Consider the following 50,503-nt stretch of genomic DNA (forward strand, 5'->3'; position numbering starts at 1 on the left):
TTCGCAGATACAGTGTGTTGGCATCGGACCCCGCATCAGAACCTGATAACTCTCTGTTGCAAAAGAATGTTCTCAGATTCTTGGGGCCGATGCACCTAATGCTTTGAGAAATGCGGGCTAGGCGACGGCAACTTCAACACCCGTGCCGGTGACGATGCGATTGTCGAAGGCGTTTCCGCTGCCGAAGCCAATGCCAGCAATGACACCGCGGCGTTCACCAACACCCTGGTCCAGGGCGAGAATATCCTTAACAACTCCATCGACCTGACGGTCGTCGGCGGTTCCATGGAGACCATCTCGACCGGCGAAGACCTGGGCAGCATCGGTTAAGCAACCTGACAAAGAACACGGGCTGCGCGGGCGAAAACCTGCGCAGCCCGAGGCGGCCTCTATCGCGGCTCGGCCAGATAATTAAGAAGGTCAGAGCCGTTCTCTGTGCTTGGGTTTTTATCGAGGTCTCAATGTTTAATTATGACGATCTTTCAAGAGAAGCCGTCGCGCATTTTGTCGGCTGTTTATATTTGTCCGTTGAAGATGCCCGGGCCCGAATTGAATATCTGGAGTTTCGGGCCGCGGAAGCGGCGGAGATGCAGATCGCAAACGCGATTTCGGCGAACGAGGTGCATCTCAAGGCTGGATACGACCTGCTGGACGTGCAGGCGGATGTCTTTCACGAATTCTCCCACCCGACGCTGAAGGCGGATATTCCGGCGGCGCTCAAGCCATTCCCGGAATTCGATCTGCCGATGCGCGCGGCCCTGTATCACGCAGAGCCCGATTTCGGCCCTCTCTTCCTGTCATTGCCGAAGAGCTTTGCTTTCAGTGTCGTTTTCCAAAACGCGCCGGTTCTGCCGAACGCTGTCGGCGTTGTCATCAATTTCTCGAACGTTCTCAGCGACAACGATTATTTTTCAAACTCCGGCCTCGCGTTCGATTTCGCGTCGTTGGGACCGGGACTCGCTTCGGTCCACGCCACGTTGCTTGACTCGGGCGCACTTCATGCTTTCGGAACACCCGATGGTCCGGCGACAGAATCGGCGCTGTCCGACATTGTCGAGACCTGGACCGCCAAAGCCGAGACCCTTCAACTGTCGGAACCGATGGAGGGTCAGCAGGTTCTTGCAACGGGCGTCGAAACACAAAACACCTTCGTAAACGGCGAGCAGGTCGAGGAGCGTCCGGACTTCGCGGAAGTCCGAAAGACGGTGAAGGGATATGACGCCCCTGAAAGCGACGAGACCGGCGACGCGGGCATGAACGAACCCAAAAAGGCTTCCGGCGCCAGCGCCGAACAGTCGGGCTTTGAGGTAGATGGATTTCTTGAAATCGAGACCGGTGGCAACACGCTCAACAACGCAGCCGTGCTCGTGGACGTCTGGGGCAAGGCCGGTGTCATCACGGTTCTTGGCGACTATTACGACATCGATCTCATCAGCCAGACGAATGTGCGCATCGGCGGCTCCGGAGCGGCGTCCGCCGGAGCAGGGCAGCCGCCGGCCATGGAAACAGCCGGACCGGTGCATAGCTTCAATCTTGCCTCGATGGAGGCAGGTGATACGGCGCTGCGTATGGACAATCCGGCCGGCGGCAACCCCATCAACTGGGACATTACCTATCACGACGGTGACTTGACCTTCCTGAACTGGATTGTCCAGACCAACATCCTGACCGACAACGACACGGTCATCTACCAGGAGGACGGATCCGGTACGGCGGTCCTGTCCGGCGGCAATATCCTCTCCAACACGCTGAGCCTTTCGCAGGTCAGCGATTTCTATGACCTGATCGTCATCGATGGCAACTATTACAGCGCGAACATCATCACCCAGGCCAATGTGCTGATGGATCTTGACCGGCTATTTGCGGAGGGGAGCCCGCTGCCAGCCGAGACGCCCGGCGCGGCGGATCAGGTCGACAATCTGCTCTGGAACGATGCCTATATCGTTTCCAACTACCAGGCGACGGTCACCGGACTGGACGAAGCAACCGCGAACGGCCTTTCTGGGCGCGGAGACGGCGACCTTGACGGAGGTCTTCTCGAAACCGTCTACGGCGCATCAACAACACTCTATGACCAGGTCAACGTGCTGTACGTCAGCGGCAACGTTTTCGACGTTACCTATGTGGAACAGACCAACCTTCTTGCCGACAATGACAGCGTCGCCACCTTCGGTGTCGATATCGGCGACGACTCGGTGACCATCAGCGACGACGGCAACATTCTCTACAACGCAGCGGTCATTCAGGAGGTCGGTGTCGACACCACCATCAGGGTGGCGGGCGAGACCTATTCCGAAGCGGTGCTCTATCAGGCCGAAATTATTTGCGGTGACGTCGATTATGCCGATGCCGGGTCCGGCGGGCTGGCGTCCGAAGCCGTCGTCTTTCTTGCCGATGGGATGCTCCCGTTCGGCCAACAAGAAACAGAACAGGTCAGTCTTAATCAGGTCCCCGACGAGGTTTGCGTGGATCCGATGGCAACGCTGGTCGCATAGGGGGCGAAAGATGGAGAATGCATATGAAGGCCACGGCTGGGGGGCACGTGACAAGCCGGCCGAGGCGAAGGTGGTTTCTCCGGATACGCGTGACACCGTAGCGAAGCCTGAAGGCCGCGCCTCTGCCGAGGGGCGGGTGTTCGACCGGTCGCGCCAGGATCGCCCGCCGGCGAACAACAACATCGGAGGCGGCGGGGGAGCGCCGCCGAAATTCCACAAACGATCCGGTCCGGTCGATTTTTCAAAAGCTCTGGACAAGGGGCTCGCGGCCGTACGGCGCAACATGATGATCGTGATGGTGTTTTCCTGTGTCATCAACGTGCTCGTGCTGGCGATCCCGGTGTATCTGTTTCAGATTTCAGACCGTGTGATGAGCAGCCGATCCATGGACACGCTCGTCATGCTGACTAGCGTCATTGTCGGCGCTGTGGTGCTGCAGGCCGCCTTTGACGCCATCCGGCGCTTCATCCTGATGCGCACGGCGGTGGAACTCGCTTCCCAGCTCGGGTCGCCGATCCTGGCGGCCGCGGCGCGAGCCTCGCTGAACAGCAACGGCAAGGAATTCCAGACGCTGAACGATCTCCAGCAGCTGCGCGGTTTCCTGGTTTCCGGCACGCTGATGTCCTTCCTGGACGGTCCGTTCGCACCGCTGTTCCTGGTGGCGATCTACCTGATCCACCCGCATCTCGGCATGATCGTTGCCGGGACCTGTGCGGTGCTGCTGGTGATCGCTCTGATCAACCAGAAGGCAACATCGGGTCTTTTCGGCGACGCGAACCAAAACCTCAGCAAGGCCAACCTGCATCTCGATGCGATGTCTCGTAACTCCCAGATCATCAACGCGCTGGCGATGATCCCGGAGGCCGTGCATCTGTGGGGGCGCGACACGGCCGCCTCGCTCAAGGCGCAGGTGCATGCGCAGGACCGGAACATCGTGTTTGCGTCCCTGACTAAGGCGGTCCGCCTTTTGACCCAGGTTGCCATGCTCGGCTGGGGTACGTTCCTGGCGCTCCAGGGCGAGCTGACAGGTGGCATGGTGATCGCCGCCTCGATCATCGGCGGACGGGCGCTTGCGCCGATCGAAGGGGCGATCGAGGGCTGGAACCAGTTCTTGCTGTCCCGCAGCGCCTATGGCCGGATTTCGAGCCTGCTCAAATCGTCGCCCCTGAACACAGAGCGGCTGGTTCTGCCCAAGCCGCAAGGGCGCCTTGACGTCGAGCGCCTGCTTTATGTTCCGCAAGGAACGAAACGGGTCGTCCTCAACAGCGTCACGTTCTCCCTGAAGGCGGGCGACTCGCTTGCGATCATCGGCAATTCCGGGGCGGGCAAGACGACGCTCGGCAAGATGCTGGTCGGCTCTATCCTGCCGACCTCCGGGGCGGTGCGGCTCGACCTGATGGACCTGCGCAACTGGAACCAGAGGCAGCTTGGCGAGAATATCGGCTATCTGCCCCAGGACGTTCAGCTGTTTCCCGGCACAATCAAGCAGAACATTGCCCGCATGCGGGAAGACGCCACGGACGAGCAGATCTACGAGGCGGCCTGTCTGGCGGATGTGCACAGCATGATTTCCGAATTGCCCCATGGCTACGAGACCTTTGTCGCTTCGGATGGCGCGCCGTTGTCCGGTGGTCAGAAACAGAGGATCGCACTCGCGCGGGCCTTCTTCGGCAGTCCGCGTTTCGTGGTCCTGGACGAGCCCAACTCCAATCTGGATACCAACGGAGACGAAGCACTGGCGCGCGCCATGGCGCACGCCAAGGAGCAGGGGATCACGGTGGTCGCCGTTACCCAGAAGCCGTCTCTCCTGAAATGTGTCGACCGGGTCCTGCTTCTGGCGGATGGGGGCATCAGCATGTACGGCGCCCGCAATGAGGTGCTGGAGGCGCTCGCCGAGCGGCGCAAGCAGAAAAACATTCCGCAGAATGGGTGAGGAAAAATCATGAGCAGTATTGCACACGCTGAACAGGACGACTGGTTCGCAACCGTTCCCCGTTCCATTTTCACGCACACGCTGATCGGAGTTTTTCTGCTGGTGTTCTGTGTTGGCGGATTTGCAGCCTGGGCGTTTTCAGCGCCCCTGGCAGCTGCCGTGATTGCCAGCGGCACCTTCGTCGCGACCGGGCAGAACAAGAAGGTCCAGCATTACGAAGGCGGCATCATCAAGGCGATCCTGGTGCAGGAAGGGGCACGGGTTCATGCGGGGGAGCCGATCGTCCAGCTTGACGAGACCGTTGCGTCGGCTAACGAACGTCAGTTGTGGCTCAAGCTGGCGCGACTTGAGGCAATCAACGCACGGCTTCGCGCGGAATATCTGAAACTGGATGAAGTCGTCTTTCCGGAAATTCTGAAAAACCACGCGGGCGACGAGGAGATCGCGACGATCCTGGCAGGGCAGAAACTCAACTTCCTTGGATCGCGCACCAAACTGATGAGCGACATCAGCATTCTCGAGGGATCGATCCAGGGGATCAAGCACCGCCGCGAAAGCTATGCCGAACAACGAAGCTCCATGGTCAAGCAGCTTGAACTGTTGAGAGAGGAGCATGAAGGCAAGAAGCACCTTTTTGAGAAGGGGCTTGTGCTGAAGCCAACCTTGAATGCCATGGAACGCGCGATCGCGGAAGCCGAGGGGCAGATCGGTCGCCTGAGTGCGCTGATGCGTGAGGCGGATTCCCAGATTTCACAGCACAAGGAGCAGGTCCGGCAGACCCAGGCGGCGTATCACGAGAAGGTGCTCGACGATTTGCAGACCATCGAGGCGGAGCTGGATTCTGCCCGGGAGCAGTCGCGCAAGGCGCGCAACGTCCTGGAGCGGGCGGTGATTCAGGCCCCGGTTTCCGGAACCATCGTGAGGATGCACTACCACACCGCTGGCGGGGTGATCGAAAGCGGCAAAACGATTGTCGAGATCCTGCCGACGGACGCCCCCTTGATCATCGAGGCGCTGGTCGCACGAACCGATATCGACAGTGTGCATGTCGGCCAACCGGCCACGGTTCGCCTGTCGGCGCTCAATCAGCGAACGACCCCGGTCCTGAACGGCAAGGTTCAATATGTGTCCGCGGACGCGATCACCGACAACACGACCGGCATCGTGCGGGAGGTCTATGTTACGCGGATCGATATTGCACCGGGAGAACTTCGGCGTGTGAAGGACTTCGTACCGACGCCGGGCATGCCTGCGGAAATCATGATCCAGACGCATGAACGCACCTTCATGCAGTATCTGACCAAGCCGATTGCCGACAGCATGTCTCGCGCGTTCCGCGAAGAATAGCTCCGCCAGAAGACCGTTCCGCCACCGCTCCCGCGGGCTCCGTCGAAACCGGCAGCCCCTGGCCGTTCGCCCCGCATTGCCTGAAGTGGCCTTCAGGCAATGCCCAACTTGAGCCGGTTCGCTGTTTCGAACCGGCTTCTTTTTGGAGTGGAACTTGCTACAGCGAGCAAGCGGTGTCTCGAAGGATCGGACCCTTGTTCCAGCGGCCCCGGTTCTCAACCCTTGCCGTAATTGATCGGCGTCGAGCTGACCCAGAGCTCCGCGGTGGTCTCGTCGCCGAGCACCTTGGAGTAATGCGGCTTGGCGGTGTCGTGGTGGATGCTGTCGCCCGGGGTCATGATGAAGACCTTGTCGCCGAGGTGATATTCCAGCGAGCCTTCGAGCAGGTAGCAGAACACTTCGCCCTCGTGCTGCATGTGTTCGGAGACATGGCCCGGCGGGCGGTGGATGATGCAGGGGTAGGTGAGGGCGCCTGGAAAGCCGGGGCCGAGCTTTTCGTAAAGCCGCTTCGCCTTGCCGAGCACATAGGTCTGGCGGTTGTCCCTGGAGACAAATTCCGAATAGGGTTCGGGCACCTTGATCAGCTGTTCCAGGCTGGTCTGAAGCGCACCGGCGATCCGCTGGAACGAGGACAGGGACGGCGAGGAAATGCCGCGTTCCACCTGGGACAGAAAGCCGATGGTCAGATTGGTCGCCTTGGCGACATCGTCCAGCGTCATGCCAAGCGCCTTGCGCCGCTGGCGGATAACCGCCCCGTAATTGGGCGTGTCCTGCTCCGCCTGGCTGGTCTCTGTCGGCCCGCTCAATGTCATTCGCTCCTCCGTTCCGGCGTCTTCTTATAACGGTCAAGGTCGAAGAAGGCCAGCGTCTGTCAGACGGCTAAATTTATCAATACTAAAAATTTTTTTAGTGAAGTTTTTGCGCGATGAATTTGGATATGAGTACAGAAAAACAATGACATAACTCGATTTAGGAATTTTAGTTATTTCTAAAAAATACCTCAAAATAAAAGTCAGACTAAAAAAATGTGTTGCGACTGAAGTGGCTTTCGATAAGCTCCGAGGCCTCTTGAAAGGTGCATCTGGGAGGACACACCATGAAGGCTGCAGCCCTAGCCGCCGTGCTGGCATTGAGCACGTCACTGACCGCATTTCCCTATCAATCCGCCGAAGCCGTCGAGCGCGGCGGCACGTTGAATTTCGCCCGCTATGACGGATCGAAGCTGGTCGATCCGATCTATGCCGACCGCAATCCGGATATCTGGATGGTCGGCAGCCTGTTTTCGACGCTTCTGGAAACCGACCCGGACAGTGGCGAGCTGGTCGGCGGCCTTGCCGAGAGCTACGAGGTCGCCGCGGACGGCAAGACCATCACGCTTCAGCTGCGCGACGGCCTGAAATTTTCAGACGGCAGCGCGCTCACGGGCGAGGATGTCGTGTTCTCGCTGGGCCGTGCGCGCAATCCGGATCTCGGTCCCTGGTCGGGCCTGCTGTCGGCAATTTCAGATGTGACGGCCGATGGACGCGCCATCACCATCACCCTGGACAATCCCGATCCGGCACTCCTGTCCATGCTGGCGACCTTCAACACCGCGATCGTCTCCAAGGCGGCTTTCGACGCAGCGTCCGGCGAGACGGATCAGGAAAAATCAGCGGCCATCTTTGCCGCGGGCAGCCCGGGCGTCGGCTCCGGCCCGTTCTTCCTGAGCGGATTTGAGCAGGGTTCGACCATGGCCTTCAGCGCCAATCCGCACTACTGGAAGGAAGGCGAGGACGGCAAGCCGCTTCCCTATATCGATGGCGTGAATTTCGAAGTCATCCCGGATGACGCGACGCGCGTTCTGAAGCTCTCCGCCGGCGAAGTGGACATTGCGGAATTCATCCCGTTCTCGCGGGTCAAGGAACTCGACGCCGATCCGGCGATCAACATGTACCTTTTCCCGTCGACCCGGATCATCTATTCGCCGATCAACACACGTGAAACCCGCGCGGACGGATCGCCGAACCCGCTCGCCGACAAGCGTGTGCGCCAGGCGCTCAACTACGCGACCCACAAGGACGCGCTGATCCAGCTGATCCTGCAGGGCGCCGGCAAGCCGATGTCCTCGCCGGTGATGTCGTCCGCGACCCGGCTCGCCGTCGACATGAGCCCGCTTTACGGCTTCGATCTCGAAAAGGCCAAAGCTCTGATCGAAGAGGCCGGACTGGAACCGGGTACGGAAATCACGTTGACCACGCTGGCCGGCTCGGCGGACGATGCCACGATTTTCGCGGCCCTGCAGCAGATGTGGCAGCCGCTCGGCATCAATCTCGTCGCCGAACAGGTGGACGGCGCGACCCGCGGCGCGAAGAACCGGTCCGGTGAATTCGACATCCACACCTATGGCTGGGTCGACGATGTCAACGATCCGAGCCAGGTGACCGGCTGGCTGGGCTATTACCCGACCCGCAAGGCGGTCGGCACCGGCTGGAACAATGCCGAGTTCAACGCGCTTTACGAGGCCTCCTCCACGGAAATGGATCCGGAAAAGCGCGCTGATCAATACCGGCAGATGCAGGAGATCTACGCCGAGGCGGCGCCGCTCCTGTTCATGTACGAGACCCCGTTCGCGGTGGCCGTTTCGGGCAAGGTGGATGGCTACATTCAGACCCCGCTCGGCAACAACATCTTCGAAAACGTCTCGCTGGAGCGCTGATCAAGCTCTCCTCCCACGAGCGGGAGGTTCAGGCACCCGGCCCCCTGGGTGCCTGACCTCCCGGTCCTGTTACGAACTCAACGGCGACCGACATGGCTGGTGTGCAATACACCCTGAACCGCCTGGTTCTGATGATCCCGACCTTCTTCCTGGTTATGATCATCATCTTTCTTCTGGTCCGGCTGTTGCCGGGCGATCCGGCAATCGCAATGGCTGGCGACAAGGCCTCCGATGCCGATATTGCCGCGATCCGCGACAAGCTCGGGCTGTCCGCGCCGCTCTGGACCCAGTTCTGGCTGTTCCTGACCAACACGCTGCAAGGCGATCTCGGCCGCTCGATCCTGGCGCGGGCGCCTGTGCTGGATGTCGTTCTGGCGCGGCTGCCGACCACACTGTTCCTGACGATCTATGCCGTCACATTGTCGGTGCTGATTGCCGGGCCGCTCGCGTTTCTGGCGGCGGTCAATCGCGGCAAATGGCAGGACAATCTGATCCGGGCCGTGTTCCAGGTCGGGCTGTCCATGCCGGTTTTCTATATCGGCTTGCTGCTGCTGACGTTCCTGGCTGCGCATCTCGGACTGTTCCCGGTCGGCGGGTATGGCGAGAGTTTCGTGGACCGGCTCTATCATTTGTTCCTGCCCGCCGTGACCGTGGCGCTCTATACGTCCGCGATCCTGATGCGGAACCTGCGTTCCGCGATCATCGAGGTGATCGACGCAGAATATGTGCAATTCGCGCGCGCCAAGGGCCTGCCCAACCGGCTGATCCTCGGGCGCCACGTTCTCAAGAACGCGCTGATCTCGACCGTCACCCTGCTGGGCTTGTCCATCGGCCAGCTGATGAGCGGCACGCTGGTCACCGAGACAGTCTTCGCCGTGCCGGGCCTCGGCCGATCGATGCTGGAGGCAATCTTCGCGCGCGACTATCCGCTGATCCAGGGACTGACGCTGACCTTCGCCGTGCTGGTGTCGCTGGTCTTTCTGATGACGGACCTGTTCCAGAGCTGGCTTGACCCGAGGATGCGCCTGACATGAGTGATGCGACTGTCTCTTCGACGCAGGCTGTTGTGAGGAAACCGGGTCGTTTGCGGCTGGCCCTTGCCAAGCCCGGCTTCATGACCGGTATTGCCATTATCGGCGCGTCGGTGGTGCTGGCCCTGTTTCCGGGGCTGTTCGCTCCCCATGACCCGAATTTCATCGACTACATGGCTGTGCGCCAGCCGCCGAGCTGGCTGCATCCCTTCGGTACGGATCTGCTGGGCCGGGACACGTTTTCGCGCGTGATCTGGGCCTATTCCGTCAACATGCAAATGGCCTTCCTGGCCACCGTCTTCGCGCTCCTGATCGGCGTCGTGGTCGGCGCGCTGGTCGGCTATTACCGCGGCATTGCCGACTTGGTCTTCGGCCGGGTGGTCGATGCGATCATCACCTTTCCCTTTCTGGTGCTGGTGATCGCGGTGGTCGCGGTGCTCGGTCCGGGATTGATCAACATGTATATCGCGATCACTCTGGTGGGCTGGGTCTATTACGCCAGGCTGATGCGCGCGGAAGTGATCTCGCAAAAGGCCAACGATTATGCGTCCGCCGGTATCGTCATGGGCTATTCCGACCGGCGGATCATCTTTCGCCATCTCCTGCCCAACGCAATCACCCCGATCATCGTCTACTGGATGACCGACATGGCGCTGGCCATCCTGCTCGGCTCGTCGCTCGGCTATCTGGGACTTGGCGCGCAGCCGCCCCAGGCCGAGTGGGGCGTTCTGATCGCCGAAGGGCGCAATTTCATTACCACCGCCTGGTGGCTGAGCCTGATGCCGGGCATCGCCATTGTCCTGACCGGCCTCGGTTTCTCGCTGATCGGCGACGGGCTGGCAGATCTGTTGAGGCCGCGCGGATGACCCTGACACAAGTTCAAACACCCTTGCTGGAGGTTGCGAACCTCTGCACCACCTTCACCGCCGGCGGTGCCTCCATTCCGGCGGTCCGCAATGTCGGCTTCACGCTCAACAGGGGCGAGGTGCTCGGCCTTGTCGGCGAAAGCGGATCGGGCAAGAGCGTCACCTTGCGATCGATCCTCGGCCTGTCGCGCCGCTACGGCGAGACCACTGGAGAGGTGCTCTGGCGCGGCGATAATCTTGTGGCGATGCCGGAAAGCAGCTTGCGCCCAATTCGCGGCGGCGAGATCGCGATGATCTTCCAGGAGCCGATGACCTCGCTCAATCCGCTCCTCACCGTCGGCGTTCAGATTGACGAGACCCTGAAGGCCCACACCCGGATGACAGCGTCGGAGCGGAAGAAGCGCGCCATCGAGATGCTGGATCTGGTCGGCATCCCGGCGGCGCGTTCCCGGCTCGGCGAATATCCACACCAGTTTTCGGGTGGCATGCGCCAGCGGGTGATGATCGCGATCGCGCTCGCTGCCCGGCCGAAACTGCTTCTGGCCGACGAGCCGACCACCGCGCTCGACGTCACCATCCAGGCACAGATCCTCGATCTGATCCTGTCGCTCGCCAAGGATTTCGACATGGGTGTCATTCTGGTCACCCACGACCTCGGGGTCGTCGCGCAGACCTGCGACCAGGTGGCGGTGATGTATGCCGGACGGATCGTGGAAGAAGGCGCTGTGCGCGCCGTTCTGAAATCGCCGCAGCATCCCTATACGGTCGGTCTGATGCGCTCCGTACCGCAGAACGTGCCGCCAAGAACGCCGCTCTATTCGATCCCCGGCACACCGCCGAGCCTTCTGAACCTGCCGCAAGGTTGTGCCTTCGCGCCGCGCTGTCCGAACAGGTCGTCTGCCTGCGACCAGTCCCGGCCGGAATTGCTCGACACCGGCGGCGGACGGGCGCTTGCATGTTTCAACAAGGTTCGGGCCGGAGAGGGGGCCGCGGCATGAGCGAGACGGTTCTGGAAATCCGCGATGTCAGCCTGACGTTCCGGGGCAAACGCGGTGTGCTTGATGTTGTGGCCGGAAGGCCCCCGCGCGACGTCAATGCGCTGAACGGCGTGACCCTGGATTTGAAACGCGGCGAGACCCTGGGTGTTGTCGGGGAATCGGGGTGCGGAAAATCGACCCTGGCCCGCTGCATCGTGCGCCTGCATGAGCCGAATGGGGGCGAGATCCTGTTTCATGGGAGCGATGTGTTTGCGCCGGACCAGCGACGCGACCGAAGTTACAATCGCCGCGTCCAGATGATGTTCCAGGACCCCTATTCCTCGCTCAATCCGCGCATGACGACAAGCCAGATCCTGAAAGAGGCTTTGCTGGTGCATGGCATGTGCGGCGAGGCCGACGTGCCCGAGCGACTTGAAAAGCTGATGGACCTGGTCCAGCTGCCCCGGGACGCGCTGGAAAAGTACCCGCACGAGTTTTCCGGCGGGCAGCGTCAGCGCATCGCCATCGCCCGGGCGCTGGCGGTCGAACCCGAAGTGCTGATCGCGGACGAACTGGTTTCCGCGCTGGATGTCTCGGTGCAGGCGCAGATCGTCAACCTGCTCCTGGAGCTGCAGGAGCGGCTCGGCCTCACCATCCTGTTTGTCGCCCATGACCTGCGCCTGGTGCGCCATGTCTCCAATCGGGTGGCCGTGATTTACCTAGGCCGTATTGTCGAGATCGGCGACAGTGAGACTCTGTTTGCCAGTCCCTCGCATCCTTATTCCCAGGCGCTGCTCAGCGCCGCGCCGTCGCTCGATCCGGACGACAAGGGCAGCAAGATCCATCTGGAAGGCGAGCTGCCGTCGCCTATGGACATTCCCCCCGGCTGCCCGTTCCATGTGCGCTGCCGCCACAAGACCCCGAAATGCACCGCCGAGCTGCCTGTCCTGCGCCCTCTGGAAGGGCGCGGCGCGGTGGCCTGCCATCATGCCGAAAAGATTTGAGAATGAACAACAACAAAAGCGCCACCCTCGCGAACCGTCTGATTGCCCTGCGCGAGGAGCTGACGCCGCGAGGTCTTGACGCCCTGATCGTGCCGCGCTTCGACGCGCATCAGGGCGAATATATCGCCCCGCACGATGAACGCCTTGGCTTCATCACCGGCTTTACCGGCTCGGCGGGCGTTGCGATCGTGACCGCGGATCGCGTGCGCCTTTTCGTGGACGGACGCTACACGGTGCAGGCGCAGAACCAGTGCCCGGCGGAGCTGATCGAGCGGGACCACCTGTTCGACCATCCGCCGGAAACCTGGCTGAGCGGAGCTGCCGAGGCCGGTTGGTCAATCGGGTATGACGCGATGCTGCTGCCGCCGCGCTGGGTGGAGCGATTCGAACAGGCTCTGGCTGGAACGGAAGCCCGGCTGGTGCCTCTGTCCGGCAATCCGGTCGATGCGGTCTGGCACGACCAGCCCGACGAGCCCTTCGGGCGCATCAGCGCGTTTCCGCTGCAGTTCGCGGGCGAGTCCGCCCATGACAAGCGCCGGGATCTGCTCGTCGACATGTCGGTCAGGGAAGCGGATCTTCTGGTCGAAACCCAGCCCGACAACATTGCCTGGCTTTTGAATGTGCGCGGCGACGATGTTGCCTACAATCCGATGCCGCAATCCTTCCTGATCCTGGAAAAGAACGGCGCGGCGCACTGGTTTGTGGAGGCAGGCAAATTTGAGGACGGGCTGAGCGATGTCCTGCCGGACTGGCTGTCCATTCATCCGAAGCCCGCGTTCCTGAGCCTGCTCTCCGAAAAACTCGATGCCGGCGCGAAAGTGCTGATCGATCCTGATCTTTCACCGGCGGCCGTTACCCAGCTGGTCCGGGCAGCGCAGGCCGAGCCGGTCGCCGGGCGCAGCCCGGTGACCCTCAGCAAGGCGCGCAAGAATGCGACTGAGCTGGAAGGCATTCGGGCCTGCCACATTGAGGACGCCGTCGCCTGGGCCGAATTCGGCGCCTGGCTGGCGAGCGCGGTTCCTGCCCGGGCGGCGGATGGCGCACCCGTGACCGAATACGAGGCGGAGGAAAAGATCCTGGCCTGCCGTCAGGCACGGTCCGGCTTCCTGTCGGAAAGCTTCCGCACGATCTCCTGCGCCGGCGGCAATGCGGCCATGTGCCATTACGCGGCCGATCCGCGGGCTTCGGCCTCGATCCTGCCGTCGGCCTGCTACCTGATGGACAGCGGCGGCCAGTATGAGACCGGCACCACCGACGCGACCCGTTCCTTTACGTTCGGCACATTGCCGGAAGGCTATGCGGAAGCTTACACCGCCGTCTTCAAGGCGCTGGTTGCCCTGGCGACGCTGAAGTTCCCGAAAGGCACGCAAGGCCATCATATCGACGCCATCTGCCGCCGGCCGCTCTGGGATCTCGGGCTCGACTACGACCACGGCACCGGTCACGGCATCGGCCACCGGTTGTCGGTGCATGAGCAGCCGCAGCGCATCGGCAAGCCGCACAATCCGGTCGACCTGGCGCCGGGCATGGTGATGTCCATCGAACCCGGCCACTACAAGGCCGGCAGCTACGGCATCCGTCTGGAGAACCTGTTCGAGATTGTCGAGACGGACAGCGGTTATCTTGCCTTCGACAATCTCACCTGGATCCCGATCCAGACGGACGCGCTGCTCACCGACCGCCTGAGCGAGGCCGAGCTTTCCTGGCTGAACGATTATCACGCCGAGGTGGAGGAGCGGATCGCGGCGCGTTGCTCGGACGAGGCACAGCGGTGGCTGCAGAGTTCTTGTGCACCTCTGGCTGCGAAACCCGCCGGGTGGCGGCAGGCCGGCTGAGCATCGGCGTCGGCGCCCAGTGACGGGCGTGCCGGGCGCCACGAAGCCTTGAAGGTTCCGTGACGAAAAGAGACTTGTCTTGGCGCGCCTTTGCGCCAATGATGTCAGGCATGTTGCCGACCTTCAGTCAGCTGCGGAGAAACCTCATGCTCTTGCGTCCCGCTACCGCGCGGACGTGGGTTTCCGCGCATCGTTCGGACCCTCGCTCCCTGTTTCTTTGTCTGGTCCTGGTTCTGTTCCTCGTCTCAGGCGGCGCGGTCCAGGCCTCGACAGGGACGGATCCCTTTGCCGAAAAACGCCTTGCCCTGGTTGTCGGCATCGCCGGCTACGACAATGCTCCGGATCTGGCGAACACCACCAATGACGGCAAGCTGATCTCCGATACGTTGAACGCGTTGAATTTCCGGGTCTCCGAGCATTTCGATATCGGGCTGGAAGAGTTCCGGAATTTGCTCAAGCAGTTCGCCTTCGATGCCGAAACGGCGGATGTTGCGCTGGTCTATTTCGCAGGTCACGGGATCGAGGTCGGCGGGCGCAATTTCCTGGTTCCGGCCGATGCCAAGGCCGGCAGCCGTCAGCAGGTCGCCGACACTTCCGTGTCTCTCGACGACATCCTGGCGGCGGTCGACAAGGCCCGCCAGCTCAGGATCGTGATCCTGGATTCCTGCCGCAACGATCCCTTCGCCGACGACGGCGCACGGGAGACCCTGACGGTGGACAGCCGCACGGCGGGGCGCGGGCTGGCACCGGCGTCTCCGGAGCGGGGCACGCTGGTCGCCTATGCGGCCGAGGCCGGCGCGGTGGCGCTGGACGGGGCGGGCGACAACAGCCCCTTCGCGATGGCGCTGGCGCAGACGCTGAGGACACGAGACCTCGAGATCGGCCTGGCTTTCCGTCAGGTCCGGGACACGGTCTTGAAGGCCACCGCAAACGCCCAGGAACCGCACACCTACGGCTCGCTCTCCGGCAAGCCCTATTTCCTGGCCGGTTCCAGCCAGGAGGTAAACGGGCTTGCGGCGACCGCGCGCCGGAATGCCTGGGGACGGCTGGAGGTTGACCAGGAGGAACAGTTGCAGGTGGCGGCGAGGGAAGGCGACAGCCGGGCTCTGAAGGGCCTTGCCTATATGCGTCTCAATCCGGACGAAGACCGCTACGATCCTGCGAAAGCGGCCGCATTTCTGGAAAAGGCGGCCGACGCAGGCGATCCGGAGGCGATGTTCGAGCTTGCCCGCATGTATGAGCGCGGCATCGGTGTCGACCAGGATGTCGACAAGGCGCTGGATCTCTTCCGGAAATCGGCCGCGGAAGGTTTTGCCGATGCCATCAACGACCTTGGCTTCCTGCATTTCCAGGGCGGTCTCGGGATCGTGCGCGACCCGAAAAAGGCGATCGAGCTGTTCGGCCAGGCGGCGGACCAGCGGCACCCGGAAGCCATGTTCAATTATGCCGCCCTGATCGACGACGGGGTTGTCGACGGCAAAAGCGCCGATGACGCAGCCGAATATCTTTACCGGGCGCTCCGGTCCGGCAACGAGGAAGTCCTGGGCCAGCTCTCCGAGAACCCCAAGATGTTCAAGGCCGAAACACGACGGTCACTGCAGCGCAAGCTGGCCGAGCGGGCCTTTTATTCGGGCAGCATCGACGGGCAGTTCGGTCCCCAGACCCAACGCGGGCTTCGAAAGGCCTATGGCCTGTCCGAGTGAGCGCGGGTTCCTGTGAATGGAAAAGTGACCTTGCGTGAATTGCCGGGTTGTTCTTTCGTTTTGAGCTCTTAGGATGGACTGGAAGGCTGAGTTGACGAACGGAAATGCGGGCGACTTCTCAAGTCGAAGCACTTGTGTTTTTTGACTGTTTTTATGCGCGTTGGTCGGTGTCGGCGAATGTCAACGTTGTTTGCCAAAGATTGAGTTTAACGGCAGTGCCAGCGACGCGTCCAAGCTGATAGGGGGTGTCATGTTGAAGAAGCGGATTGTTCGCAGATCGGTGTCGGCTGTCGTCGCGGCGGGGTTTGCCCTTGCCACGGTCTGGCCGGTCCAGGCCGCCGTTCTGCCGACCGGCTTGTCGGTCCTGTCCGGCTTGCCGCAGACCGACCTTTCACAACGTCTTTACCGGATCCAGTACAACGAAACCACGTCGGAGCCGTCGCACAGTTCCACTTCGGATGGGATTGGAGACGAGCGGGATCCCCGCTTGAGCGAGTCCTATGGCCTCAGCGACCGGGTTACGCGGGGTGTTGCCTGGCTGATCAGCAATGGCGCCAGCGAATGCAAGGACACTCTGCGGCCGGAATACCGAATCGATTGCCTCAGGATTGCGCTTTCCCGCGCCGCGTCGACCATCGACAACCGGCCCAATTACCGGCAGGCGGCCCGGGATCTCAGAAGCCTGTCGCGCAAGCTGGAAGGGATTGTGAACAAGTACCAGGATCGCGGCGCTCCGCGCGCGACCAAGGGCAGGACAAGCTACCGCGCGGTCTCCAAGGCCAATCAGGCGCAGGCCAACCGGGAAGCCGCTGCAGCCATCGATGAGACCGTCACCAAGCTGCTGAGATCCGCCGGAAATTCGGAAAAGCGCAAGGTCCACTATTCCCAGATCGCGACCGCGGTCGGATCGACCAAGCGGCTGCTGCGTTCCTGAGTTCTTGGGAACAGACCCTAATTCTGGTCTGGCGCAGGCTGGGCCGGAATGTCTTCCGGGTCGAGCACCGGCATCCTGCCTTTTTCAGGGGCCGGTTCGACGAGGTCGCGATCACCGACAGGCGCGGGTTTCAAGATACCGTTGCATCTGGTCGTGACGCTGGTGGACGGGTCCTGCTGTTCGGTGCGCGCCGTCTCCTCTCCGGGGGAAACAACACTGGGTTCGACCGTCTCCGCTGTTGTCGCGGGAACCGCGGCAGCCATAAGCAGAGCCGCCGCCAGAATGAGTTTTCCAAGGCGGAGGCTGGTTCCAAAGTTCAGCACATAAGGCATGGCATCCTCCTTAAAGGGTTTCCTTGAAGGCAAACGCGCAGAACACGGTGTGGTTCACACAAAGATCGGATAAGGCCCTGGGTCTGTGTGGAATTAGGAGGCTTTGGCCTTTGTCTCGGTCGTCTCGGCCCCCGATTGCAGGAAACCGGTCAGGTCGAGGCTGGAGCGGTGGCCGAGGTCGCGGCCATGGATGGTCAGGAACTCGCCCGCCGCATGACGGCCCTCGTCGCGTAACTCCTTCAGGAAGGCCCAGGCGGAATTGAGCTTCGACTGGCCGCTGCGTCCGTTCATCCCGGCGCCGGTGATGCGGTGCAGCCTGAGATCGGCGATGGCGCTATGGGCCGTCAAGTGTTCCACCGTTTTGCCTTTGCCTTTGCCGCGTCCGGACAGGAAACCGACCCTTTTCACGGGCGGTTTGCGGCATGCCTGGCGTTGCAGTTCGGCCAGGAGGCGCAGGTCCTTGATCAAGGGCGCATTGAAGGAAATCTCCTTTTCACGCAGGGCGATCTGCCGGGCGTCCTGGGGCACGTCGGCGCGCCAGGTCGGGCTGGTCTGGACCAGAAGCAAGTCCGAGGCACCGGTGTCCGGCACCAGGGGCATCAGGCTCGGATTGCCGGTATAGCCGCCGTCCCAGTAGAACGCACCATCGATCTCGACCGCGTGAAAGAGGGCGGGCAGGCAGGCCGACGCCAGCAGCACGTCGGCACTGATCGCATCGTTGGAAAAGATGCGGGCCTCGCCGCTGGCGACATGGGTCGCGGTCACGTAAAGGCCGATCGGTGCGCGGGCGATCGCCTCCAGATCAACGGTGTCCTGGATGATTTCGCGCAGCGGATTGAAGCCTGCGGGATTGAGGTCATAGGGTGAAAACAGGGGCGTGCCGGAGCTGAACAGCGCCGGCAGAGTGTCCCGGTCAATGCCGAGACTGCTGAGGACGGCCTGTGCCGTCGACATGTTGAAGGGATTGAAGCGGCTGCGGCTCGACACCTTGCGCCAGAAACTCTCAAGCGACCGGCGCGCCTCTTCCCGGCCGCCCCGCATCAGCCCGCTGACCAGGGCCGCGGCATTCATGGCTCCGGCCGAGGTGCCGGAGACCGCATTGACCGCAAATCTGTCTTCTTCGAGTAGGCGATCCAGAACGCCCCAGGTAAAGGCTCCATGGGCCCCGCCGCCCTGCAGCGCAAGATTGAGGCGAAGGGCCTCAGGGGTGGATTTGTCTCGTTTCAAGATCCGCTTCCTTTCCAAAAAGCAATGCCGACCGGCAGGCCGCCAACAGGCCCGCCTTGAAACGTTTCCTCCGAATGTCCCTGGTTTCTTTTGGTTTTGCCGGACGCAATCCTGTCCGGAAGGGAAACCCGCCGGAACGGATCTCCGGGCCGGCTGCCGCATCGAATAGGTTATGTTGCAGTGCAAAAATATGGTGGGCCATTCACAACCCCGTGATGAGGGCGCTTCAGCAGGCCTTTTCCAGATGGTGTGGGTGGCTTTTGCCTATCGATCCGAGCGTTTCTGTCAGGCCTCTGGAGAAACGACCTTCAGCAAATGCTACCGCTGGACCCCATCAGGCCGGTTGTTTGTGATTTATTTTCGCCGGAGCGCCGAAGGAATAGCCGACGCCATAGACCGATTTGATCGGTTGCTCGACCGAGGTGTTGCCGATGATCTTGCGCCGCAGGCGGCTGACCACCGCGTCCAGGTGCCGGTTGTCGAACTGGGTCTGCCTGGGAGACAGGATCTGCGAGAGCTCATCCCTTGTGCAGGTCTCGCCGGAATGTTCGATCAATGTGCTGACAAAGGTGTTTTCCGTTGCCGTCAGCCGGATGACCTTGCCGTCCGGCGCCAGCAGCTTCCACGCGGTGGCGTCGAGATGCCATTGAGGTAGCGGAGCCGCTTCTTCCGTCTCTGGCGCCAGCCGCCGCAACAGGCTTTGCACGGCCGCGGAGATTTCCCGCAAGGAGGTGTGCTTGACCAGATAGATGTCGGCGCCGCTGTCGAACCCCTGGACCCGGCTTTCCGGATCGCCATGGGCCGTCAGCATGATGATGCCGCAATTCAGGCCTGCACGGATGTCCTTGGCCAATTCGAAACCGTTGCCGTCGGGAAGGGAGATGTCGAGAATGATGACATCGGGCGGTTCGGCGCCCGCGAGCTCAACATGCATGTCCGCAGCCGTGCCGACGCCAACCGCCTCGAACCCGTTCAGGCACATATAGTCCACCAGATCCGTGCGCAGGACGGTTTCGTCTTCGACGATCAGAAGTCTGCTCATACCGTTTCCGCCATCGGTTGTTTCGCGGGTCGCTTCAAGTCGGCCTCCGCGCCAGGCAGGTGCACGCGGGCGAGCGTGCCGCCGCCCTTGCGCCGCCGCAGCTCGAGGCTGCCGGCATGATAGCCGACCAATTGCTTGCAGGTGTGGATCCCCAGGCCGCTGCCGCCGGTGCCGCTGGTGTTGGAGGCGCGATAGAAACGAAGGCCGATCCGGTCGATCTCTTCTTCCGGGATGCCGATGCCCTGATCCGTGACTTCGATGACCAGAAGATCGTCCCGGACCGCGATGTCGATACCGACGGGGTCCGTCTCGCCGGAATATTTCAGAGCGTTGTCGATCAGGTTGACGATGACGGTTTTCAGCATCTCGACATCGGCCCGGAAACCGGGCGGCCGGGCGACGCCGGTGAAGGACAGACGGCTCCCGAGCCCGGCGTGATCGAAATGCTGCTGGATTTCCCGCACAAGCACGGGAATATCGACCGTCTCTATTTTCAGGACACCTTCCTCCTGGCGTTCGCCCGACAGGAACCGGTCGATCAGCATGGTCATGCGTGAGACCGCCTCGTCAATGCCGCGGATCCGCCTGGAGACGGCTTCCTCCGGATTGGGCAGCATCACGGACAGCATGTCGCTGGCATAGCGGATGGCCGCCAGGGGCGTGCGAAACTCGTGGCTGACCATGCGCATCAGCTGACGCTGTTCCTTGCGGGCGGTCTTTTCGCCTTCCAGACTGGCCGAAAGTTCCTGTTCCAGACGCCGCCGGATCGACACTTCCCGGCCGAGCGCGGTGTTGCGGTCGCGCAGATCCATCGACAGGCGCATGCCGACCATGAAGACCAGGCAGATGAAAAAGCCGACGATGAACATGTGTCCCTGGAAGAAGTACCAGGTATTGATGTCGGACAGCACCCGGCTGTTCGCGACAGTTGCTGGATGGAGATAAACCAGGGCGCTCTGAAGCAGGCTCGCTCCGACATATTCGGCGAGGAGGGCAATGGTGATCCAGCGCAGAAACCGCGGCTGACTTCGGTCCACTGCCAGTGTACGGATCATCAGCGCCATCATGACCGTGGTGAAGGCGGTCGAGGCGTGAATGCGAAACGCGAGATCCTCCGGAATGTAGATCACCGCGGCACTCCAGGAGAGACCCTGGGCGGCGAGGCAGGCCACGCCGATCCAAAAAACCCGCCTCTGGCCGAGGAAGCGCGCAAGGCCGTCGGCCCACAGGACCAGGCCGAACTTGATGACCATGTTGTCGGTGACGATGCGCAGAAGCGACGGGTCGGGTCCCCGTTGCAGATAGAGAAACAGACCCACGGCAACGGCGACGAAACCGGCGGCAATCACCTTCAGCTCATAGATTTGCCGGCAGAAAATCCAGACGAGCATCCAGGCGATTGCCATGAAGGTCGCAGTGGCAAATTCCAGGAGCAGCATCGTCTTGAGATCGATCATGATCTTGTGATGACCGAACAGCGTAGCCGGTTCAAGTCACAGATTGGTGCTTCGGATCCGAGCAGCCTTATTTTTAGGCAAGTGTCACCGAAAGACTGCGACTCTGGTGAGATTTTGTCAGAATTGACTAGGATTGATAGGTGGAATCCCGGGTTTGACACTTTGTAATTGTACCGATGTTGACCGTCGTGGGTGCGAGGCCATGCAGCATTGGGAGTTATACCGGCATGGCATCTGCAACTCGACATCATGGCCCGATCGGGGGCATGCTGTTGGCCGATGTCTATGCTGACCCCGGAGGAAGACGGTGCCAAGGCTCTGGGAGAGTTCTCGTTTCCCTGCGGCAGGCCCATGCCTGTTGCAGCAGGCGCTTGAACGGCATCTGGTGGCTGCGGTGGCTGAACTGGTCCTTGAGGCGGCTTGCAAACGAGGTTGGATTGACCGGGGCGGACGGGCCACGGACCCGATGCGCGGCATGCGGTTTGGGGACGGCGCTCCTGAATATGTAGGTTTTCTGGCCGAGGTTCTGGGCAGTCCGGAGGTCGAGGCCCTGCGCGGGGATCCACAGCTCCTGGAAGCCGTCACGGCGGTGTGCGGACCGGGAATGGCCCCGATTGGCGCCGATGTCTGCCGGATCACCTTCCCGGGGGAAGCTCACGGCACACCGGCACATCAGGACGGGTGGTACTGCAAGGCGCCCGGCCTCTGGATCGCCTGGATTCCACTTGTTGACTGCAGCAGGGAGCTTGGGGCGCTGGAGGTTGCCGCGCCCAAACCGGAACTTGCCGATCATGACGCGACAGGCTTGATCGACGTTCCGGACAGGGGCTGGCGGACCATGAACTGCGTTCCGGGAGACGTGCTCCTGTTTTCCGGACTGACGCCGCATCGGAGCCTGCCCAACCGCAGCGCGGACCGGCCCCGGCTGTCGCTTGATCTGCGCTTCGCCCTGGAGGCGCCATGAGCCTTTCACTTTGGAACCAGCCTGTGACCGCGGAGCGCTACCGGATCTTTACGGAGCGCCATGACCGCTACCGCTTCGCGGCCGAAGCGCTGGTCAATGCGGCGGGGATCGCTCCCGGCCACAAGGTGCTCGATGTCGCGGCGGGGATCGGCTGCACGTCGCTGGCCTGTCTGGAACAACTCGGAGCCAAGGACGTGGTGACCGCCGTCGAGATGGCCGATGCCATGCGGAGCGTGGGTGAAGCCCGGACAAGAGGCTTGCCGATCGACTGGCTGGCCGCAGCGCCCGCCGGGCAGGTCTTCGACCGGGTGACCTGCGGCGCGGCGCTCTGGGCCATGGGACCAGCCGAAGCGGTCATCGAAGAGCTGGCGGCATTCGTCGCGCCCGGAGGCCTTCTGGCGGTGTCCCTGCCGGCTGCCTATCTGGGGGAAGCCGATGCGCCAGGCGGGGGGACGGACCCGTGGCTGACGGCAATTGCCGAAGCCTTGAGCCGGCTGAACCTCGGCAAGCCGCCGCCCGAAGCGCCACCTCCCCTGACCGAAGACAGGCTCGGTAAGACCTTTCAGGATCAGGGGCTGTCCATGTCCCGGACCAGTGTCGTGCATCACCTGACCCAGGAAGCCTATTGCGACTGGATGACCCTGCCGCCGGTCAATGACATCCTGCTCGGCAAGCTTGACCCCGAAGAGCGGCCTGCGGTCGTGGCCGAGGTAGCGCGCGACCTCGATCCGGCCTCCTGGCGGTGGGAGAGCTGGGCCCTCATCATGGGCTCGCGTCCGTTCAGAAAATCATCGGGTTGAACTGCGGGGCTGTCGCCAGATGGCCGGGAGCCGCAATATTGGTGCCGTTCATCACCGGACCGACCGGCACATAAGGCGGTGCGAAGGTGGGGACCGGCCCAAAACCGAGGACATTCATGACCTGGGCGGAGGGCAACCAGGTGGACGCTGCCAGGGCGAGACCTGCCGCAACCCGATTGATGAAATCCGTTTCGCTGCTCAGTGGTGCCGGCAGGGCCTGCGTGATGGCGTCGGACAGTTCCGAGGCAAGCGTCAGCTTGGTTGCCCGGCTTGAGACGCAGCTGGCCAAGGGCATGGGTATGTTCGGCATGGGGGGAGCGGCCGGTCCCGGATAGGCGGCGAAAGCCGGGTACCAGGGCAGGCCCGGCACCGTGACTGCGTCCTGCCAGAGGAAGAAACTGTCGGAAAACGCCTCGGCGATGCCGTTGGCCATGTCGCGCGCCGCGCCGCTGAGGCTCTGGATCTTGGCATGGCTGCGGATATGCGATTCAAGCTGCGGCCCATCGAGACAGCCTGGGGTGCCGATGGCGCTGATCGCCATGATCTTGAGGTCCGAAAAATGGGCGCTCATCTTCCACATGTCGACGGCGAACTTGACGGCGGCCTTGATGGCCTCGATCACCGCGGCCTGATCGGCTGTCGTGAAGGCCGGCGCGGAGGAGCCCTGACCGCTCTGCCCGCTCTGGCCGCTGCCGGAGGAGCCGGTCGAAATGAACACCATCTGCTCGACCGCCATCCAGGTCTCCGCCTGGCTCGTGCCGCCATGTGCTCCCGATGTGCCGCCGTTGCCCGCATTGCCGGTAAACTTGCTGATGTCCCCGTTCCAGGTCGGAGCCCCCTTCGAGGCGGTGTGGCCCGCCTTCTTGGCCTCGGTGGGGGCCTTTTCAAGCGCCTTCGCGGTTTCCTTGGCAATCATCTGTGCCCTGGAGGCGGCGCCTCCGGTTTGCTGGGCAGCTTTCCTGGCCATCGACTTCGCCGTCTTGCCGGCGAATTCCGCTGCGTGTTTGGAAATCCTGGTCGGACGCAAACCGGGTCTCATCATGCAATCCTCCTTGTAACGTGTATGGTTTCGTTCGCGGCCGCCTGCCGGTTTGCCCAGGCCGCGTTGTGATCCGCTTTCCACCGGACCAGATCGGCGATCCTGTCCCTCACATGCGGGTCGTAGGAGAAGAAATTCTTTTCAAGCGCAGGATCGCGGCCGAGATCGGCGGCTGGGGCCGACGGGATCCGGTCCGGATCGAGCCACCAGCCCGAAAAGCCGTATTCGGCGTGGTAGCGGTCGTAGATGGCCGTGCCGGGAAACGGCACCAGCACACCGAAATTGTTGAAGAAGTCGGTGATCGGCGCCAGCCGCCGCATCAGCGCATGGGTGTTGGCGAGTTCTTCCGGGCCTTCGCCCGGAAAGCCGAACATGAAATTGACGATTGTGGTCATGTCGGCGGCCTTGGCGGCCTGAACCGCGGCAAGGATCTTTTCGGGTGTCTGTCCTTTCTGGATGGCGCGCAAAATGGTGGCGTCGCCGCTCTCGATGCCGAAATTGATCGCCACGCAGCCGGCTTTCCGCATGCGTTCCAGGTCGCGAGGCAGCACCATGTTGCCCGGGGTGATGCAGGTCCATGTCACGCCCGCCAGTTCCGGTTCGTCCAGGATCGCGTCGCACAGGGCTTCAAGCCGGGGGCGCCGCGCTGTGAAAGCGTCATCCCAGAAAGGAAAATGACTGAGGCCGAAGTCCCGCCGGAGGGTCCGCATTTCGGCGACGACGTTCTCCGGGCTGCGCCAGCGGTAGGCGCGGCCGGTCACGTAATTGGCGCAGAAGGTGCACCTTGCCGGACAGCCCCGGCTGGTGAGGATGCCGCCCGCCACGGCGTCGAGCCTGACGGTCGCGGCCGCCAGATGCGGAAAGGGCAGGGCATCGAGGTCCTCGATGGCGGCATTGGGCGGGCCGCGGCCGGCCCGGCTGTGCAGCCCGGGAATGGCCGTGAAGTCACCGCCCTTTTCAAGAGTGTCCGCGACCGCGGTAATGGCGTGCTCGCCTTCGCCGCTCAAGGAAAGGTCAAAACCGTGGGCCAGGGGTTCATCGGGCAGGATCGTCGGATGGGGGCCGCCTGCGATGAGGAGGGCGCCTGTTGCCGCCAGAGTTTCCGTGAGCCGGTAGCCGGCAAGAGCGTTGTAAGTGAACAGGGTCATGCCGACCAAATCTGGCCGGAAGGCACGCACCTGGTCGTCAAGACGCGCCGCCGCCTGGGTCTCCGACAGGTTTGCAAGGTCGAGGCAGTGAACCGTATGACCGGCCGCGAGCAAGGCGGCAGCAATATATTGCTGGCCAAGGTAAGGCGCGTTCATGGGCTGCGGCAGCGGCGGCAGGACCAGCAGGGCGCGCACCATGTCATAGATCTCCAAATGCCGGGTCAGATGTTCAATACTCTGTCCGTATTTGGCGATGTCTCCTTACGCTAAGTCAAGTTGTTTAATTGTGAAGATTTGCTCGACTTTTTGGCGATATTTTCAATATAAATACTATTGGTTGTGCTGGGCCTGATCATCGATGTTGAGGGGCGCCTGTTCAGCCAAGTGGGCTATTCAGTCCTGCTTCAAATGCTTCAGTAACGAAGCCTTGGCGCCCTGAATATGATCGCGGGTCAGCTTTGACGCCAGGTCTGCATCGCCGTTTTCGCAGGCTTCCAGAATGCCGAAATGCTCGCGCCCTGCGCGTTCCATGCCGTTGGACATGACCAGCTGGGCGCGGATCTGGCGTTCGACCCGGTCGATGGCGTTGTCGGCGATCTCCTGGAAGAATTTCAGCTCGCTGGCGCTGTAGAGGGTTTCGTGGAAGTCACGGTTGAGATCGCCATAGGCCATCGGGTCGGTGGCGGAGGAAAAGGCGGCGCATTTCTCGCGCGCCTCGGCCAGCAGCTCCTTCGACATGCGCGGCACGGCATCTCGGATGATTTCCGGCTCGACCAGAGCCCGCAAATCGAAAATCTCGGCGGTTTCCTTCGGCGACAGGCCAGCCACGACGGCACCCTTGTAACGCTGGGTCCTGACCAGGCCCTGTTCCTGCAGCCGGGAGATCGCCTCTCGCACCGGGATGCGGCTGGTGTTGAAGAGCCGGGCGATCTCGTCCTGGCGCAGCGGTTCGCCTTCTTCGAGCTGGCCTTCGATTATGGCTTTCCGTAGGGCGTTGAAGACGATCGTCGACGCCGATGCGGTTGCGGAAATGTCCATCGATTTCAGTTTCATGAAGCCAGTTCTCCTCGAAGCGACCTTTTACGGGATGCGTCCGCCGCGGTGAAGGGAAAATCATTTTGAATATTTTATATTGAATATTGGATCCAATCTGGTTTATCAATCTCCGGCCAGACGAATTTCCGGGGTAGAGGACGCCCCGGCGCCAGGCGCGGTCCGACGACGGCGGGAACACGGCCTCAAGACCGGACCAGCGAATGAAGGCCCGGGGCACGGGAAGCTCCGGGTCAAAATCTTCAAGAAAGAAGAGGGGAAATCATGTTCAAGAAATTCGTGGCTGCCACCGCCCTGTCGCTCGCCGCCGCCCTGCCGGCACAGGCCGACACGCTCGACGACGTCGTCGACCGCGGTCAGCTCAAATGCGGCGTGGTGCTCGACTTCCCGCCGATCGGCTACCGGGACGAAAACAACGAACCGGCCGGCTTTGACGTTGAATATTGCAACGACCTGGCCGCCGCGCTCGAGGTCGAGCCGATCATCTATCCGGTGACCTGGGCCGAGCGCCTGCCGATGATCGTCACCGGCCGTGCCGATGTTGTTTTCGGCGCGACCTCCGACAGCCTGGCCCGTGCGCGCACGGTCGGTTTCACCATTCCCTACGCGATCTATTACGCCCAGGGCGTGGTCAATGCGGAAAGCGGCATCAAGACGTTTGAAGACATTCGCGGCAAGCGCGTCGCCGCCGCCATCGGCACCGTGCCGGAGCAGGAGTGGCTGAAGATCGCCGCCGAATGGGGCGAAGAGCATCTCTACCAGGGCTACCAGTCGGAGAACGAGGTGTTCCTGGCCGTGTCCCAGGGCAAGGCCGATATCGGCATCACCACCAACACGGCGGTCAAGCCGATCACCGAACAGTATGAAACCGTCGAGGCCGGCCCGCGCATGCCCTGGACCACGGACTACACCTCCGTCGTCGGCAAGCGCGAAGACGTGACCTGGCTGAACTACCTCAACCTGTTCGTCACCCACCAGGTCCGCTCCGGCCGCTATGCCGAGCTCTGGGGCAAATATGTCGGCGGCGAAGCTCCGGAACTGCGTATTCCGGGCGTGATGTACTGAGGCATAGTTTTCGGCGGGCGAACCCATTGTCCGCTGCAAACACGAGTGTCACCCCGGGCGACCGGAGGGAGACCCGGGGCCCACTCACTTCCAGGGCGGTCGGATGAAACACCGAGTGCCCTCGGAAAGAACCCCGGCTTCTGCAAGCTGCACTGCGCCTAGGCCCCGGATCGGCGCTTCGCTTGTCCGGGGTGACACCCAGAATACCTTGTGAATCCTTGCCTTAACTGGCTGGGTCGCCGGAGCAAAAGCTAGAAAATGTTCGACTATAATTTCCATTGGCGGCCGGTTTTGAAGAGCTTGCCGGACCTGCTGGAAGCGGGACTGCTGACGCTTCAGGTGGCGGCGCTGTCGATGATCATCGGCATTGTCATCGGCCTGGCGCTGGCGCTGATCCGGCTGAAGCTGAAAGGCCCGCTCTACTGGCTGGCGACCGGCTGGGTCGAGCTGGCGCGCAACACGCCGGCGCTGTTCCAGCTGTTCTTCTTCGGCTTCGGCCTCGGCGCCTTCGGCGTGCATTTGTCACCGTTCCTGATCGTGCTGGCAGGCCTCAGCTTCAACTGCGCGGGATACCTTGCGGAGAATTTCCGCGGTGGCTTTCAAGCGGTGCCGGACACACAGCTCCGGGCGGCGCGTTCGCTCGGCATGACCTCCTGGCAGGCCTATACCCGCATCATCATCCCGCAGGTGTTCAAGATCGTCTATCACCCGGTGACCAACCAGATGGTCTGGGCGGTGCTGATGTCCTCGCTCGGCATGCTGGTGGGTTTCCGCGAGCTGTCCGGCGAGACCCAGTTCTTCGCCAGCCGCACCTTCCGCATCTTCGAGTATTTCGCGGTGACCGCGATCATCTACTACGTGATCGTCAAGATCATCCTCGTTGCCTCGCGGCTGCTCGCCATGCGTCTGTTCCGGTACTGAGGGAAGCGTGACATGAACCAAACCATCAGTTTCTTCTCCGGCTTCAACGTCAACGATTTCTGGTTCCTGGGCGAAGCCGCGCTGCGCACGCTCTGGATCTCGGCTCTGTCGGTCACAATCGGTACGGTGCTCGGCGGTTTCTTCGGCTGGATGCTCTACGAAGGCCGGCTCTGGGCGACGCTGACCCTGGCGCCCGTGCTCGACATCTTCCGTTCCGTGCCGCTGATCATCCAGCTGGTGCTGTTTTATAACTTCGCGCCGATTGTCGGGCTCGATCTCGACCCGTTCGGTTCGGGCACCGTGATCCTGACGATCTATACCGCGGCCCTGGTCGCCAACGTCGCCCGCGGCGGCATCGAGGCGGTCGGCAAGCCGATGCGCCGGGCGGCCCGATCCCTCGGCATGAGCTACTGGCAGGACATGCGTTATGTCGTGCTGCCGATCGGCGGGCGGGCGGTGTTCCCGGCCTGGGTCGGCGTGGCGCTCGGCGTCATGAAGGACTCTGCCCTGGTCTCCGTGCTCGGTTACGTGGAGCTTCTCAAGGCCAGCCAGATCCTGATCACAAGGACGCAGGAACCCTTCCTGATCCTCTCAATCGCCGGCGCGTTCTATTTCGCGCTGTCCTTCCCGATCTCGCGCTATGCCGCACAACTGGAAAAAAGGTGGGCTCAATGATCGAGATCAGCGGCCTTGAAAAATACTTCGGCGCCTTGCAGGTGCTCAAAGGCATCGACCTCAACGTTCAAAAAGGCGAGGTGCTCTCCGTCATCGGCGCGTCCGGCTCCGGCAAGTCAACCTTGCTCTATTGCATCAACGGCCTGGAACCGATCCAGAAGGGCTCGGTCGTCGTCGACGGTACGGATGTGCATGCCAAGGGCACGGACATCAACAAGCTGCGCCAGAAGCTGGGCATGGTGTTCCAGCAGTGGAACAGCTTTCCGCATCTGACCGCGCTTGAAAATGTCGCGCTGGCGCCCCGCATCGTCAAAGGCAAGTCGAAGGCAGAAGCCAAGGAGATCGCCGAGAAGCAGCTGAAACATGTCGGCCTGGAAGACAAGCTGAATGTCTTTCCGAATGCCCTGTCGGGCGGTCAGCAGCAGCGCTTGGCGATCGCCCGGGCACTTGCCATGGAGCCGACCTACATGCTGTTCGACGAGGCGACCTCCGCGCTCGATCCGGAGCTGGTCGGCGAGGTCCTCGACACCATGCGGCTCCTGGCCGAGGAAGGCATGACCATGATCTGCGTCACCCATGAAATGGGCTTTGCCCGGGACGTGTCCGACCGGGTTGCCTTCTTCCATAAGGGGGTGATGGAAGAGATCGGTCCGCCCGCGCAGATCTTCGGCCAGGCGGAATCCGAGAACACCCGAAAATTTCTTGCTAACGTGCGCTGACCCGGCGCCAATACCAGTTGTCAGGCCTCAAGGGTCCGTGCCCGGTGCGTGGGAACCACTTGCGGCAGGCCTGACCTTCAAGGAGTAAACGATGACGTCCAATATCTTTTCCGGCACGATGCCGGCCCTGATGACCCCGTGCAAGGCCGACCGCACGCCGGATTACGATGCGCTGGTTAAGAAGGGCCAGGAGCTGATCGCCGCAGGCATGTCCGCCGTGGTCTATTGCGGCTCCATGGGCGACTGGCCGCTGCTGACGGATGCCGAGCGCATGGAAGGCGTGGAGCGCTTGGTGAAGGCCGGCGTGCCGGTCGTGGTCGGCACCGGCGCAGTCAACACCAAATCCGCCGTTGCGCATGCGGCGCATGCGGAAAAGGTCGGCGCGCATGGCCTGATGGTGATCCCTCGGGTTCTGTCGCGCGGCAGCTCGGTGACCGCTCAGCGGCACCATTTCAGCGCAATCCTGAAGGCGGCGCCGAACCTGCCGGCGGTGATCTACAACAGTCCCTATTACGGCTTTGCCACCCGTGCCGACCTGTTCTTCGATTTGCGCAGCGAATTCCCGAACCTCATTGGCTTCAAGGAATTCGGCGGGCTCGACGATCTGCGCTATGCGGCGGAGAACATCACCTCGCAGGACGATCAGGTCACGCTGATGGTGGGTGTCGACACCGCAGTTTATCACGGCTTTATCAATTGCGGTGCCACCGGTGCGATTACCGGCATCGGCAACGCCATCCCGAAGCAGGTCCTGCACCTTGTGAACCTTTGCAAGAAAGCCGCCGAAGGCCATGCGGAAGCGCGCAAACGGGCCCAGGAACTGGAAGAGGCGCTTGGTGTTCTGTCCAGCTTCGACGAGGGCCCGGACCTGGTGCTCTATTACAAGCATCTGATGGTGCTGAACGGTGACGCAGAATACCGGCTGCACTTCAATGAGACCGACGCACTGACCGACGCGCAGCGCAACTATGTTGAAGCGCAATACGCGCTGTTCAAGAGCTGGTATGCGGACTGGTGCACGCAGGGAGGCGTGATCGCCGAATGCGCGTAATCGACAGCCATACGGCGGGTGAACCGACCCGCGTCGTGCTGGAAGGCGGGCCCGATCTCGGATCGGGCAGCCTCGCGGCTCGTGCGGCTCGGCTGGAGGCGGAGCATCTCGACTTCTGCGCCTCCGTGGTGCTGGAGCCGCGCGGCCACGACGCCATCATCGGCGCGCTGCTGGTGCCACCGGACGATCCCGCCTGCGCGGCCGGCGTGATCTACTTCAACAACCTGCAGAATCTCGGCATGTGCGGTCACGCCACCATCGGCCTCGGCGTCACGCTGGCGCATCTGGGGCAGATCGGACCCGGCTCGCACAGGTTGGACACGCCGGTCGGCCAGGTCGGCATCGATCTCATCGATGCCAACACGGTCGCCGTGGTCAATGTCGAGAGCTATCGGCATGCAAAGGACGTCACCGTCGAGGTTGAAGGTGTCGGCAAGGTTACGGGTGATGTCGCCTGGGGCGGCAACTGGTTCTTTCTGGTCAAGGACAGTCCGATTGCGCTGACGGGTGCCAACATCCGCCCGCTGACCGATCTGACGCTGAAGATCCGCGCCGCGCTGGAAACGGCCGGGGTCACCGGCAGGGACGGTGCCTGGATCGATCACATCGAGCTTTTCGGTCCGCCGGAAAGCGCGGAGGCCAACAGCCGCAATTTCGTGCTTTGCCCGGGCGGCGCCTATGACCGCTCACCGTGCGGCACCGGGTGTTCGGCGAAGCTTGCGTGCCTTGCGGCGGACGGCCTGCTGGCGCCGGGCGAGAGTTATCTGCAGGAAAGCGTGATCGGCAGCACCTACCAGATCAGCTACCAGCCGGGCGAACACGGCGGGGTCATTCCGACCGTCACCGGCCAGGCGTTTGTGACCTCCGACGCCAACCTGATTTTCAATCCCGCGGATCCCTACCGCTCCGGGATCCGCCTGTAACACTGGATATTTGTCATGGATTACAAGAATTTCGTCGGCGGCCATTGGGTCGAGACAAGCGATAGCGTTGCCAATATCAACCCGTCCGACATCAGCGACATTGTCGGCCATGCCGCCAAGGGCGATGCGGCGCAGCTCGATCAGGCGATTGACGCCGCGTATCAGGCGGCCCGCGGCTGGGTGGCCTCCACGCCGCAGCAGCGCTTCGATGTTTTGGATTTTGTCGGCACCGAGATCCTGGCACGCAAGGAAGAGATCGGCCGGCTGCTGTCGCGCGAGGAAGGCAAGACGCTGATCGAAGGTGTCGGCGAAGCCGCGCGCGCCGGACAGATCTTCAAGTTCTTTGCCGGCGAAGCCTTGCGTCAGACCGGCGACCGGCTTGCCTCCGTCAGGCCCGGCGTCGAGGTGGACGTGACCCGCTCACCAGTCGGCGTCATCGGCATGATCACGCCCTGGAACTTCCCGATTGCGATCCCTGCCTGGAAAGTCGCGCCGGCGCTTTGTTACGGCAACGCCGTTGTGCTGAAGCCGGCCGAGCTGGTGCCGGGCTGCGCCCATGCGCTGGTCGAGATCCTATCCCGCTCCGGCCTGCCTGAGGGCGTCGTCAACCTGGTGATGGGCCGTGGTTCCGAAATCGGTCCGCGTCTCGTGGAACACGCCAAGGTCAACGCCATTTCCTTTACCGGCTCCGTGCCGACCGGGCGCGGTATTGCGGCGGCCTGCGGCCAGCACCTGAAAAAGGTCCAGCTGGAAATGGGCGGCAAAAACCCGATGGTGGTTCTGGACGATGCCGATCTGGATCTGGCGGTGGCCGCCTGTCTCAACGGTGCTTTCTTCTCCACGGGCCAGCGCTGCACGGCAAGCTCCCGTCTCGTGGTCACCGAGGGCATTCACGACAAGTTCGTCGCTGCACTCGCAGATGCCATGAAGGCGATGAAGGTGGGCAATGCGCTAGAAGCCGGCATCCAGATGGGACCGGTGGTCGACGATCGCCAGCTGCAGCAGAACCTGTCCTATGTCGACATTGCGGCGAAAGAAGGCGGTAAGGTTCAGGGCGGCGAACGGCTCAACAAGGAGACCGAAGGCTTCTACATGGCGCCGGCCCTTGTCACCGAGACCAACAATGCCATGCGCATCAACAAGGAAGAAGTGTTCGGTCCGGTCGCGTCCGTGATCCGGGTCAAGGACTATGATGAGGCGCTTCAAGTTGCCAATGACACCGAGTTCGGCCTGAGCGCGGGCATCTGCACCACCAGCCTGAAACATGCCAGCCACTTCAAGGCGAACGCCCAGGCGGGCATGGTGATGGTCAACCTGCCGACAGCGGGTGTCGACTATCACGTGCCGTTCGGCGGCACCAAGGGCTCCAGCTTCGGCTCGCGCGAGCAGGGCCGTTACGCGGCCGAGTTCTACACCACCGTCAAGACGGCCTACACCCTTCCTTAAGGCAGCCTTGCTTGCGGAGCGGGTCGCTCCGCAAGCGCTTTTTTCAAGGTCGCATTCATGACGGACACAAACGTCCACGACATCATCGTCATCGGCGGCGGGGTCATCGGCCTCAGCTCGGCGCTTGCCTTGCAAAAGGCAGGGTACAAGGTGCTGGTGCTGGACCGGCCGTCGGCGACGCGCAAGGCATCGGAAATGAATGCCGGGGCGTTCGCTTTCACTGACATCGTTCCGCTGGCAACGCCCGGCATCATGCGCAGGGCACCGAAATGGCTGCTCGATCCGCTGGGCCCATTGTCCGTCCCGCCCGCCTATGCGTTCAAGATCGCGCCGTGGATGCTGCGCTTCTGGCGCGCCAGCTGGCCGGACCGCTATCAGGCTTCGCTCACCTCGCAAGCGTCGCTGATGCAATTGTCGCAGGCCGCGCTTGAACGCCAGAGCGCCGATCTCGGCAGCGCCAACCTGTTCCAGCGCGAAGGTCAGCTGCAGCTTTATGAAGGCTTGCGCGAATACCAGGCCAGCCTGCCGGGCTGGGAGCTGCGCCGCAAACACGGCATCCGCTTCAAGCTTCTGGAAAGCCCGGATGCGATTGCCGATATTCAGCCGGGTCTGGATCCCCGGTTCACGCATGCCGCCTATACGCCTGACTGGATCAACACGGTGGATCCTGCACGCTGGCTGGCGCATCTGACATCCGTTTTCGAGGCGCGGAATGGCCGGACAGAAAGCGCTGACGTGGTGCGCATTGTGCCGGGTGAGGGCAGTGTCGAACTCGAGACCGGTTCCGGCAGTTTCTTCGGTAAACGGGTGGTGGTGGCCGCCGGTGCCTGGTCGCATCACCTGGCGCGCGGTCTCGGCGACAGGATCCCGCTGGAAACCGAACGTGGCTACAACACGACCCTGCCCGAAGGGGCATTCGACCTCAGGACCCATCTCACCTTCTCCGGCCACGGCTTCGTGGTCACCAAGATCAATGGCGGTGTCCGGGTTGGCGGTGCCGTCGAACTTGGCGGCTTGAAACTGCCGCCGAATTACAAACGTGCCGACATTCTGCTTGGCAAGGCCAAGCAGTTCCTGCCCGCCTTGAAAACGGACGGCGGCACGAAGTGGATGGGCTTCCGTCCGTCCATGCCGGACAGCCTGCCGGTGATCGACCGGTCACCGAGCGACCGCCGGATTGTCTACGCCTTCGGCCACGGCCATCTGGGCCTGACCCAATCCGCCGGCACAGCGGAACTTGTGGCAAGTCTTGCCGCAGAAACATCCGCTTCCATCGACACAAGCGCCTTTTCCGCGCGCCGTTTCTAACGCCCTTTCAGGAGGATCATTCATGAAAATCTCGGCCATCAATGTCTACCAGGTCGACCTTCCTCTCAAGGAAGGGCGCTACAGCTGGTCCAATGGAAACTTTGTCGATGTCTTCGACAGCACGGTGGTGGAGGTCGAAACCGACGAGGGCCTGAAGGGCTACGCCGAATGCTGCCCGCTCGGTTCCGCCTATCTGCCGAGCTATGCACTGGGTGTGCGCGCGGGCCTGCAGGAACTGGCGCCGCACCTGATTGGCCAGGACCCGCTCAATATCGGCGAGATCAACCGGGTGATGGACGCGGCCTTGCGCGGTCACCCTTATGCCAAGGCACCGATCGACATTGCCTGCTGGGATCTTCTGGGCAAGGCGACGGGCCAGCCGGTCTATACGCTTTTGGGAGGCGCGGCCCAGGACGACGTGGTGCTTTACCGGGCGATCAGCCAGGAAGACCCGCAAATCATGGCGAAGAAGATCGAAGGCTATGCTGCCGAGGGCTACACCAAGTTTCAGCTGAAGGTGGGCGGCGACGCCAATGACGACATCGAGCGGATCCACGCCACCCGAGCGGTCCTGAAATCCTCCGACCTGCTGGTCGCCGATGCCAATACCGGCTGGACCCGGCACGAGGCGGCCCGTGTGGTCGGTGCCGTTTCGTCCCTCGATGTCTATATCGAGCAGCCCTGCCTCACCTATGAGGAGAGCGTTTCCATCCGCCGGCGCACCGGGTTGCCCTTCATTCTGGACGAGGTGATCGACGGGCCGAACATGCTGGTGCGCGGCATTGCCGAAGACGCCATGGACTGCATCAACCTGAAGATCTCCAAGGTCGGCGGGCTGACCAAGGCCAAGCTGATGCGCGATCTCTGTGTTGTCCACGGCCTCCCAATGACAATTGAAGACACCTGGGGCGGTGACATCGCCACGGCGGCGATTGCCCATCTGGCGCGCTCGACGCCCTCGGACTTCACCTTCTCGGCGACCGACTTCAACAGTTATGGCACGGTGGATATTGCCGAAGGTGCGCCGAAACGCGTCAATGGCCGGATGACCGCGGCGGACCGGCCGGGTCTCGGCATCACGCCGATCTTCGACGCATTGGGCGAGCCGGTCGCCCGCTACTCCTGAGAGGCCCGGCCATGCGCAGCAGCAAGACGATCCATGTGATTTCCTGCCATGCCGAAGGTGAGGTCGGCGATGTCATTGTCGGCGGCGTGACCCCGCCGCCGGGCGAAACGCTCTGGGAGCAGCGCAGTTTCATTGCCAGGGACGAGACACTTCGGAATTTCGTGCTGAATGAACCGCGCGGCGGGGTGTTCCGACATGTCAACCTGCTGGTGCCGCCAAAACACCCGGAGGCGGACGCCGCCTTCATCATCATGGAACCGGAGGACACGCCGCCCATGTCCGGCTCCAATTCCATCTGCGTGTCCACGGTGCTGCTCGATGGCGGCATCGTGCCGATGAGTGAACCGGTCACTGAAATGGTGCTGGAAGCGCCGGGCGGTCTGGTACGGGTCCGGGCCGACTGCCGGGACGGCAAGGCGGAGCGGATTTTTGTGCAGAATGTGGCAAGTTTTGCCGGCAAACTTTCTGCGCCGCTGGAAGTCGAAGGCCTTGGTACCTTGAGCGTCGACACGGCCTATGGCGGCGACAGTTTTGTCGTGACCGATGCCGCGGCGCTTGGCTTTGCGATCGCCGAGGACGAAGCCAAGGACATTGCCCGGCTTGGCGTGAAGATCACCAACGCCGCAAACGAACAACTCGGCTTTACCCATCCGGACAACCCGGACTGGGATCACATTTCCTTCTGTGCCTTCTGCGGTCCCCTGTCGAAAACGGAGACGGGCCTGACCGGAAAGTCAGCAGTCGCGATTCAGCCCGGCAAGGTCGACCGCTCGCCGACAGGCACAGCCGTTTCCGCCCGCATGGCGCTGATGGCGGCAAAGGGGCAGATGAAGGTTGGCGATACGTTCGAAGCGGTCTCGATCATCGGCTCGACCTTCACCGGCCGGATCGTTGCCGAGCAGACCGTCGGCGGTCTTCCAGGCATCATTCCGGAGATATCCGGGCGCGGCTGGGTCACCGGCATTCACCAGCACATGCTGGACCCGAGCGATCCCTGGCCGACGGGTTACCGGCTCAGCGACACTTGGGGCGCGTAAGGTATGCGCATCGATCAATCGGTGAGGTTTCAGCAGTTAGAAGAAAACGAATATTTATGGAAGCCCTTCGAAACATGACACAAATCGAAAGGAAAAATTACCAAGTTCCGAAAGTTACGTATTGTCGGCGAAGTGAAAATTTCCTCTATTGGTTGCTATGAAACGGCGGGTTGCCGCCTTGCATTTGAGCCGGTATCGGAACGAACTGCGGTAATCTCAAAACTATTTGAGTTCTGTCTCGTTCCGTGAGGGCACATTGATAGATTTTGAGCCAATGGAAGACATGAAACAGCTGTTGGATCGCGGCATTTGCCTGATTGGCTGCGGCTTTATGGGACAGGCCCTGCTGCGGAGCTGGCTGGCCGACGGCATTGCCGCCGATACCGTTTTCGTCCGCGACCCGAGGCCATCCGAGTGGCTGACCGGTCAATCCGGGGTTCATATCAATGACCCGTTCCCGGCATATCCCAGCGTGATCGTGATCGCGACCCGTCCGCAGGATGTGGAAGAGGTTCTGCCGCCGCTGAAGGCTCACGGCGGCGGAGGGACGCTGATCCTGTCGATCGCCGCCAGCAAGCCGATCTCCCTGTTCGAGGAAAACTTCACGGACGGCACGCCGATCATCCGGGCCATGCCCAACCTGCCGGCGACCGTCGGCGCCGCGATTACCGCTTATGTCGCCAACCAGCATCCGCGCGAGGAGCAGAAGGCGCTGTTCATCCGGCTGATGTCCTGCGTCGGTTCCCTGGTTGAAATGCCGGCGGAAGATCTGCTGCCGATCGTCACGGCGCTTTCCGGCGCCGGCCCCGCCTATGTCTTTGCCATGGCGGAGGCTTTTGCCGCCGCGGGGCTGGAGCTCGGCCTGCCGGAGGATCTGGCGCATGAACTGGCGATCAAGACGGTCGCCGGCGCCGGGCGCATGCTGGCGCAACCGGATGCCGACGCCACGGGCTTCCGCGTTGCCGTGACGTCCAAGGGCGGCACGACCGAAGCCGGCATGCTGGAATTCATGGCCGATGAAAACGGGATCCAGGACCTCGTCAAACGCACGGTCGAAGCAGCTGCGATCCGCTGCGGTGAGCTTTCCGGGTTGCCGCGACCTCCGGTCACTCGGCGGCTGCGGGTCGTCAGGGACTGACCTTCAAGCAGGCGACAAGGCAGCTGCAACGCTCTTCAGAACACCCTCTGAGCGCAGCTGGTCATAGGCGGTCTGGATCCTGGTGCTGAAGATCACGGATGCCGGCAGGTCGGTGCTGAAGATTTCTGACAGTGTCAGCAGTTCCTCAACATATTTTGCGCCGTCCGTTTCTGAAGCGATGGTTTTTATCCGGGCACTTAACGGATCGTTCAGGGGAAGATTTCCCCCCTGTTCCGAGCGTCCCCGGCAGTAGTGCATCCAGCCGGCTATCGCGAGGGCGGTGAGGGGCCAGGCGCGGCCGGTCTTCAGATGGTCCCGAACCGGGGCAAGCAGCCGCTGCGGCAGTTTCTGGCTGCCGTCGGTCGCGATCTGGACGGTCTTGTGATGGAGGGCGCTGTTGGAAAACCGGTCGATGAGGGTGTCGGCGTAAAGCGCGATATCAACGCCATAGGGCATGTCGAGCGTCGGCGCCTGTTCCTCCAGCATCAACTGACGGCAGGCGCGCAACAGATCGGGTTCCAGCATGCAGTCTGAAATCGTCTCGAGGCCCGCGAGCGCGCCGGCATAGGCAAGGAAGGAATGGCTACCGTTCAGAAGGCGCAGCTTCATTTTCTCAAAGGGTGCAACATCGTCGACCAGTTCCGCGCCGACCAGGTCCCACGCGGGCCGTTCACCGGCAAAGTCGTCCTCGATCACCCATTGGCGGAACGGTTCGCACAGGATGCCGTTGGCATCCGGTCGGCCGAGAACTTCGGCAAGCTGCTTGTGAGAGGCTTGCGTCATCGCCGGTGTGATGCGGTCGACCATGGAAGAGGGAAAGCGGCAGGCCTCCCGAACCCAATTGCCGAAACCAGCGTCAAGGTGGTCCGCGAAGTCCCTGATGGCCGCGTAGCAGAGTTCGCCATTCGATGGCAGGTTGTCACAGGACAGGATCGTCAGCGGTGGCAGACCTGCGCGCCAGCGCCGCCTAAGTCCCTCCGTGATCAGGCCGATGGCGCTTTCGGGCCGGTCGGGAGAGGCAAGGTCCTTTTCAATCGCCGGATGATAGCGGTCGAGACGGCCATCCTTGAGGCAATAGCCTTTCTCCGTGATCGTGAGCGTTATCAGGCAAAGGTCCGGATCGGCGACCTGTGCGATCAGGGCTTCGATCCCGTCTCGCGCCGGGTGCAGGGTCTTGACGATCGCGCCCACCTGGCGGAGGGCAATGTCGTCGCCCGACATTTCGCCGACCGTGTAGATCCCGTCGGCCTCGTCAAGCAGATCGAGCTCGGCCACGCCGGAATGAAGGCGGGCGGCAACGACGCCCCAATCGGACTCGGTCCGCCGCAGCATGTCATCGTGGAAGACCAGCACATGTGCCTTGGCAAAGGCCCCGAGGCCGATGTGAAACATGCGTGGCCGCAACCGTGTGCGGTGATAACTCGGTCTCAAGAGTTCGGGCATGGGGCCATCAACGGGTTATGATTGTGTGAAAACAACCGGCTGCCCGCGTGTGTTCTCCACGCCGTTGACGACCAGCTGGTCCGATCCTGCCAGCCAGAGGGACACCCTGTCAAAGGCGGGGTGCCACGAACCGGTCCGTCGCCAGTCCAGATGCACGGTCCGATCTGTCCTCGCCAGACGGAACCGCGTCAGGCAATGGCTGCCTGCCAGGGCGTCCGCCGTGTCGCCATCGTCGTCATAGGCCAGCGATTGGCTTGCGGGAGCGCCGCCCGGCTGCGGGTAGATGCGCCAGGTCCGGCTGGTGTCGAGCCCCGGCTCCGAGCGCTGATTGGCGGCGGCCATCGGCAGCACGGTGCCGCCGCGCACAAACAGGGGGATCGTCTCCAGGGTTACGGGAACCTCGATCACCTGGCCGCCCGGATGCCACTGGCTGCCGTCAAAGGTCCACCAGCCTTCGCCGTTGGCCGGCAGGGTCACTTTGCGGTGGGTGGCGCCTTCCTCGATCACGGTGGCGACCAGCAGATTTCGGCCCAGCAGAAAGTCGGTTTCCACCTCCCGGCAAGCCGGATCGTCCGGGTGATCCAGGAACAGCGGCCGCAGCATCGGTTCGCCTTCAGTCACGGCCTGGAAGAGCAGGCTGTAGAGATAGGGGATCAGCTGAGCACGCAGGTTCAAGGCGTCCCGGACAAGCGGTGTCATTTCCGGATACATCCAGGCTTCGTTTGCGGTGCCGTCGTCGTTCCACGAATGGATGGTGAAACGCGGATGGAAGATGCCGTTCTGCACCCAGCGCAGGAACAGTTCCGGGCCGGGCCGCGGCCCGGCGAAACCGCCAACGTCATGGCCGATATTGTAAAAGCCCGAAAGGCTGAGGCCCAATCCCATCGGGATGTTCCAGCGCAGGGTGTCCCAGCTGGTGTAGTTGTCGCCCGTCCAGGTCTGGGCGTAGCGCTGGGTGCCGGGCGACGCGCACCGGGAGATGAGATACGGGCGCTTTTGCGGCTGATTTTCCCATTGGGCGTCATAGGAGGCCCGGGTCATCAGCTGGCTGTGCAAGGGGCGGATCAAATTGACCGGGATCGGATCGCCGAACCCGGCACAGACCGCCTCGTCGTCCCAGACCTCATATTCGTTGTTGTCGTTCCAGGTGCTGTCGATGCCCTTGGCAAAGAGCTGGTCCTTGAGGTTCCGCTGCCACCAGGAAACGGTCGCCGGATTGGTGAAATCGAGATGCGAGCCGTAACCGTCCCAGAACGGCGATTGTTCCGCTTCCCCGGTTTCGCTGTCGCGGATGAAGAGCCCGGCCTTTTCCGCTTCGCCTCGCATGGGGTGGTCGTCGAGCAGCACCGGCTTGATATTGGCGATGAGATGGATGCGCGCGTCGGCATAGGCCTGGCTCATCGCCTTGGCATCCGGAAAGCGGTCCGTGTTCCAGTGGAAGACATAGCGCTTGCCCTTGATGGCGGTATAGCCCGACGACATCTGGAAACTGTCGCAGGGCATGTCTTCTTCCGACAATTTGTCCAGGAATTCCAGCAGCCGTTCCTGGGCGTTTTCGGAATCGGTATAAGCCATGGTCGAACCGGAATAGCCGAGACCCCAGCGCGGCATGAAGGCGGTGCCGCCGGTCAGCCAGTGTTGGCGCTTGGTGATCTCAAGCACCGTCGGCGCCCAGCTGAAATAATAGTCGAGATCGCCGTCCTCTGCGCGGAAAGCCCGGAAGGGCGGATGGTAATTGTCCTTCTCGTTGCCAAGGTCGAACCAGCAGGGCGCCATGGTGTCGTAATAGAGACCGTAGGCACCGAGCGGGCCCCGGTCCGTGATCGTGAAGGGCACATGTTTGTAAAGCGGGTCGGTCGAGCGCGCGTCGTAGCCCATGGCATCGAGGTTGCGCATCTCATAGCGCCGGCCGGAACGCTCCATTCCGCCGGCTTTTTCGCCGAGGCCGTAGTGGCGTTCGTCCGCAAAGCGGCGCATGTAATGCTGCTTGCGATGATCCTTGCGGCCGACCAAATAGGCGTCCTGCGGCCGGTCGCGGGCAATTTCTCGGAACGGATCATCCTGCGAGGATCGTGCTTCCCAGATCAGAGCCAGCGGCGTTTCGACGGTCAGGCGCAAGAGATCGGTCTCAAGGACAATCGTTTCCTTCTGCGTGGTGATCGAAAAGTCCGGGCAGGAAAAGCCGCTGAGTTCTTCCCGCCGGCGGCCTTCCCAGGGTACGTCCCCGGCCGGGGCAATGGCCCAGGTCCGGTCCAGGCGGAAGGCGCCGTCCTTCAGGAGGCTGACGCGGATGAGGTCGTGTTCCAGGACCTTGACCACCAGATTGTGGTGCTCTTCGACTGTCAGGGCAAAGCCGTTGCCGGTGCTGCCGGCATAGGTCCAGGTGCGCAGGGCTTTCATGGGGTTCAGCCTCCGTAGCCCAGCAGCAGGCGCGGCAGGAACAGGCTGAGTTCGGGCACATAGGTCACCACCAGCAGCAGCGCGACGAGAACGGCATAGAAACCGAGCATCGGCCGCAGCACCTCGCCGATCTTTACCCCGCCGACGGAGCAGCCGACAAAGAGCGCCGAGCCGACCGGCGGCGTGCAGATGCCGATGCAGAGGTTAAAGGTCATGACCACGCCGAAATGCACCGGGTCCATGCCGAGATCCTTGACCACGGGCAGGAAGATCGGCGTGAAGATCAAGAGCGCCGGCGTCATGTCCATGAAGGTGCCAACCACCAGCAGGGCCAGATTGATGATCAGGAGCAGCACCAGCGGATTTTCCGAAAGACCTAGCAGGAGATCGGAAATGGAATAGGGAATATCGGCAAAGGCCATGGCTTTCGACATGGCGATTGAGCAGCCGATCATGAGCAACACGATCGAGGTGGTCACCGCGCTTTCCAGAATGATGGAGGGCAGGTCCCGCCAGGTGACTTCGCGATAGACGATCAGGGCCAGGAACAAAGTATAGACCACGGCAATGGCCGAGGCTTCCGTCGCGGTGAAGACCCCGCCGATAATGCCGCCCATGACGATGACAATCAGGCCGAGCGGCAACATGGCCGCGAGCGTCTTGTCGATCACTTCCTGAAAGCTCGGACGGTCGGCGACCGGATAGCCGCGGCGCTTGGCGATGATGCCGGCAACCACCATCAGACTGAGCCCCATCAGGATGCCGGGCACATAACCGGCGACGAAGAGGGCCGCAACGGAGGTGCCGTTGGTGATCAGCGAATAGACAATGAAGGTGGCGCTGGGCGGGATCAGCAGCCCGGTCGGGCAGGAGGCGATGTTGACGGCGGCGCTGAAGGCCGGGTTGTAGCCCTCCTTGCGCTGCAGCGGTGCCATGACGCCGCCGACAGCAGCGGCCGAGGCGACGGCGGAGCCGGAGATCGAGCCGAACATCATGTTGGCGAGCACGTTGCAATGGGCCAGCGCGCCCGGCAGGCGGCCGCCAAGCACCTTGGCGAACTCGATCAGGCGCATGGCAATGCCGCCGCGGTTCATGATGTTGCCGGCCAGAATGAAAAACGGGATCGCCAGCAGGGTGAAACTGTCGAGGCCCGAGGCCACCTGCTGGGCGACGATATAGACCGACTGGTCGAAGGACATGAACAGCAGGAAGGTGGCGAAAGCCGCGAGCCCGATCGCATAGGCGATCGGAACGCCCAGGATCATTAAAAGCGCGAATGTCCCGAAGAGGACGAGGACCGATTGAATATCCATGAAAGTCTCTTGTTCCTAGTCAGTCCAGCGGGCCGCCGACCGTGGTGGTCTGTTGATCATTTGGGCCGCGGCCCTCGCGGAAGAGGTCGACCAGGAAGGTCAGACAGTAGTAGAGCATGCAGATCCCGGAGAACGGGATGGCGATGTAGATCAGTCCCATGGGCAGGCGCAGCGCTGGGGAGACCTGCTGGGTCTCCAGGGTGCGGCTCACCAGGTCCAGGCCGCCATAGATCATCACGACACCGGCGAAGAAGGCGATGGCGGCGATGATGGCGCAATTGACCAGCCGGCGCAGGGCGCCGGTGGTGATCACCGGCAGCAGGTCGATCGCCAGATGGCGGCGCTGGCCGAGGGTATAGGCTCCACCCAGAAGCGCGACCCAGATAAACAGGAACCGTGCCATTTCGTCGGTGACGGTGCTCGGGCTCTGCAGCACGTAGCGCGAGACGACCTGCCAGACGACGCAAGCGACCAGAACGGTAAAGGCGATGGTGATGACAAGGCGCAGGATCAGGTCCACGCCTCTTGTGATGAGTGCCACGATGTTCCTCCCATGCCGGAGCGCGCGCCTTGCAAATGCGGGCGCGCAATCGGTGTCCGGCAGGACTAGACATGCGCCAGGAAATAAAATTGGTCAACCAATTTTGCGAAAAAGGTTGACTGATTTTGAAAATTGGACGAACAATTTGCCATCCGCAGCCAAGACGCGCTGCGAGACACGCGTTCAACCGGAGGAGCTGGGAGGGACGCATATCCTGCGGCCATGACCGCATTTGGGAGGAAATCATGTCGAAATACGTCAAGCTCGCGGCCGTGCTGGCCGCAGGCGTGGTCGCGCTGGGCTCCGCCGCCAGCGCCAAGACCCTGCGTCTCAACCACAACAACCCGGAAGACCATCCGCTGCACAAGTCCATGGAATTCATGGCCGAGCGCGTGGAGGACCTGACGGGCGGCGATCTGAAGATCCGGATCTACGCCAATGCCCAGCTGGGCACGCAGCGCGAATCCATGGAGCTGATGCAGAACGGTGCCCTGGACATGGCCCGCTCCAACGCCTCCGAACTGGAAGCCTTCGAGGAATCCTACGGCGCGCTTAACCTGCCTTACATCTTCGTCAATGCCGATCACTATTACGACGTCCTGAGCGGCGACATCGGTGCCGACATCCTGGCCGCCTCCGAGGACAAGGGCTTCATCGGTGTTGCCTATTACATCGAAGGCGCGCGTTCCTTCTATGCCAACAAGCCGATCCATTCACCCGCCGACCTTGCCGGCATGAAGATCCGTGTGCAGCCGAGCCCGTCGGCGATCCGCATGGTCGAGCTGCTCGGCGCCAACCCAACCCCGATCGCCTGGGGCGAACTCTACAGTGCCCTGCAGCAGGGGGTGGTCGACGGCGCGGAAAACAATCCGATGGCGCTGACCTCGGCCCGTCACGGCGAGGTTTCCAAGTTCTATTCCGATGACGGTCACACCATGATCCCGTCAGTGGTCATGATCTCCAGCAAGACCTGGGGCGAACTGTCCGACGCGCACAAGGAAGCTCTGCGCACGGCGGCCAGGGAATCCATGGATTTCCACCGCGAGCAGTGGGATGCCATGAGCGCGGCCGCCGTCGAGACCGCCAAGTCCGAACTCGGTGTGGAATTCATCGAGGTCGAAAAGGGTCCGTTCATCGAGGCTGTGCTGCCGATGCACGAGGAAGCCGCGCAAAAATCACCGGTCGTCGCCGACCTGATCAAGCGCATCAAGGCTGCCGCCGAATAGGGCGCGATCCGCAAACAGGTCCGGTCCGGAGACAAAAGACAGATGCTCGAACGTTCCCATCTCGCCGACAATGCCCTGCAGGCACTGCATGACGAGGACTATGACGTGCCCTTCAACACGCAGTCTCTCAATCATGACGGCCTGGTCTTCATGGGCGGGCGCGACGTGACGAGCCTCGATGGAGACTGGACCTTCTGCGTCGATCTTCTTGACACCGGCCTTCGGCAGAAATGGTTTTCCATGCTGCCGGAGGCCCCTGAGAACCGCACCGAGCCCTGGGACTACGACCCTTACATGGGCGAGACCGTGCCGGTGCCTTCCAACTGGGCGATGCTGAAGGAGAAATGGTATTTTTTCGAAGGCAGTGCCTGGTACACGCGGCCCCTCGACATCGACGCGGTCGATGACAGCAAACGGCAGTTCCTGCGCTTCGGCGCGGCGGCCTATGACAGCAAGATCTTCCTGAACGGCGAATTCCTCGGCAATCACTACGGCGCCTCGACGCCGTTCTGCGTCGAGCTGACGGGTAAACTGAAGTCGGGCCGGAACTGGATCATGGCCTGTGTCAACAATGCCCGCACCCGCGACCGGGTGCCGATGCGCAACACCGACTGGTTCAACTATGGCGGTCTCTACCGGGAGGTTTCGTTCTTCGAGACGCCGAAGACCCTGATCAAGGACTTTTTTCTCTATCTGGTGCCGGATGGAAGCTACGGGACGCTGCGCGCCGAAGTGACTGTCGATGGTCCGAACACCGGTCCGGTGACCGTCTCCATTCCAGGCCTCTGCGTGGAGGCGGAAATCGCCGTCGATGGCCAGGGCAGGGGGCGGGCGGACATTTCTGTCCGGCCGGAACTGTGGAGCCCTGAAAAACCGGTGCTCTATGATGTCAGCGTTACGCACGGCACGGACCGCGTCATCGACCGGGTCGGTTTCCGCCAGATCGAGCGGCGCGGTACGGAGATCCTGCTCAACGGCGTGCCGCTGTTCCTGCGCGGCATCTCCGTGCACGAGGACGATGCTGTGCTCGGCAAGGTGACAAACGAAGAGGACCTGCGCCGCCGCTTCGACCATGCCCGCGAACTTGGCTGCAACTATCTGCGCCTGGCCCATTATCCACATCACGAACGCGCGGCGCAGATGGCCGATGAACTCGGGTTTCTGCTCTGGGAAGAAATCCCGGTCTATTGGGCGATCGATTTCGAAAATCCGGCAACCTACCGGGATGCGGACAACCAGCTGAGAGAACTGATCAAGCGCGACCGCAACCGGGCGAGCGTCATCATCTGGTCGGTGGGCAACGAAAACCCGGACACCGACGCAAGGCTTTCTTTCATGAAAGGGCTGGCGAAGACCTGCAGGACCCTCGATCCAACCCGCCTGGTCTCGGCGGCCTGTCTGGTCAACCATGCGCGAAACCGGATTGAGGACCGGCTGGCAAATCACATCGATATCATCGGGCTGAACGAATATTACGGCTGGTACGAGGAGAATTTCGAGGATCTGGTCACGCTCGGCGAGAATTCGAACCCGGACCGTCCCGTGGTGATTTCCGAGACCGGTGCCGACGGCGTCATCGGCGAGAAAGGCCCGAAGCGGGGTCTCTTCAGCGAAGATTATATGGCAGAGGTCTACCGCAAGCAGATCGCAACCCTGCGTCGTCTCGGCTACATCAAGGGCATGTCGCCGTGGATACTTTATGATTTTCGTGTTGAACGGCGCCAAAACATCTTTCAGAACGGCTATAACCACAAAGGGCTGATTGCGGCCGACAAGAAAACCAAGAAAAAGGCATTTCATATCCTGGCCGATTATTATCGCGAGATCGCGGGCGGGGATGTGGATGCAAGGAAGGCTTCATGAGCAGCGATGCCCAAAAGCGCCGCTATCAGGAAATCGCCGAGTTGCTGGCGCGGCGGATTGCCGAGGGCGGCTACAAGCCCGGCGACAAGTTCCCGACCGAGCGGCAGATCTCCGTGGAACTCGGCATCAGCCGCTCTCTGGTGCGCGAAGCCTTCATCATGCTGGAGATCGAGGGTTACCTCGATGTGCGCAAGGGCTCGGGGAGCTATGTGGCCACCGGCGAAAAGATCTCGTTGAATGTGCCCAAGGCCGATTTCGGTCCGTTCGAACTGCTGCAGGCGCGCCAGCTGCTGGAAAGCAGCATTGCCGGCTTTGCCGCCTCGACCATCACCAAGAGCGACATTGTGCAACTGCGCGAGACGCTGGAGCTGGAGCGCAGGGCGATTGAAAAAGGCGAAGAGGATTATGCCGCCGACCGGCAGTTTCACCTCCTGATCGCCGAAGCCACCCAGAACAGTGTGCTGGTCGACCAGGTCGAGGACCTCTGGGACAAGCGGGAGACCAGCTCCATGTGGGCGCGGCTGCACGACCGCATCTTCGACCTCAGCTACCGCGCGAAATGGCTCGACGATCATGCCGAAATCCTGGAGGCTTTGCGGCACCGGAATGCCGACAAGGCGCGCCAGGCCATGTGGCAGCATCTTGAAAATGTCCGCCTGACACTTCTGGAACTCTCCGATGTCGGCGATCCGGATTTCGACGGTTACCTCTATACGCCTGCCCGGGCGGCGCCATAACAACAAGAAAGAAGATAGGCCATGATTGAAAGCTGGCGCTGGTTCGGACCTCAGGATCCCATCTCCCTGAAAGACATCCGCCAGACCGGGGCAAGCGGGATCGTGACCGCGCTGCACGAGATCCCGAACGGCACCTACTGGCCGGAAGAAGACATTGCCGCCCGCCGGCAGATGATCGAGGCGGCCGGGCTGAGCTGGCAGGTGACCGAGAGCATTCCCGTTCACGAGGATATCAAGACAGGCGCGCCCGGCTGGGAACGTTGGGCGCGGAACTGGGTGGAGACCGCCCGGGCGCTGGCTCACCAGGGCGTCAAGACGATCTGCTACAATTTCATGCCGGTGCTGGACTGGACCCGGACCGATCTCGATTTTGAACTTTCCGACGGTGCGACGGCACTGCGCTTTGAATTTGTCGCCTATGCCGCCTTCGATCTGTTCATCCTGCGGCGCGATGGTGCCGAGGCCGATTACAGCGAGGCCGATATTGCGGTGGCCGAGGCGCGCTTTGCTGTCATGTCCGAGGCGGAAAGGGACCGGCTGACCGCCAACATCATTGCCGGCCTGCCGGGATCGGAGGAAAGTTACACGCTGGAAACGTTCCGCCAGCGGCTTTCTGCCTATAAGGGCATCGGCCGGGAGGAGCTGTTCCGGAACCTTTCGAACTTCCTGGAGATCGTGGTGCCGGAGGTCGAGGCGGCCGGTGCGGTCCTAGCGCTGCATCCGGACGATCCGCCGCGCTCCCTGTTCGGTCTGCCGCGCATTGCCGGCACACAAGCCGATCTTGAGCGGATCGCCGCCATGCATTCCTCACCGGCGAACGGCTTCACACTGTGCACCGGCTCGCTCGGCGTGCATCCGGACAATGACATCCCGGCGATCATCGAAGCCATCGGCGAACGCATCCATTTCGTGCATTTGCGCGCGACCCGGCGGGAGGACGACCCGCGCAGTTTCCATGAGGACGCCCATCTGGAGGGCGACATCGACATGGTCGCGATCATCCGCGCTCTGCGCCGGCTCGAGCGGCGGACCGGCAAGACCCTACCGATGCGTCCGGATCATGGTCACCGCATCTTGAACGACCTTGCAGGAACGTCCACGCCGGGCTATCCGGCCATCGGCCGGTTGCGGGGGCTCGCGGAACTGCGCGGCGTAACCCGCGCGGTGGATGCGCTGGACGGCGAGGCGGCCGGGTAATCAAAGGCGGCTGACGGCCCCTGTTTCGCTTGACGGATATGGCGCCGGAATGACATGCCTTTGGGCCTCACGTGTCTTTCACTGCACCGGAACGCTCATGTCGTCATCATCGCAAGCCTCGCCCTCCACTTCGGCAATCGCCCTGGAAAACGCTCTTCAGGAAGAGGGCCGGGACACGATCCTGATCGAGGGCCTTTTGTTGCCGGCGGAGATCGGTGTGCTGGACAGCGAGAAGGGCCGCCGGCAATCGGTGCGCTTCGATGTCGAGATCGAGACCGTGCCGGACTACCGCAAGCTCGTGCGCGACACCGGTCAATATGTCTCCTATGCCGACACGGTCCTCTTCATTCAGGAGAAGGCCGCCTCGGGCGGCCATGTCGAACTGGTCGAGGAATGGGCCGAAGCGGTCGCCGAATTCGTTCTGGAAAATCCGCTGGCCGACAAGGTCACGGTCAAGGTGACCAAGCCGGACATTTTCGAGGACGCGGCCGGTGTCGGCATCCGCATCGTCCGCAGGCGGGGCTGACCCGGCTTGCCGGCCGGCAAGGTCCGCCTATTTGCCACCAAACCGTTATGCCGCCCTTCCTGAGTTCCTGGGAGCCTTGCCTAAAATGATTTCCGCAGACCGCCTGTTGCCCCTCTGGCTCAAATACCGCGACGCGCTCGAAACGCCGATCCGCACATTCTCTTTTGAAAAATTTGGCCGGACCTTCGAGGACCGCACCTATCAGATGGGGGTCTTGAACCTGTCGCCGGACAGCACCTATCGCGAAACCGTTTGCCACACGTTCGAGGCGGCGCTCTATCGCGGCCGGCGAATGACGCTGGAAGGCGCGGCCATGGTCGATATCGGCGCGGAATCGACCGGCGAGACCGCGGATCTCGTCTCCATCGAAAAGCAGATCGACCGCATGCGGCCGGTGGTTCGGGCGCTGGCGGAGGAGAACATTCTCTGTTCGGTGGAGACCTACCATCCGGAAGTCGGCGTGGCGCTTCTGGAGGCCGGCGCCGGGGTGGTCAACCTGACCGGCCGGGTGGACGATCCGGCCTTTTATGAAGCGGTTGCCTTTCACAAGGCCGGCGTGGTGCTCTGCTACACGCCGGGTGAGAATGCCCGTTCCGAGGACTATCTGCCGCCGGCCGAAGACATTTTCGATCACCAGCTGACTTTCTTCAAAGAGCGCGTTGCGCTGGCGACCGCTGCCGGTGTCGAGCGGCTCTGGGTCGATCCCGGGTTCGGTTTTGCCCTGCATCTTCCGGACGGGCCGGACCGGATCCGCTACCAGACCGACAGCATCCTGCAATCCTTCCGCCTGCGTGAACTCGGCTGGCCCGTCACGGTCCAGCTGACCGGAGCGGTTTATCTCTTCCGCGACGAGGTCCGGGTCGCGCAGACCAGCGCGGCCACGATAGCGGTGATGTCGAAGGCCAATCTGGTGCGTAGCCATGAGGTGCCGCGGGTGCAGCCGGTCTTGAACCTGCAGGACTTTGCCTGAAGACTGACAAAAGCCGGATCTAAGGGAGAAGCAACATGGCAGACTGGAAGATCGCGCTGGTGACCGGGGCGGGCAAACGTCTCGGCAAGGCGATTGCCAGGGGGCTGGCCGACAAGGGCTTTGCCATGGGGCTCCATTTCAATTCTTCCGTCGGCGGCGCGCAGGAACTCCGTGACGAGATCGTGGCAGCGGGCGGCAGGGCCAAGCTGCTGCAGAAGGACCTGAGCAAACCGGAAGCGGCGGGAGAGCTGATCGGCGAGGCGGCCGCAGCGCTTGGCGGACCGGTCTCCGTCCTGGTCAATTCCGCGTCGGCCTTCAACACGGACAGTCTTGCCGATCTCACCATCGATACCTGGCAGTTCCTGATGAATGTCAATGCGGCGGCGCCCGTCTTCCTGATGCAGGCCTTTGCCAATCAGGATCCCTTGCCGGAGGGCGGGGCGATCATCAACATGCTGGACACCCAGATGCTGTCGGCGGCGCCGGAACGGTTCAGCTATTTCTGCGGCAAGTTTGCCCTGGAAGGGGCAACGCGGCTGGCAGCCTTCGATCTCGGGCCGAAGGGCATCCGGGTGAATGCGATCGCGCCGGGCCTGATCCTGCCGAGCGACCAGACCCAGGAAAACTTCGACAGCCGCCAGAAGCTGACGCCCATGGGGCCGGGCCTGGGGCCGGAAGACATTGTGAAAGCCGTGACCTATCTCATCGACGCGCCGCAAGTGACCGGGCACACGCTGGTGGTGGATGCCGGCCAAAGACTGATGGGCTTTGGAAACTCGCCAATCGGCTAGGCTTTCCGGCCGGGCGCGGCGGGTTGATGAATGGTTAATATCCACCGCTCCTGTGGGTGGAGAAATTTTCATCAAAAAAATGCAAAACGTCTGTTGACGAGTGTGGGTGGTGTGCGTATAACCCGCTTCATCGACGGCGGCAACGTCGCTGGCGACAGGGTTTTGTGACCTTAATTCCAGAAAATTGGTCGGAAGGGCCGGGCTT

General features: G+C 62.2%; 45 protein-coding genes. 31 read left to right on the top strand and 14 right to left on the bottom strand.

Annotated features, from left to right (window positions below):
• Positions 1-117: 117 nt before the first annotated feature.
• On the bottom strand, positions 118-342 hold the full coding sequence (locus M0H32_RS27120; protein WP_248159691.1) for a hypothetical protein: 225 nt from the start codon (positions 340-342) through the stop codon (positions 118-120).
• Positions 343-587: 245 nt separating this feature from the next.
• Here M0H32_RS27120 and M0H32_RS27125 point away from each other — a divergent pair, with 245 nt between their 5' ends.
• Genes M0H32_RS27125 through M0H32_RS27135 form a run of 3 tightly spaced genes read left to right on the top strand, consistent with a single transcriptional unit; the run spans position 588 to position 5,775 of the window.
• Entirely contained in the window at positions 588-2,495 is a 1,908-nt protein-coding gene (locus tag M0H32_RS27125) for a hypothetical protein (RefSeq protein ID WP_248159693.1), read from the top strand.
• 10 nt (positions 2,496-2,505) lie between these two features.
• Positions 2,506-4,428: a type I secretion system permease/ATPase gene (locus tag M0H32_RS27130; protein WP_248159695.1), complete on the top strand. Its 1,923-nt coding sequence runs from the start codon at positions 2,506-2,508 to the stop codon at positions 4,426-4,428.
• Positions 4,429-4,437: 9 nt separating this feature from the next.
• Entirely contained in the window at positions 4,438-5,775 is a 1,338-nt protein-coding gene (locus M0H32_RS27135) for an HlyD family type I secretion periplasmic adaptor subunit (protein ID WP_248159697.1), read from the top strand.
• 215 nt (positions 5,776-5,990) lie between these two features.
• Here M0H32_RS27135 and M0H32_RS27140 read toward each other — a convergent pair whose 3' ends face one another.
• Positions 5,991-6,587, bottom strand: a complete 597-nt coding sequence (locus M0H32_RS27140; protein WP_248159698.1) for a helix-turn-helix domain-containing protein — start codon at positions 6,585-6,587, stop codon at positions 5,991-5,993.
• A gap of 284 nt (positions 6,588-6,871) precedes the next feature.
• Between M0H32_RS27140 and M0H32_RS27145 the strand changes: the two genes are divergently transcribed.
• The 8 genes from M0H32_RS27145 (at position 6,872) to M0H32_RS27180 (ending at position 16,820) form a co-directional block, all read left to right on the top strand.
• Positions 6,872-8,470, top strand: a complete 1,599-nt coding sequence (locus M0H32_RS27145) for an ABC transporter substrate-binding protein (RefSeq protein ID WP_248159699.1) — start codon at positions 6,872-6,874, stop codon at positions 8,468-8,470.
• 92 nt (positions 8,471-8,562) lie between these two features.
• Positions 8,563-9,504: an ABC transporter permease gene (locus tag M0H32_RS27150; protein WP_248159700.1), complete on the top strand. Its 942-nt coding sequence runs from the start codon at positions 8,563-8,565 to the stop codon at positions 9,502-9,504.
• Positions 9,501-10,367 (top strand): ABC transporter permease, encoded by an 867-nt coding sequence (locus M0H32_RS27155; RefSeq protein WP_248159701.1) that lies wholly within the window; start codon positions 9,501-9,503, stop codon positions 10,365-10,367. Before M0H32_RS27150 ends, M0H32_RS27155 begins: the two co-directional genes overlap by 4 nt.
• Positions 10,364-11,365 (top strand): ABC transporter ATP-binding protein, encoded by a 1,002-nt coding sequence (locus tag M0H32_RS27160; protein WP_248159702.1) that lies wholly within the window; start codon positions 10,364-10,366, stop codon positions 11,363-11,365. Before M0H32_RS27155 ends, M0H32_RS27160 begins: the two co-directional genes overlap by 4 nt.
• Positions 11,362-12,348 carry an ABC transporter ATP-binding protein gene (locus M0H32_RS27165; RefSeq protein ID WP_248159704.1) on the top strand — a complete coding sequence of 329 codons (987 nt, stop codon included), beginning with the start codon at positions 11,362-11,364 and terminating at the stop codon, positions 12,346-12,348. The genes M0H32_RS27160 and M0H32_RS27165 overlap by 4 nt, the downstream gene beginning before the upstream one ends.
• Before the next feature lie 2 nt (positions 12,349-12,350).
• Positions 12,351-14,183 (top strand): aminopeptidase P family protein, encoded by a 1,833-nt coding sequence (locus M0H32_RS27170; protein WP_248159706.1) that lies wholly within the window; start codon positions 12,351-12,353, stop codon positions 14,181-14,183.
• A gap of 146 nt (positions 14,184-14,329) precedes the next feature.
• Complete coding sequence (locus M0H32_RS27175; protein ID WP_248159708.1) at positions 14,330-15,886, top strand: caspase family protein; 1,557 nt, start codon at positions 14,330-14,332, stop codon at positions 15,884-15,886.
• Positions 15,887-16,136: 250 nt separating this feature from the next.
• Positions 16,137-16,820 carry a hypothetical protein gene (locus M0H32_RS27180; RefSeq protein WP_248159710.1) on the top strand — a complete coding sequence of 228 codons (684 nt, stop codon included), beginning with the start codon at positions 16,137-16,139 and terminating at the stop codon, positions 16,818-16,820.
• 17 nt (positions 16,821-16,837) lie between these two features.
• Here the strand turns inward: M0H32_RS27180 and M0H32_RS27185 are convergent, their stop codons facing one another.
• The 5 genes from M0H32_RS27185 to M0H32_RS27205 form a co-directional block, all read right to left on the bottom strand.
• Entirely contained in the window at positions 16,838-17,152 is a 315-nt protein-coding gene (locus tag M0H32_RS27185; protein ID WP_248159712.1) for a hypothetical protein, read from the bottom strand.
• A 93-nt stretch (positions 17,153-17,245) separates the two neighbouring features.
• Positions 17,246-18,379: a patatin-like phospholipase family protein gene (locus tag M0H32_RS27190; RefSeq protein ID WP_248159714.1), complete on the bottom strand. Its 1,134-nt coding sequence runs from the start codon at positions 18,377-18,379 to the stop codon at positions 17,246-17,248.
• The gene (locus M0H32_RS27195; protein WP_248159715.1) at positions 18,354-18,581 is read right to left on the bottom strand and encodes a hypothetical protein; all 228 of its coding nucleotides are present in this window, start codon (positions 18,579-18,581) and stop codon (positions 18,354-18,356) included. Before M0H32_RS27195 ends, M0H32_RS27190 begins: the two co-directional genes overlap by 26 nt.
• A 132-nt stretch (positions 18,582-18,713) precedes the next feature.
• The gene (locus M0H32_RS27200; RefSeq protein ID WP_248159716.1) at positions 18,714-19,421 is read right to left on the bottom strand and encodes a response regulator transcription factor; all 708 of its coding nucleotides are present in this window, start codon (positions 19,419-19,421) and stop codon (positions 18,714-18,716) included.
• Positions 19,418-20,878 (bottom strand): sensor histidine kinase, encoded by a 1,461-nt coding sequence (locus tag M0H32_RS27205; protein WP_248159717.1) that lies wholly within the window; start codon positions 20,876-20,878, stop codon positions 19,418-19,420. The genes M0H32_RS27200 and M0H32_RS27205 overlap by 4 nt, the downstream gene beginning before the upstream one ends.
• Positions 20,879-21,272: 394 nt before the next feature.
• On the opposite strand from M0H32_RS27205, the gene M0H32_RS27210 reads away from it, so the two are divergent.
• Positions 21,273-21,842 (top strand): phytanoyl-CoA dioxygenase family protein, encoded by a 570-nt coding sequence (locus tag M0H32_RS27210; RefSeq protein ID WP_248159718.1) that lies wholly within the window; start codon positions 21,273-21,275, stop codon positions 21,840-21,842.
• On the top strand, positions 21,839-22,642 hold the full coding sequence (locus M0H32_RS27215; protein ID WP_248159719.1) for a class I SAM-dependent methyltransferase: 804 nt from the start codon (positions 21,839-21,841) through the stop codon (positions 22,640-22,642). The genes M0H32_RS27210 and M0H32_RS27215 overlap by 4 nt, the downstream gene beginning before the upstream one ends.
• On the opposite strand, the gene M0H32_RS27220 is transcribed toward M0H32_RS27215, so the two are convergent.
• From M0H32_RS27220 to M0H32_RS27230, 3 genes are all read right to left on the bottom strand, one after another.
• Positions 22,623-23,684, bottom strand: coding sequence for a hypothetical protein (locus M0H32_RS27220; RefSeq protein ID WP_248159721.1), 1,062 nt, complete (start codon positions 23,682-23,684; stop codon positions 22,623-22,625). The genes M0H32_RS27215 and M0H32_RS27220 overlap by 20 nt on opposite strands.
• Positions 23,681-25,027, bottom strand: coding sequence for a B12-binding domain-containing radical SAM protein (locus tag M0H32_RS27225; protein ID WP_248159722.1), 1,347 nt, complete (start codon positions 25,025-25,027; stop codon positions 23,681-23,683). The genes M0H32_RS27220 and M0H32_RS27225 overlap by 4 nt, the downstream gene beginning before the upstream one ends.
• A 195-nt stretch (positions 25,028-25,222) precedes the next feature.
• On the bottom strand, positions 25,223-25,882 hold the full coding sequence (locus M0H32_RS27230; RefSeq protein ID WP_248159723.1) for a GntR family transcriptional regulator: 660 nt from the start codon (positions 25,880-25,882) through the stop codon (positions 25,223-25,225).
• Between the two features lie 264 nt (positions 25,883-26,146).
• Here M0H32_RS27230 and M0H32_RS27235 point away from each other — a divergent pair, with 264 nt between their 5' ends.
• The 11 genes from M0H32_RS27235 (at position 26,147) to proC (ending at position 37,291) form a co-directional block, all read left to right on the top strand.
• Positions 26,147-26,947 (top strand): transporter substrate-binding domain-containing protein, encoded by an 801-nt coding sequence (locus M0H32_RS27235; protein WP_248159724.1) that lies wholly within the window; start codon positions 26,147-26,149, stop codon positions 26,945-26,947.
• 258 nt (positions 26,948-27,205) lie between these two features.
• Positions 27,206-27,868: an amino acid ABC transporter permease gene (locus M0H32_RS27240; protein ID WP_248159725.1), complete on the top strand. Its 663-nt coding sequence runs from the start codon at positions 27,206-27,208 to the stop codon at positions 27,866-27,868.
• A 12-nt stretch (positions 27,869-27,880) separates the two neighbouring features.
• Positions 27,881-28,543: an amino acid ABC transporter permease gene (locus M0H32_RS27245; protein WP_248159726.1), complete on the top strand. Its 663-nt coding sequence runs from the start codon at positions 27,881-27,883 to the stop codon at positions 28,541-28,543.
• A complete protein-coding gene (locus M0H32_RS27250) occupies positions 28,540-29,262 on the top strand; it encodes an amino acid ABC transporter ATP-binding protein (protein ID WP_248159727.1) in 723 nt (240 codons plus the stop codon). The genes M0H32_RS27245 and M0H32_RS27250 overlap by 4 nt, the downstream gene beginning before the upstream one ends.
• A 91-nt stretch (positions 29,263-29,353) precedes the next feature.
• Entirely contained in the window at positions 29,354-30,313 is a 960-nt protein-coding gene (locus M0H32_RS27255) for a dihydrodipicolinate synthase family protein (protein ID WP_248159729.1), read from the top strand.
• Positions 30,304-31,236 (top strand): 4-hydroxyproline epimerase, encoded by a 933-nt coding sequence (locus tag M0H32_RS27260; protein ID WP_248159731.1) that lies wholly within the window; start codon positions 30,304-30,306, stop codon positions 31,234-31,236. The genes M0H32_RS27255 and M0H32_RS27260 overlap by 10 nt, the downstream gene beginning before the upstream one ends.
• A 15-nt stretch (positions 31,237-31,251) precedes the next feature.
• Positions 31,252-32,682 carry an aldehyde dehydrogenase family protein gene (locus M0H32_RS27265; RefSeq protein WP_248159733.1) on the top strand — a complete coding sequence of 477 codons (1,431 nt, stop codon included), beginning with the start codon at positions 31,252-31,254 and terminating at the stop codon, positions 32,680-32,682.
• Between the two features lie 57 nt (positions 32,683-32,739).
• Positions 32,740-33,990: an NAD(P)/FAD-dependent oxidoreductase gene (locus tag M0H32_RS27270; RefSeq protein ID WP_248159735.1), complete on the top strand. Its 1,251-nt coding sequence runs from the start codon at positions 32,740-32,742 to the stop codon at positions 33,988-33,990.
• Positions 33,991-34,012: 22 nt separating this feature from the next.
• Positions 34,013-35,116, top strand: a complete 1,104-nt coding sequence (locus tag M0H32_RS27275; RefSeq protein ID WP_248159737.1) for a cis-3-hydroxy-L-proline dehydratase — start codon at positions 34,013-34,015, stop codon at positions 35,114-35,116.
• 11 nt (positions 35,117-35,127) lie between these two features.
• Complete coding sequence (locus M0H32_RS27280; protein ID WP_248159739.1) at positions 35,128-36,153, top strand: trans-3-hydroxy-L-proline dehydratase; 1,026 nt, start codon at positions 35,128-35,130, stop codon at positions 36,151-36,153.
• Positions 36,154-36,436: 283 nt separating this feature from the next.
• Positions 36,437-37,291, top strand: coding sequence for a pyrroline-5-carboxylate reductase (gene proC / locus M0H32_RS27285; protein ID WP_248159741.1), 855 nt, complete (start codon positions 36,437-36,439; stop codon positions 37,289-37,291).
• 3 nt (positions 37,292-37,294) lie between these two features.
• Here proC and M0H32_RS27290 read toward each other — a convergent pair whose 3' ends face one another.
• Genes M0H32_RS27290 through M0H32_RS27305 form a run of 4 tightly spaced genes read right to left on the bottom strand, consistent with a single transcriptional unit; the run spans position 37,295 to position 42,988 of the window.
• Entirely contained in the window at positions 37,295-38,734 is a 1,440-nt protein-coding gene (locus tag M0H32_RS27290) for a mannitol dehydrogenase family protein (RefSeq protein WP_248159743.1), read from the bottom strand.
• 15 nt (positions 38,735-38,749) lie between these two features.
• Complete coding sequence (locus tag M0H32_RS27295; protein WP_248159745.1) at positions 38,750-41,134, bottom strand: glycoside hydrolase family 31 protein; 2,385 nt, start codon at positions 41,132-41,134, stop codon at positions 38,750-38,752.
• Between the two features lie 5 nt (positions 41,135-41,139).
• A complete protein-coding gene (locus tag M0H32_RS27300) occupies positions 41,140-42,447 on the bottom strand; it encodes a TRAP transporter large permease (protein WP_248159747.1) in 1,308 nt (435 codons plus the stop codon).
• 19 nt (positions 42,448-42,466) lie between these two features.
• Positions 42,467-42,988: a TRAP transporter small permease gene (locus M0H32_RS27305; RefSeq protein WP_248159748.1), complete on the bottom strand. Its 522-nt coding sequence runs from the start codon at positions 42,986-42,988 to the stop codon at positions 42,467-42,469.
• A 245-nt stretch (positions 42,989-43,233) separates the two neighbouring features.
• Here M0H32_RS27305 and M0H32_RS27310 point away from each other — a divergent pair, with 245 nt between their 5' ends.
• From M0H32_RS27310 to M0H32_RS27340, 7 genes are all read left to right on the top strand, one after another.
• Positions 43,234-44,214 carry a TRAP transporter substrate-binding protein gene (locus tag M0H32_RS27310; protein WP_248159749.1) on the top strand — a complete coding sequence of 327 codons (981 nt, stop codon included), beginning with the start codon at positions 43,234-43,236 and terminating at the stop codon, positions 44,212-44,214.
• 42 nt (positions 44,215-44,256) lie between these two features.
• Positions 44,257-46,077 carry a glycoside hydrolase family 2 protein gene (locus tag M0H32_RS27315; protein ID WP_248159750.1) on the top strand — a complete coding sequence of 607 codons (1,821 nt, stop codon included), beginning with the start codon at positions 44,257-44,259 and terminating at the stop codon, positions 46,075-46,077.
• Positions 46,074-46,814 (top strand): FCD domain-containing protein, encoded by a 741-nt coding sequence (locus M0H32_RS27320; protein WP_248159751.1) that lies wholly within the window; start codon positions 46,074-46,076, stop codon positions 46,812-46,814. The genes M0H32_RS27315 and M0H32_RS27320 overlap by 4 nt, the downstream gene beginning before the upstream one ends.
• A 21-nt stretch (positions 46,815-46,835) precedes the next feature.
• On the top strand, positions 46,836-48,011 hold the full coding sequence (gene uxuA, locus M0H32_RS27325; protein ID WP_248159752.1) for a mannonate dehydratase: 1,176 nt from the start codon (positions 46,836-46,838) through the stop codon (positions 48,009-48,011).
• A gap of 97 nt (positions 48,012-48,108) precedes the next feature.
• On the top strand, positions 48,109-48,537 hold the full coding sequence (locus M0H32_RS27330) for a dihydroneopterin aldolase (RefSeq protein WP_248159753.1): 429 nt from the start codon (positions 48,109-48,111) through the stop codon (positions 48,535-48,537).
• 85 nt (positions 48,538-48,622) lie between these two features.
• Positions 48,623-49,507 carry a dihydropteroate synthase gene (locus tag M0H32_RS27335; protein ID WP_248159755.1) on the top strand — a complete coding sequence of 295 codons (885 nt, stop codon included), beginning with the start codon at positions 48,623-48,625 and terminating at the stop codon, positions 49,505-49,507.
• Positions 49,508-49,542: 35 nt separating this feature from the next.
• The gene (locus tag M0H32_RS27340; RefSeq protein ID WP_248159757.1) at positions 49,543-50,298 is read left to right on the top strand and encodes an SDR family oxidoreductase; all 756 of its coding nucleotides are present in this window, start codon (positions 49,543-49,545) and stop codon (positions 50,296-50,298) included.
• The last annotated feature ends 205 nt before the right edge of the window (positions 50,299-50,503 follow it).

The sequence above is a fragment of the Roseibium sediminicola genome (genome assembly GCF_023156505.1).
GTDB classification, from domain to species: Bacteria; Pseudomonadota; Alphaproteobacteria; order Rhizobiales; family Stappiaceae; genus Roseibium; species Roseibium sediminicola.

What these genes read in the sequence shown, in the direction of transcription:
- M0H32_RS27335 (WP_248159755.1), top strand. Translation starts at nt 48,623, where the DNA reads ATGATTTCCGCAGACCGCCTGTTGCCCCTCTGGCTCAAATACCGCGAC.
- M0H32_RS27200 (WP_248159716.1), bottom strand. Translation starts at nt 19,421, where the DNA reads ATGAGCAGACTTCTGATCGTCGAAGACGAAACCGTCCTGCGCACGGAT.
- M0H32_RS27280 (WP_248159739.1), top strand. Translation starts at nt 35,128, where the DNA reads ATGCGCAGCAGCAAGACGATCCATGTGATTTCCTGCCATGCCGAAGGT.
- M0H32_RS27175 (WP_248159708.1), top strand. Translation starts at nt 14,330, where the DNA reads ATGCTCTTGCGTCCCGCTACCGCGCGGACGTGGGTTTCCGCGCATCGT.
- M0H32_RS27155 (WP_248159701.1), top strand. Translation starts at nt 9,501, where the DNA reads ATGAGTGATGCGACTGTCTCTTCGACGCAGGCTGTTGTGAGGAAACCG.
- M0H32_RS27125 (WP_248159693.1), top strand. Translation starts at nt 588, where the DNA reads ATGCAGATCGCAAACGCGATTTCGGCGAACGAGGTGCATCTCAAGGCT.
- M0H32_RS27240 (WP_248159725.1), top strand. Translation starts at nt 27,206, where the DNA reads ATGTTCGACTATAATTTCCATTGGCGGCCGGTTTTGAAGAGCTTGCCG.
- M0H32_RS27330 (WP_248159753.1), top strand. Translation starts at nt 48,109, where the DNA reads ATGTCGTCATCATCGCAAGCCTCGCCCTCCACTTCGGCAATCGCCCTG.
- M0H32_RS27135 (WP_248159697.1), top strand. Translation starts at nt 4,438, where the DNA reads ATGAGCAGTATTGCACACGCTGAACAGGACGACTGGTTCGCAACCGTT.
- M0H32_RS27225 (WP_248159722.1), bottom strand. Translation starts at nt 25,027, where the DNA reads ATGGTGCGCGCCCTGCTGGTCCTGCCGCCGCTGCCGCAGCCCATGAAC.
- M0H32_RS27255 (WP_248159729.1), top strand. Translation starts at nt 29,354, where the DNA reads ATGACGTCCAATATCTTTTCCGGCACGATGCCGGCCCTGATGACCCCG.
- uxuA (WP_248159752.1), top strand. Translation starts at nt 46,836, where the DNA reads ATGATTGAAAGCTGGCGCTGGTTCGGACCTCAGGATCCCATCTCCCTG.
- M0H32_RS27180 (WP_248159710.1), top strand. Translation starts at nt 16,137, where the DNA reads ATGTTGAAGAAGCGGATTGTTCGCAGATCGGTGTCGGCTGTCGTCGCG.
- M0H32_RS27205 (WP_248159717.1), bottom strand. Translation starts at nt 20,878, where the DNA reads ATGATCGATCTCAAGACGATGCTGCTCCTGGAATTTGCCACTGCGACC.
- M0H32_RS27150 (WP_248159700.1), top strand. Translation starts at nt 8,563, where the DNA reads ATGGCTGGTGTGCAATACACCCTGAACCGCCTGGTTCTGATGATCCCG.
- M0H32_RS27315 (WP_248159750.1), top strand. Translation starts at nt 44,257, where the DNA reads ATGCTCGAACGTTCCCATCTCGCCGACAATGCCCTGCAGGCACTGCAT.
- M0H32_RS27220 (WP_248159721.1), bottom strand. Translation starts at nt 23,684, where the DNA reads ATGATGAGACCCGGTTTGCGTCCGACCAGGATTTCCAAACACGCAGCG.
- M0H32_RS27270 (WP_248159735.1), top strand. Translation starts at nt 32,740, where the DNA reads ATGACGGACACAAACGTCCACGACATCATCGTCATCGGCGGCGGGGTC.
- M0H32_RS27260 (WP_248159731.1), top strand. Translation starts at nt 30,304, where the DNA reads ATGCGCGTAATCGACAGCCATACGGCGGGTGAACCGACCCGCGTCGTG.
- M0H32_RS27230 (WP_248159723.1), bottom strand. Translation starts at nt 25,882, where the DNA reads ATGAAACTGAAATCGATGGACATTTCCGCAACCGCATCGGCGTCGACG.
- M0H32_RS27140 (WP_248159698.1), bottom strand. Translation starts at nt 6,587, where the DNA reads ATGACATTGAGCGGGCCGACAGAGACCAGCCAGGCGGAGCAGGACACG.
- M0H32_RS27290 (WP_248159743.1), bottom strand. Translation starts at nt 38,734, where the DNA reads ATGCCCGAACTCTTGAGACCGAGTTATCACCGCACACGGTTGCGGCCA.
- M0H32_RS27130 (WP_248159695.1), top strand. Translation starts at nt 2,506, where the DNA reads ATGGAGAATGCATATGAAGGCCACGGCTGGGGGGCACGTGACAAGCCG.
- M0H32_RS27215 (WP_248159719.1), top strand. Translation starts at nt 21,839, where the DNA reads ATGAGCCTTTCACTTTGGAACCAGCCTGTGACCGCGGAGCGCTACCGG.
- M0H32_RS27160 (WP_248159702.1), top strand. Translation starts at nt 10,364, where the DNA reads ATGACCCTGACACAAGTTCAAACACCCTTGCTGGAGGTTGCGAACCTC.
- M0H32_RS27145 (WP_248159699.1), top strand. Translation starts at nt 6,872, where the DNA reads ATGAAGGCTGCAGCCCTAGCCGCCGTGCTGGCATTGAGCACGTCACTG.
- M0H32_RS27265 (WP_248159733.1), top strand. Translation starts at nt 31,252, where the DNA reads ATGGATTACAAGAATTTCGTCGGCGGCCATTGGGTCGAGACAAGCGAT.
- M0H32_RS27310 (WP_248159749.1), top strand. Translation starts at nt 43,234, where the DNA reads ATGTCGAAATACGTCAAGCTCGCGGCCGTGCTGGCCGCAGGCGTGGTC.
- M0H32_RS27245 (WP_248159726.1), top strand. Translation starts at nt 27,881, where the DNA reads ATGAACCAAACCATCAGTTTCTTCTCCGGCTTCAACGTCAACGATTTC.
- M0H32_RS27195 (WP_248159715.1), bottom strand. Translation starts at nt 18,581, where the DNA reads ATGGCCCACCATATTTTTGCACTGCAACATAACCTATTCGATGCGGCA.
- M0H32_RS27235 (WP_248159724.1), top strand. Translation starts at nt 26,147, where the DNA reads ATGTTCAAGAAATTCGTGGCTGCCACCGCCCTGTCGCTCGCCGCCGCC.
- M0H32_RS27250 (WP_248159727.1), top strand. Translation starts at nt 28,540, where the DNA reads ATGATCGAGATCAGCGGCCTTGAAAAATACTTCGGCGCCTTGCAGGTG.
- proC (WP_248159741.1), top strand. Translation starts at nt 36,437, where the DNA reads ATGAAACAGCTGTTGGATCGCGGCATTTGCCTGATTGGCTGCGGCTTT.
- M0H32_RS27295 (WP_248159745.1), bottom strand. Translation starts at nt 41,134, where the DNA reads ATGAAAGCCCTGCGCACCTGGACCTATGCCGGCAGCACCGGCAACGGC.
- M0H32_RS27165 (WP_248159704.1), top strand. Translation starts at nt 11,362, where the DNA reads ATGAGCGAGACGGTTCTGGAAATCCGCGATGTCAGCCTGACGTTCCGG.
- M0H32_RS27340 (WP_248159757.1), top strand. Translation starts at nt 49,543, where the DNA reads ATGGCAGACTGGAAGATCGCGCTGGTGACCGGGGCGGGCAAACGTCTC.
- M0H32_RS27275 (WP_248159737.1), top strand. Translation starts at nt 34,013, where the DNA reads ATGAAAATCTCGGCCATCAATGTCTACCAGGTCGACCTTCCTCTCAAG.
- M0H32_RS27300 (WP_248159747.1), bottom strand. Translation starts at nt 42,447, where the DNA reads ATGGATATTCAATCGGTCCTCGTCCTCTTCGGGACATTCGCGCTTTTA.
- M0H32_RS27320 (WP_248159751.1), top strand. Translation starts at nt 46,074, where the DNA reads ATGAGCAGCGATGCCCAAAAGCGCCGCTATCAGGAAATCGCCGAGTTG.
- M0H32_RS27170 (WP_248159706.1), top strand. Translation starts at nt 12,351, where the DNA reads ATGAACAACAACAAAAGCGCCACCCTCGCGAACCGTCTGATTGCCCTG.
- M0H32_RS27185 (WP_248159712.1), bottom strand. Translation starts at nt 17,152, where the DNA reads ATGCCTTATGTGCTGAACTTTGGAACCAGCCTCCGCCTTGGAAAACTC.